The sequence below is a fragment of the Serinicoccus chungangensis genome (assembly GCF_001483745.1).
Taxonomy (GTDB): Bacteria; Actinomycetota; Actinomycetes; order Actinomycetales; family Dermatophilaceae; genus Ornithinicoccus; species Ornithinicoccus chungangensis_A.
On the sequence record NZ_LQBL01000005.1, the window covers coordinates 13874 to 68546 of the forward strand.

General features: G+C 73.5%; 58 protein-coding genes and 2 pseudogenes (1 of these 60 only partly in view). 20 read left to right on the plus strand and 40 right to left on the minus strand.

The window, feature by feature from the left end:
- Together AVL62_RS17720 and AVL62_RS03030 are read right to left on the minus strand one after the other, a co-directional pair.
- The coding region (locus AVL62_RS17720) for an IS110 family transposase (protein WP_235585487.1) at window positions 1–413 on the minus strand (413 nt) is incomplete at its 3' end.
- Window positions 414–677: 264 nt separating this feature from the next.
- Entirely contained in the window at window positions 678–1355 is a 678-nt protein-coding gene (locus tag AVL62_RS03030) for a hypothetical protein (protein ID WP_058890213.1), read from the minus strand.
- Window positions 1356–1605: 250 nt separating this feature from the next.
- Between AVL62_RS03030 and AVL62_RS03035 the strand changes: the two genes are divergently transcribed.
- From AVL62_RS03035 to AVL62_RS03050, 4 genes are all read left to right on the plus strand, one after another.
- Window positions 1606–2121, plus strand: coding sequence for a hypothetical protein (locus AVL62_RS03035; protein WP_058890214.1), 516 nt, complete (start codon window positions 1606–1608; stop codon window positions 2119–2121).
- A 167-nt stretch (window positions 2122–2288) separates the two neighbouring features.
- The gene (locus tag AVL62_RS16875; protein WP_153011630.1) at window positions 2289–3092 is read left to right on the plus strand and encodes a hypothetical protein; all 804 of its coding nucleotides are present in this window, start codon (window positions 2289–2291) and stop codon (window positions 3090–3092) included.
- Between the two features lie 134 nt (window positions 3093–3226).
- Window positions 3227–3514 carry a VOC family protein gene (locus AVL62_RS03045; protein ID WP_139722745.1) on the plus strand — a complete coding sequence of 96 codons (288 nt, stop codon included), beginning with the start codon at window positions 3227–3229 and terminating at the stop codon, window positions 3512–3514.
- An 84-nt stretch (window positions 3515–3598) separates the two neighbouring features.
- Entirely contained in the window at window positions 3599–4426 is an 828-nt protein-coding gene (locus AVL62_RS03050; RefSeq protein WP_058890217.1) for a CPBP family intramembrane glutamic endopeptidase, read from the plus strand.
- Window positions 4427–4516: 90 nt separating this feature from the next.
- Here the strand turns inward: AVL62_RS03050 and AVL62_RS03055 are convergent, their stop codons facing one another.
- Window positions 4517–4741, minus strand: a complete 225-nt coding sequence (locus AVL62_RS03055) for a hypothetical protein (RefSeq protein ID WP_058890218.1) — start codon at window positions 4739–4741, stop codon at window positions 4517–4519.
- Between the two features lie 199 nt (window positions 4742–4940).
- Between AVL62_RS03055 and AVL62_RS03060 the strand changes: the two genes are divergently transcribed.
- The gene (locus AVL62_RS03060; protein ID WP_201023181.1) at window positions 4941–5744 is read left to right on the plus strand and encodes an arginase family protein; all 804 of its coding nucleotides are present in this window, start codon (window positions 4941–4943) and stop codon (window positions 5742–5744) included.
- A 42-nt stretch (window positions 5745–5786) separates the two neighbouring features.
- Here the strand turns inward: AVL62_RS03060 and AVL62_RS03065 are convergent, their stop codons facing one another.
- Entirely contained in the window at window positions 5787–6329 is a 543-nt protein-coding gene (locus AVL62_RS03065) for a TetR/AcrR family transcriptional regulator (protein WP_058890321.1), read from the minus strand.
- A 90-nt stretch (window positions 6330–6419) separates the two neighbouring features.
- Between AVL62_RS03065 and AVL62_RS03070 the strand changes: the two genes are divergently transcribed.
- Complete coding sequence (locus AVL62_RS03070) at window positions 6420–7253, plus strand: SDR family oxidoreductase (RefSeq protein WP_058890219.1); 834 nt, start codon at window positions 6420–6422, stop codon at window positions 7251–7253.
- Window positions 7254–7321: 68 nt separating this feature from the next.
- Here AVL62_RS03070 and cysM read toward each other — a convergent pair whose 3' ends face one another.
- A complete protein-coding gene (gene cysM / locus AVL62_RS03075) occupies window positions 7322–8209 on the minus strand; it encodes a cysteine synthase CysM (protein WP_058890220.1) in 888 nt (295 codons plus the stop codon).
- A gap of 76 nt (window positions 8210–8285) precedes the next feature.
- Between cysM and AVL62_RS03080 the strand changes: the two genes are divergently transcribed.
- The gene (locus tag AVL62_RS03080; protein WP_058890221.1) at window positions 8286–8750 is read left to right on the plus strand and encodes a hypothetical protein; all 465 of its coding nucleotides are present in this window, start codon (window positions 8286–8288) and stop codon (window positions 8748–8750) included.
- 133 nt (window positions 8751–8883) lie between these two features.
- Window positions 8884–9278, plus strand: a pseudogene (locus tag AVL62_RS03085) (putative immunity protein).
- 13 nt (window positions 9279–9291) lie between these two features.
- Here the strand turns inward: AVL62_RS03085 and AVL62_RS03090 are convergent.
- Window positions 9292–9846 (minus strand): GNAT family N-acetyltransferase, encoded by a 555-nt coding sequence (locus AVL62_RS03090; RefSeq protein WP_058890222.1) that lies wholly within the window; start codon window positions 9844–9846, stop codon window positions 9292–9294.
- 103 nt (window positions 9847–9949) lie between these two features.
- On the opposite strand from AVL62_RS03090, the gene AVL62_RS03095 reads away from it, so the two are divergent.
- Window positions 9950–10360, plus strand: coding sequence for a VOC family protein (locus AVL62_RS03095; protein ID WP_058890223.1), 411 nt, complete (start codon window positions 9950–9952; stop codon window positions 10358–10360).
- 40 nt (window positions 10361–10400) lie between these two features.
- On the opposite strand, the gene AVL62_RS03100 is transcribed toward AVL62_RS03095, so the two are convergent.
- From AVL62_RS03100 to AVL62_RS03110, 3 genes are all read right to left on the minus strand, one after another.
- Window positions 10401–10814, minus strand: a complete 414-nt coding sequence (locus tag AVL62_RS03100; RefSeq protein WP_058890224.1) for a VOC family protein — start codon at window positions 10812–10814, stop codon at window positions 10401–10403.
- An 85-nt stretch (window positions 10815–10899) separates the two neighbouring features.
- Window positions 10900–11931, minus strand: coding sequence for a succinylglutamate desuccinylase/aspartoacylase family protein (locus tag AVL62_RS03105; protein ID WP_058890225.1), 1032 nt, complete (start codon window positions 11929–11931; stop codon window positions 10900–10902).
- On the minus strand, window positions 11928–12416 hold the full coding sequence (locus tag AVL62_RS03110; RefSeq protein WP_083518629.1) for an ATP-dependent zinc protease: 489 nt from the start codon (window positions 12414–12416) through the stop codon (window positions 11928–11930). The genes AVL62_RS03105 and AVL62_RS03110 overlap by 4 nt, the downstream gene beginning before the upstream one ends.
- Before the next feature lie 25 nt (window positions 12417–12441).
- Here AVL62_RS03110 and rimK point away from each other — a divergent pair, with 25 nt between their 5' ends.
- Window positions 12442–13644, plus strand: a complete 1203-nt coding sequence (gene rimK, locus AVL62_RS03115) for a 30S ribosomal protein S6--L-glutamate ligase (RefSeq protein ID WP_058890227.1) — start codon at window positions 12442–12444, stop codon at window positions 13642–13644.
- Window positions 13645–14034: 390 nt separating this feature from the next.
- Here rimK and AVL62_RS03120 read toward each other — a convergent pair whose 3' ends face one another.
- The 8 genes and pseudogenes from AVL62_RS03120 to AVL62_RS03155 form a co-directional block, all read right to left on the minus strand.
- The gene (locus tag AVL62_RS03120) at window positions 14035–14709 is read right to left on the minus strand and encodes an SDR family oxidoreductase (RefSeq protein WP_058890228.1); all 675 of its coding nucleotides are present in this window, start codon (window positions 14707–14709) and stop codon (window positions 14035–14037) included.
- 65 nt (window positions 14710–14774) lie between these two features.
- Window positions 14775–17063: an FdhF/YdeP family oxidoreductase gene (locus AVL62_RS03125; RefSeq protein WP_058890229.1), complete on the minus strand. Its 2289-nt coding sequence runs from the start codon at window positions 17061–17063 to the stop codon at window positions 14775–14777.
- 33 nt (window positions 17064–17096) lie between these two features.
- A pseudogene (locus AVL62_RS03130) lies at window positions 17097–18600 on the minus strand (OFA family MFS transporter).
- 107 nt (window positions 18601–18707) lie between these two features.
- The gene (locus tag AVL62_RS03135) at window positions 18708–19205 is read right to left on the minus strand and encodes an SRPBCC family protein (protein WP_058890230.1); all 498 of its coding nucleotides are present in this window, start codon (window positions 19203–19205) and stop codon (window positions 18708–18710) included.
- Window positions 19206–19270: 65 nt separating this feature from the next.
- Complete coding sequence (locus tag AVL62_RS03140; RefSeq protein ID WP_058890231.1) at window positions 19271–19990, minus strand: sirohydrochlorin chelatase; 720 nt, start codon at window positions 19988–19990, stop codon at window positions 19271–19273.
- 44 nt (window positions 19991–20034) lie between these two features.
- The gene (gene cobA / locus AVL62_RS03145) at window positions 20035–21357 is read right to left on the minus strand and encodes a uroporphyrinogen-III C-methyltransferase (protein ID WP_083518632.1); all 1323 of its coding nucleotides are present in this window, start codon (window positions 21355–21357) and stop codon (window positions 20035–20037) included.
- Window positions 21354–22121 carry a phosphoadenylyl-sulfate reductase gene (locus AVL62_RS03150; RefSeq protein WP_058890232.1) on the minus strand — a complete coding sequence of 256 codons (768 nt, stop codon included), beginning with the start codon at window positions 22119–22121 and terminating at the stop codon, window positions 21354–21356. The genes cobA and AVL62_RS03150 overlap by 4 nt, the downstream gene beginning before the upstream one ends.
- A gap of 510 nt (window positions 22122–22631) precedes the next feature.
- Window positions 22632–23645, minus strand: coding sequence for an EamA family transporter (locus tag AVL62_RS03155; RefSeq protein ID WP_083518633.1), 1014 nt, complete (start codon window positions 23643–23645; stop codon window positions 22632–22634).
- A gap of 72 nt (window positions 23646–23717) precedes the next feature.
- On the opposite strand from AVL62_RS03155, the gene AVL62_RS03160 reads away from it, so the two are divergent.
- Window positions 23718–24614, plus strand: coding sequence for a LysR family transcriptional regulator (locus tag AVL62_RS03160; protein WP_058890233.1), 897 nt, complete (start codon window positions 23718–23720; stop codon window positions 24612–24614).
- On the opposite strand, the gene AVL62_RS03165 is transcribed toward AVL62_RS03160, so the two are convergent.
- The 8 genes from AVL62_RS03165 to fdhA form a co-directional block, all read right to left on the minus strand.
- On the minus strand, window positions 24604–25077 hold the full coding sequence (locus AVL62_RS03165) for a hypothetical protein (protein WP_201023183.1): 474 nt from the start codon (window positions 25075–25077) through the stop codon (window positions 24604–24606). The genes AVL62_RS03160 and AVL62_RS03165 overlap by 11 nt on opposite strands.
- 125 nt (window positions 25078–25202) lie before the next feature.
- Window positions 25203–25760, minus strand: a complete 558-nt coding sequence (locus AVL62_RS03170) for an SRPBCC domain-containing protein (RefSeq protein ID WP_058890234.1) — start codon at window positions 25758–25760, stop codon at window positions 25203–25205.
- Window positions 25757–26263 (minus strand): metalloregulator ArsR/SmtB family transcription factor, encoded by a 507-nt coding sequence (locus AVL62_RS17725; RefSeq protein ID WP_058890235.1) that lies wholly within the window; start codon window positions 26261–26263, stop codon window positions 25757–25759. Before AVL62_RS17725 ends, AVL62_RS03170 begins: the two co-directional genes overlap by 4 nt.
- Window positions 26264–26413: 150 nt before the next feature.
- Window positions 26414–27499 carry a homocysteine S-methyltransferase family protein gene (locus tag AVL62_RS03180; RefSeq protein WP_058890236.1) on the minus strand — a complete coding sequence of 362 codons (1086 nt, stop codon included), beginning with the start codon at window positions 27497–27499 and terminating at the stop codon, window positions 26414–26416.
- A gap of 188 nt (window positions 27500–27687) precedes the next feature.
- Complete coding sequence (locus tag AVL62_RS03185) at window positions 27688–28821, minus strand: DNA glycosylase AlkZ-like family protein (protein ID WP_058890237.1); 1134 nt, start codon at window positions 28819–28821, stop codon at window positions 27688–27690.
- On the minus strand, window positions 28818–29153 hold the full coding sequence (locus AVL62_RS03190) for a TfoX/Sxy family protein (RefSeq protein ID WP_058890238.1): 336 nt from the start codon (window positions 29151–29153) through the stop codon (window positions 28818–28820). Before AVL62_RS03190 ends, AVL62_RS03185 begins: the two co-directional genes overlap by 4 nt.
- A gap of 19 nt (window positions 29154–29172) precedes the next feature.
- Window positions 29173–29649, minus strand: coding sequence for a DUF664 domain-containing protein (locus AVL62_RS03195; protein ID WP_235585489.1), 477 nt, complete (start codon window positions 29647–29649; stop codon window positions 29173–29175).
- A 159-nt stretch (window positions 29650–29808) separates the two neighbouring features.
- The gene (gene fdhA / locus AVL62_RS03200; protein WP_058890239.1) at window positions 29809–31023 is read right to left on the minus strand and encodes a formaldehyde dehydrogenase, glutathione-independent; all 1215 of its coding nucleotides are present in this window, start codon (window positions 31021–31023) and stop codon (window positions 29809–29811) included.
- Between the two features lie 173 nt (window positions 31024–31196).
- On the opposite strand from fdhA, the gene AVL62_RS03205 reads away from it, so the two are divergent.
- Window positions 31197–31904, plus strand: coding sequence for a M50 family metallopeptidase (locus AVL62_RS03205; protein ID WP_058890240.1), 708 nt, complete (start codon window positions 31197–31199; stop codon window positions 31902–31904).
- On the opposite strand, the gene AVL62_RS03210 is transcribed toward AVL62_RS03205, so the two are convergent.
- From AVL62_RS03210 to AVL62_RS03225, 4 genes are all read right to left on the minus strand, one after another.
- On the minus strand, window positions 31889–32521 hold the full coding sequence (locus AVL62_RS03210; RefSeq protein WP_058890241.1) for a sulfotransferase family 2 domain-containing protein: 633 nt from the start codon (window positions 32519–32521) through the stop codon (window positions 31889–31891). The genes AVL62_RS03205 and AVL62_RS03210 overlap by 16 nt on opposite strands.
- Before the next feature lie 67 nt (window positions 32522–32588).
- Window positions 32589–32774, minus strand: a complete 186-nt coding sequence (locus AVL62_RS03215; protein WP_058890242.1) for a PspC domain-containing protein — start codon at window positions 32772–32774, stop codon at window positions 32589–32591.
- 104 nt (window positions 32775–32878) lie between these two features.
- Window positions 32879–33433 carry a DUF2087 domain-containing protein gene (locus tag AVL62_RS03220; protein WP_235585491.1) on the minus strand — a complete coding sequence of 185 codons (555 nt, stop codon included), beginning with the start codon at window positions 33431–33433 and terminating at the stop codon, window positions 32879–32881.
- 391 nt (window positions 33434–33824) lie between these two features.
- Window positions 33825–35111 carry a citrate/2-methylcitrate synthase gene (locus AVL62_RS03225; protein ID WP_058890243.1) on the minus strand — a complete coding sequence of 429 codons (1287 nt, stop codon included), beginning with the start codon at window positions 35109–35111 and terminating at the stop codon, window positions 33825–33827.
- 52 nt (window positions 35112–35163) lie between these two features.
- Here AVL62_RS03225 and AVL62_RS03230 point away from each other — a divergent pair, with 52 nt between their 5' ends.
- The 3 genes from AVL62_RS03230 to AVL62_RS03240 are packed head-to-tail and all read left to right on the plus strand — an operon-like array spanning window position 35164 to window position 37948.
- On the plus strand, window positions 35164–36300 hold the full coding sequence (locus tag AVL62_RS03230; protein WP_058890244.1) for a citrate/2-methylcitrate synthase: 1137 nt from the start codon (window positions 35164–35166) through the stop codon (window positions 36298–36300).
- Between the two features lie 10 nt (window positions 36301–36310).
- Window positions 36311–36895, plus strand: coding sequence for an SRPBCC family protein (locus tag AVL62_RS03235; protein ID WP_235585492.1), 585 nt, complete (start codon window positions 36311–36313; stop codon window positions 36893–36895).
- A 45-nt stretch (window positions 36896–36940) separates the two neighbouring features.
- Window positions 36941–37948, plus strand: a complete 1008-nt coding sequence (locus AVL62_RS03240; RefSeq protein ID WP_058890245.1) for an aldose epimerase family protein — start codon at window positions 36941–36943, stop codon at window positions 37946–37948.
- Window positions 37949–37970: 22 nt separating this feature from the next.
- Here the strand turns inward: AVL62_RS03240 and AVL62_RS03245 are convergent, their stop codons facing one another.
- Genes AVL62_RS03245 through AVL62_RS17730 form a run of 3 tightly spaced genes read right to left on the minus strand, consistent with a single transcriptional unit; the run spans window position 37971 to window position 41148 of the window.
- Window positions 37971–39581, minus strand: a complete 1611-nt coding sequence (locus AVL62_RS03245) for an ABC transporter permease (protein WP_058890246.1) — start codon at window positions 39579–39581, stop codon at window positions 37971–37973.
- Entirely contained in the window at window positions 39578–40507 is a 930-nt protein-coding gene (locus AVL62_RS03250; RefSeq protein ID WP_058890247.1) for an ABC transporter ATP-binding protein, read from the minus strand. Before AVL62_RS03250 ends, AVL62_RS03245 begins: the two co-directional genes overlap by 4 nt.
- The gene (locus AVL62_RS17730) at window positions 40504–41148 is read right to left on the minus strand and encodes a TetR/AcrR family transcriptional regulator (RefSeq protein ID WP_161937823.1); all 645 of its coding nucleotides are present in this window, start codon (window positions 41146–41148) and stop codon (window positions 40504–40506) included. Before AVL62_RS17730 ends, AVL62_RS03250 begins: the two co-directional genes overlap by 4 nt.
- Before the next feature lie 79 nt (window positions 41149–41227).
- Here AVL62_RS17730 and AVL62_RS03260 point away from each other — a divergent pair, with 79 nt between their 5' ends.
- Window positions 41228–41824, plus strand: coding sequence for a rhomboid family intramembrane serine protease (locus AVL62_RS03260; RefSeq protein WP_083518635.1), 597 nt, complete (start codon window positions 41228–41230; stop codon window positions 41822–41824).
- A 40-nt stretch (window positions 41825–41864) separates the two neighbouring features.
- Window positions 41865–42881 (plus strand): LLM class flavin-dependent oxidoreductase, encoded by a 1017-nt coding sequence (locus AVL62_RS03265; RefSeq protein WP_058890325.1) that lies wholly within the window; start codon window positions 41865–41867, stop codon window positions 42879–42881.
- Window positions 42882–43010: 129 nt separating this feature from the next.
- Here the strand turns inward: AVL62_RS03265 and AVL62_RS03270 are convergent, their stop codons facing one another.
- Together AVL62_RS03270 and AVL62_RS03275 are read right to left on the minus strand one after the other, a co-directional pair.
- Window positions 43011–44477 carry an MFS transporter gene (locus AVL62_RS03270; RefSeq protein ID WP_058890249.1) on the minus strand — a complete coding sequence of 489 codons (1467 nt, stop codon included), beginning with the start codon at window positions 44475–44477 and terminating at the stop codon, window positions 43011–43013.
- Between the two features lie 28 nt (window positions 44478–44505).
- Entirely contained in the window at window positions 44506–44991 is a 486-nt protein-coding gene (locus AVL62_RS03275) for a MarR family winged helix-turn-helix transcriptional regulator (RefSeq protein ID WP_058890250.1), read from the minus strand.
- Window positions 44992–45081: 90 nt separating this feature from the next.
- On the opposite strand from AVL62_RS03275, the gene AVL62_RS03280 reads away from it, so the two are divergent.
- The gene (locus AVL62_RS03280) at window positions 45082–45507 is read left to right on the plus strand and encodes a VOC family protein (protein WP_058890251.1); all 426 of its coding nucleotides are present in this window, start codon (window positions 45082–45084) and stop codon (window positions 45505–45507) included.
- A gap of 75 nt (window positions 45508–45582) precedes the next feature.
- Window positions 45583–46587, plus strand: coding sequence for an NAD-dependent epimerase/dehydratase family protein (locus AVL62_RS03285; protein WP_058890252.1), 1005 nt, complete (start codon window positions 45583–45585; stop codon window positions 46585–46587).
- A 100-nt stretch (window positions 46588–46687) separates the two neighbouring features.
- Here the strand turns inward: AVL62_RS03285 and AVL62_RS03290 are convergent, their stop codons facing one another.
- From AVL62_RS03290 to AVL62_RS03300, 3 genes are all read right to left on the minus strand, one after another.
- Entirely contained in the window at window positions 46688–47728 is a 1041-nt protein-coding gene (locus tag AVL62_RS03290) for a lactonase family protein (RefSeq protein ID WP_083518636.1), read from the minus strand.
- 374 nt (window positions 47729–48102) lie between these two features.
- The gene (locus AVL62_RS03295; protein WP_058890254.1) at window positions 48103–49353 is read right to left on the minus strand and encodes an alpha-amylase family protein; all 1251 of its coding nucleotides are present in this window, start codon (window positions 49351–49353) and stop codon (window positions 48103–48105) included.
- Window positions 49354–49475: 122 nt separating this feature from the next.
- Window positions 49476–50069 carry an AMIN-like domain-containing (lipo)protein gene (locus tag AVL62_RS03300; protein WP_235585493.1) on the minus strand — a complete coding sequence of 198 codons (594 nt, stop codon included), beginning with the start codon at window positions 50067–50069 and terminating at the stop codon, window positions 49476–49478.
- 121 nt (window positions 50070–50190) lie between these two features.
- Between AVL62_RS03300 and AVL62_RS03305 the strand changes: the two genes are divergently transcribed.
- On the plus strand, window positions 50191–52230 hold the full coding sequence (locus AVL62_RS03305) for an NADPH-dependent 2,4-dienoyl-CoA reductase (RefSeq protein ID WP_058890255.1): 2040 nt from the start codon (window positions 50191–50193) through the stop codon (window positions 52228–52230).
- Between the two features lie 39 nt (window positions 52231–52269).
- On the opposite strand, the gene AVL62_RS03310 is transcribed toward AVL62_RS03305, so the two are convergent.
- The 3 genes from AVL62_RS03310 to AVL62_RS03320 all read right to left on the minus strand — a co-directional run.
- Window positions 52270–52911 carry a pyridoxamine 5'-phosphate oxidase family protein gene (locus tag AVL62_RS03310; RefSeq protein ID WP_058890256.1) on the minus strand — a complete coding sequence of 214 codons (642 nt, stop codon included), beginning with the start codon at window positions 52909–52911 and terminating at the stop codon, window positions 52270–52272.
- A 164-nt stretch (window positions 52912–53075) separates the two neighbouring features.
- Window positions 53076–53732, minus strand: coding sequence for a nucleoside/nucleotide kinase family protein (locus AVL62_RS03315; RefSeq protein WP_058890257.1), 657 nt, complete (start codon window positions 53730–53732; stop codon window positions 53076–53078).
- Between the two features lie 737 nt (window positions 53733–54469).
- Window positions 54470–54673, minus strand: partial view of an eCIS core domain-containing protein gene (locus AVL62_RS03320; RefSeq protein ID WP_058890258.1) — the 3' end only. It continues 477 nt past the right edge of the window; only the last 204 of its 681 coding nucleotides appear in the window; the start codon falls outside the window, past its right edge; the stop codon is at window positions 54470–54472.

Consider the following 54673-nt stretch of genomic DNA (forward strand, 5'->3'; position numbering starts at 1 on the left):
TCCACGCACATGCGCAGCACCTCCAGCTGCTCGTCGTCGACGACTGGGCGCAGCCCGGACATGCGGACTCCGACCAGGGCGATGGAGTGGGCGTCGGTGGCGTCGGTCTTGCGGCCCTGGCCGGTGGCGAAGACCCGCACTCGCGCGGACATCTTCGCCGGGACGTCGACCACCTCCTCGCCGTCGGCGACCAGGCGGGAGGCCACGTGCTTGCCGATCCCGGCGCAGCCCTCGACCGCCCAGAGACGCTGCGGCCACTGCCGCGCGTAGCCCAGCAGGCGGGCGTACCCGTCAGCGTCGGTGGTGAACCGGCCGCCACCGACGACCTGCTCGTGGCTGGTCATGACCTCGATCGTGACGGTGCGCTTGTGCGGGTCCATCCCGATCACGACCCGGGTACCTTGCTCGTCCATGTTGTGCTCCCTTGCGTCGACATCACTTCGTGTCGAGCTGGGAGGGCACCGCTACGTACGGCTGGGCAAACCCCTCTCGAGCCTCTCCCGGCCCTGGCGGTAACCGGGGCGACGCAGGCCAAATGTGAGCCTCACGCCGACGGCGTGGGCAGCCGCACTGAGAGCGGCCACCCCGGTCACCTGAGACCGAGCCTGGCCGGGCCCGATCCTGACGTCAATGAAACACGTAGCCGCACTCAGTGCACCCGTCCGACGGGCTCGGGATCAGTCGGTGGTGAGGCGTGGCAGGTCTGGGTTGGTGCGCGCTCGCGTGTCTTCGACCCCATGCCCATTCAGGTCCTCGAGCACCTCTTGGACCCGCCGCTCATGTACTTGCGCTCTCGCGGCTGCGACCACGTCCTCGGCCACCTCCTCTGCCCGGGCCAGCCACTCCCGTAGCGCTCCAGCATGTGAGTTCGTGGACTCGGCGATCTCCTGCATGCGAGCCACAACCCGATGGTCTTCTGCCACCTCGCTGCGTCGCGCCGGCTCGAGCCGCTCATGCAACCTCGCCAACGCCATCAGGTGCAGGACCAACTCGTCATTGGACATCAAGCTCTCGAACCCCCACGCATTCATCCCCCCGTCTCCCACAACGACTCCAGCAAGGAACCCACCCACCTCTGCCAGGACGACCTCAGGTTCCGTGAGCCCGGCCCTGCCACAGGCAGGAGCAACGAGTGTCACGTTCGGCTCCGCCTCAGGCTGCCAAACCGGGTCAGCGGCACTACCGAACCGCATCCCGAATGCAGCACGGTTCACAGCCCGATGCAGGTGGATGCGCACCCGACCGTCCGGCGTCGAGTCGACGCGCAGAAGCGTCACGCTGTCCTTCGCGTCATCGACGAGCGGCAGAAAGAAGTAGTCGTTCCCGCACTGCCGATCCAAGGGCTGCTGTCCCATCCCTCAACGATATGGCGCTGATAGAGCGGACACGCAAAGCCACCACTGTGCGAAGCCTGGATACGCACGCTACTGCCACGAGATGCCAGCTCGGCTGTGTCCTGGCCGTCGGCACCACGGTGGGTCCTGCAGCACGAGCGGCGCTTTTGGCAAGGCTGAGCCTCCGCATGTATCTGGATCGCCCGGTCAGGTTCCTTTCCCATGAAGAGACGACGCAAGCGCGTCTGTAACGACTCACCGGGAGTTCACCATGGCAGCCATCACCGGCATCCTGTGCCAGGTCATCACGAGCGACCTTGACGGCGCGGGAACGGACGGCCGCGTGTACCTCGGCGTGGGCGGCCGCGAGTTCCGGCTGGACTCCGAGAAGGATGACTATGAGCGTGGCTCGTGGCGGGAGTATGCGCTCGGCGAGCTGCCGCCCACGACAACACCGCCACAGCTGATCGACGTGGTCGACCCGACATTCAATGATCCGCGCATCGGGATGCCCCTGGACACGAACAGCCTGACGAAGAGCCCGGTCTACCTGCGCTTCGAGCCATCGGGTGACAGCCCCGACTGGAACCTCGCGTTCGCCGCTGCCCTGTTGTACGACGGGGGATTCGTCGCAGCGTTCACGGTGCCGGTCGCCTTTGACAACTTGTGGCTCGGGGATCGGATGGGAAAGATCGTCTACCTCACCGAGCACATCCGGCGGGACGGGGGAAAGGTCTTGGAGCGTGGGCAGGTCATCGCCGAGCGAATGACTGCCACTGGCGGCTGATGCACGGTCGGTACTCGACCCCGATGCTCGGATGGCGCCCATCGGTGTGCAACGAGTTTCCGAACAGTCGCTGGCCGCGCGGCTCGCTCGTGCTGGCGTCCGCACGGCGAGCTACTACCCGTCGCGCCGGCAAGCGGACAAGACTGACCGTTTCCTACACTCTCTCCGTGAACGGACAGCTGGCCCTGGTAGCGGCGCTCGCCGCGATCGGGGGCCGCTGGCTCCGGGGAGGATCGAGTGCATCCATACCCGAGCTGTCGGGCAGCAACTCAGCTTTCCAGTACGTCGGTTCGTTCACCGCCACCCTGCCCCCACATGGCCTCCTGAGGCGCACATCGACGGCGACGAGTCCCGCGGAATGGCTCACCGGCCTTCGGTCCCGGGGAGTCACGGATCTCTGGCTGGTCACCGACCTGCCGGCCGCGGGTTCACTGCCTCCGCATGTCGCCTCGGGGTTCTCCAACTCGGGCACATGGGCCCTGCTCGCCACGGGCGCGTCAGCGCCGACGGTATGGGCGTTTGGCTGGCAGGTCGGCGACCGCACCGCCCCGGACTCCCGGATCTGGTCAGTGTCTGCTCACGGCTCGTCGGCGGAGGGCCTCAGAGCACCACAGGTCGGCGTGACAGAGGCCAGGACGGCGCTGCAGGTCGCGCTGCACGACATCCGGGGCTTCGCCCAGCAGTTCGACGAACTCCACAGGTGGGCGTCGTGGTTCACGAAGGCCGAGAGCCTCCTCACCGACCCGACCCCGGCTGCCCCTTACCACCAGGACCTGCTTCCGCCCGATGCCGATCTCGAGCGTCGCCAGCTGGCTGCCGCGGTCGTGCAGGGTTGGGTGTTCGGCGGGATGGGGTCGTGGAACGACGGCGGACCTGCGGATCCCGGGGCGCAGCGAGAGTACGAGCGCGTCGGCGCGCACCTGTACTCCGCCCTGCTCACCGCGCTTCCGGCCGCGACCAACGGTGCGTGAGGCGCAGATCTACCGCAGGAGGACGCCCGCGCCCCTTCGGCTTCCACGGCACCGCTCAGCAGCGGTCGAGGCTGCCTGATGAGAGGGCCACTTCCCCTCGATCAGAACCCACCACGAGCTGAGTTTCCGGCACCGTGACCCGCGGGGGATGCTGGTTCCGCAACGTCGAGGACGGGGTGTCCACGGTAGAGATTCACCTCGGCGTGGATGACCCGTTCATCCCCGCGAGAAAGGCACACCCCGGACTGCTGGTCCACGATGTCGCGGCTCTCGACAACCTCGGCAAGCAGATCGAGGAGGCAGGCTACGACGTGGACTGGTCAGAGCGCACCACGTTCGTCGGCTTCGAGAGATTCCATTGTCGCGACCCCTTCGGCAACCGACTCGAACTGATGACACCCAGCAGCGCCCGATCGGTGTGAGTCGATGGTCGTGACATCTCTACCCCTGTGTGCAGCGGACGGCAACAGTCGGACATCACGCAGCGTCGGAGATTCAGGAACCCCATGGGCACGAGCGTCGAGCGGACCAGACGGCCTGGGATCACGCGCCAGCTCGTCTGGTACTTCGGCGGCCTGATCGTCACCTACGCCGCGGGCCTGGTCATCTTCTGGCCCGCCTCGGGTGAGCAGCCGAACCAGGCGATCTTCCTGGTGCTCATGTTCGCGCCGACGGTGGGCGCGATCCTGGCCCGGCTGTTCGCCGGCGGACGGATCCAGTGGGGACGCCCGAACCTGTGGCTTCTCGCGGGGCTGGTCCCGGCGCTGGCCGTCCTCGGCGTCTACCTGCTCGGCTCGGTCGTGGGGTGGGACGTGGAGGACCCGAACCTGCTGCGTCACGCGCTGATCGCCGCACCCGTCGCGATCCTCTCCGCCTCGTTGTCCGCGGTCGGTGAGGAGATCGGCTGGCGCGGCCTCCTGTGGCCGATGCTCCGCGGCCGATCCGGCTTCTGGGCCACGAGCTCCATCGTGGTGGTCATCTGGTGGGCCTACCACGTGCCCTTGATCATCCTGGGCTGGTACGGCGACGTGGGTCACCTCCCAGCTTTCACCGCCGCCATCGTCGGCATCACGCTGTTCATCGGCGTGATCACCGACCGGTCACGCGCGCTGTGGCCCGGCGTGGTCGCCCACGGGGCGTGGAACGGACTGGTCGCCACCAGCTTCTCGGTCACGGAGGGCGGCGTGCGCGTCCCGGCATTCGCCGGGAGCGACCAGCTCATGGGCGAGTTCGGATGGCTGGCCGCGGTCACGATCCTAGTGGTCGGCACGGTGACCGCCCTCTGGCACACCCGGACGATGGGGCGACCGATCACAGCCCTCGAGGCGCGCTGACGGCCACCCGGAGCGTGACCACCCGCCGACCAGACGAACACCGAGCCCGACCCGTCGCACGCAGGCGCAGGAGACGCGTCAGTCCGTCCCTCAGAGCTTCTCGAGCTTGTGGAACGGGCTCGGGATGCGCATCGTGCGAGTGCCGAAGTTCACGGTGACCGCCGAGCTCTCCGTGCCCACGACACGTCCGAGGCCCAAGGCCTGGTGCGAGACCCTGTCGTCGACCTCGAAGTTCTCGACGTCCGGCTCGACTCGTGGCTTGAAGGGGCTGGAGGCGAGGTGGCGTCGCTGGGATCCGGACCGGGTCGATGTCATCACCCCTCAGTATGCGCCTCCCGGGGCCGTGCGGGCCACCACCGCCGAGGACGGTGCGTCCAGGGCGCGCTACCGGCACGTGGATCGGGCATCCTCGAGTCATGGTGAGCATCAACGTCCTGGGCTACCCCAGCAGCGCCGCTGCCTACTGCGTCGGCGTCGAGCACGCGCCGCGGCCGCTCTGCGCGAGGCCGGTCTGGTGGCGTCCCTGCACGCCGCGGGGCACCAGGTCGACGACCTGGGTGACCTCCCTGTGCACCTCTGGAAGCCGGACCGCGAGCGCCCCCGGGTCCAGAACCTCGACGAGGAGGTCGAGGCCCTGCGCGAGCTGGCCGGCACGGCGGCACCGCTCGTCTCGACCGACACCCGCCTGCTCGTCCTCGGTGGGAGCTGCACGGTGGCGCTCGGGCTGTGCGCGGCTGTGGCGGACGCCGGTATCGAGCCCCACCTCGTCTACCTGGACCGTCACCTCGACCTCAACACACCCGAGTCGACCACCGAGGGGTCGCTCAGCTGGATGGGGATGGCCCATGCGCTCGGCATACCTGGCGCAGACGAGTCGCTGGTCAGACTCACCAGCCGGCACCCGCTCCTGCAGCCCTCGCACCTGAGCTACCTCGGGGTCGAGCCCGCCACCGAGGCCACCGAGTGGGAGCGCGGCCAGGTCGACCGCCTCGGGATCCCCGTCACCACCCAGGCGGAGCTGGTCGCGGACCCGACCGCCGCCGCCACCAGGGCGAGAGGCGCTCTGCCCGACGGGCCGTTCGTGGTCCACGTCGACGTGGACGTGCTGGACTTCCTCGACGCCCCGCTGGCCGAGAACGTCAACGGCCGCAACTCGGGACCGACCCTCGTCCAGCTGGGCGAGGCCCTGGACGCGCTGTGGCGCGCACCCGGGTTCATCGGTATGTCGATCGGCCAGCTCGTGCCCGCCCACACCGCGTCCGACCCGACCTCCCTGGGTCGCTTCGTGGAGGCGCTCACGCCACCAGGTGACGCCTGATCGCGACGACCTAGCCCTGACGCCTCGACGGCCTGCGTCGACCTACGTCAGGGCTGAGCGGACGACGAGCTCGAGGACCGGGCGGACGTCGCTGTCGTCGTGACGGGCGACGCGATGCAGGATGAGCCCCTCCATGCACGCCATGACGGCCCGGGTCGAGGCGACCGTGTCCCTGGCGCCCAGCTCGCCGAGTGCGCTCTGCAGAGCCGCCTCGAAGGCCGCGCGACCCCGACCGAGGCTCTCGCGCAGAGCAGGGCTGTGGCTCGCCTCCATGAACAGGACGAGCCGCGCGCTGGTGAGCGTCCGCTGGTCCTCGGTGGTGCGGTCCAGGAGCGCCACCAGGGCGTCGAGCAGCTCCTCGGCAGAGCGCGGGGCGAACGTCGCTCGCATACCCGACATCTCCTTCTCGAGGATCGCGTCCGCCACCCCGCGCAGCAGCGCATCTCGCGTCCGGAAGTAGTTCGACGTGGATCCCGGCGGGAGGTCCGCCCGCTCGTCGATCCGGCGATGAGTCAGCGCCTTCAGCCCCCTGGTGCCCAGCAGCTCGATGGCGGCGTCGAGGGCCCGGTCGCGCGAGGAACTCATCAATCCACTATAGGTGTAGTGACAGACGGCCACTACGAGAGTAGTGTCGTGAGGGTGGCAGGGCGTGCCTGCCGGGAAGAGACGCTCACCATGCCAGCAGTCCTCGTCACCGGAGCGGGCCGCGGGATAGGCGAGGCCACCGCGCTGCGGCTGGCCCGCGCCGGGTGGACCGTCTTCGCCGGTGTGCGCAGCGACCCCGACACGCAGGCCTCTCGCCCCGGGAGCGGCACCATCACCCGGGTCCTGCTCGACATCACGGACGCGGCGCACGTCGCCGCCCTGGGCGACCACCTGCCCGACCAGCTGGACGCCCTCGTCAACAACGCCGGCATCGGCGTGCTCGGCCCGGTGGAGGCCGTCTCCATCCCCGACTTCCGCCGCCAGTTCGAGGTCAACCTCTTCGGCCAGGTCGCCGTCACGCAGGCCGTCCTCCCGCAGATCCGCGCGTGCGGCGGCCGCATCGTCTTCGTCTCCTCCACGGGCGGCCGGGCGCCGGTGCCGATGGAGGGCGCCTACTGTGCGTCGAAGTTCGCGGTGGAAGCCGTGGCGGACGTGCTCCGGGTCGAGCTCCGGCCCTGGCAGATCGACGTGTCGCTCGTGGAGCCCGGCCCCACCGACACGGGCCCGTGGCGGCAGATCCAGTCGATGCTGCGTGACATGGAGCAGGGTATGGCGCCCCGTCACCGCGAGCTCTACGCCCAGCACATCAGCGGCATGCTCAGGCTGGTCGGCACCCTGCAGTCCCGGACGGTGCCACCCGACGTGGTCGCCCGGGTGATCGAGCGGGCGCTGACCTCGCGCCGCCCTCGTGCGCGCTACGCCGCCGGGGCCCAGGCACGGGCGATGATGACCGTCGACCAGGCCCTGCCGACACGGCTCAACGACGCCATCGGGGCCCGTCTGCTCGGTCTGCGTCAGCCCTGACCGAGCATGCCGATCGCTCCGACCTGGGCCTCCCGCCCGGGGGCCTCGACAGCGGGCCGGCGAGCCTCTCAGGCGGGGAACACGCCGCTGGAGAGGTACCGGTCGCCGCGGTCGCAGACGACGAAGACGATCGTCGCCCCCTCGACCTCCTCGGCCACCTGCAGGGCGCTCCAGCAGGCGCCGCCCGCCGAGATGCCGCCGAAGATGCCCTCCTCGCGAGCCATCCGACGGGCCATCTCCTCGGCGTCCGCCTGGGCGACCTCCACGGTGCGGTCCACCGCGGACGGGTCGAAGATCCGTGGCACGTACTCCGGCGGCCAGGCGCGGATCCCGGGGATCCTCGAGCCCTCCGCGGGCTGCGCCCCGACGATCTGGACGTCGGGGTTGCGCGACTTGAGGAACCGCGAGACCCCGGTGATCGTGCCGGTGGTGCCCATCGCGGACACGAAGTGGGTGATCCGGCCGTCGGTCTGGCTCCACAGCTCCGGGCCCGTGCCGTCCTCGTGGGCCCGGGGGTTGTCCGGGTTGCCGAACTGGTCCAGGACCCGACCCTTGCCCTCCATCTCCATCCGGGTCACCACGTCGCGAGCCTCCTCCATGCCGCCCCCCGCCGGGGTGAGGACCAGCTCGGCGCCATACGCCTTCATGGTCTGGATGCGCTCGGTGGAGGCGTCCTCGGGCATGACGATGACCAGCGGGTAGCCGCTGATCGCCGCCGCCATCGCCAGGCCGATCCCGGTGTTGCCGGACGTGGCCTCCAGGAGGGTGTCGCCGGGGGAGATCTCGCCCCGCCTCTCGGCGCCCCGGATCATGCTCATCGCCGGGCGGTCCTTGACCGAGCCGGCCGGGTTGTTGCCCTCGAGCTTGCCGAGCAGAACGTTGCCGCGGCGCTCGTTCTCCGGCCCCGGGAGGCGCTGCAGACGCACCAGCGGGGTGCCACCGATGACATCCTCCATCGTGGGGTAGGGCCCAGGGTTGCTCACCTGCCGGAGTCTACGGCGGCTGTCGGAGGTCGGCCCTACGGTGGCTCGCATGGCTGAGTGGCACGCGACCGTGGAAGCAGTGGGACTGGCGATGAGCGGTGACCGGGAGGCGGGCCTCGCCGCTCTCATGAGCGCCTGGGAGGAGACTCGGGAGGCCGACCATGCGCGCCGGTGCGTCATCGCGCACTACGTGGCCGACCTCCAGCCCTCCCTCGAGGACGAGGTGCGCTGGGACGAGTTGGCGCTGGCAGAGCATGCCCATGTCGCTGACGCCGACCTGGCGCCCGTGGGGATCACCTCAGCCGCAGGCATGGCGCCCAGCCTCCATCTGAACCTCGGCGACGGCTACCTGCGCCAGGGACGACGACGCGAGGCCGAGGCCGAGCTCGAGAAGGGACTGCAGCAGCGGCACGAGCTCCCGGCGGACGGCTACGGAGACATGATCCGAGGCGGGCTGGACCGGCTGCGCTCACGACTGGACGAGGCGACCGGAGAGGAGGACCGCGAGGCGTGACCGGTGCCAGGATGGGTCGGTGATCCTGCCCGAGGTGCGTGACCCCCGTCTCGTCACGGTCCGGCGGGGTGGGCTCCTCAGCGACGCCGACCACGCCCTCCTCGCCCTGTGGGCAGCGGACTGCGCCAGCCACGTGCTGCACCTCTTCGAGCAGCAGGTCCCGGACGACCACCGCCCGCGCGACGCCATCGCCGCCGCCCGCGCCTGGGCGGCGGGGGACCTGGGGATGATGCGGGCCAGGGCGGCGGGCGGACATGCCATGGGTGCCGCCCGGACGCTGCGCGGAGCGGCCCGGTTCGCCGCCTACTCCGCCGGTCAGGCCCCTGCGTGGGGCACGTCGCCGAGCACGACCTCGGCGCCGCCGCCTACGCGATCAAGGCCGTCGTGGCGGCATACCCGCACGATCCGGACGCGCGCCGCGCGGAGCGCGACTGGCAGCGAGACCAGGTCCCCGGGCACCTGTCCGCCCTGGTCGTCGAGGACCAGGCTCGCCGCAACGACCTCTGCTGGTCGGTGTTCGGCGACTGACGACGAGGCGGCGTCAGAGCACGCGCTCGAACAGGTGGAACTGACTGAGGTCGGTGCCCTCGTAGTGCAGGGTGTGGACGCCCAGGTCGGTGAACCCGCAGCGTGCGTAGAGCCCGCGCGCCGCGGTGTTCTCGACGTAGGTGTCCAGACGCACCGCGCGACAACCCTTCTCCCTCGCCACCTCCAGCGTGGCGTCGACGAGGAAGCGCGCGACACCCTGGCGCAGGAAGTCCGGGCAGACCGCCAGGGCATGCACCACGAGCACCTGCTCCGGAGGTGCCTCGACGTCCCACGCGGCCTGCCGGTATGCGTCGGGAGCCTCGTGGTTCAGCGCCACGACGCCGGCGATGCTCCTCTCCCTCTCATCCAGGGCGAGGTACAGCTCCCCCGCGTCGACCCAGCCCGTGACCTCGGTCCTGGTCGGCCGGTTCTCGGTGTGCCAGTGCGGGAAGTCCACGGTCGTGGCCAGGTGGTCGATGACCTGTCGGTAGGCGGCCTGTGCCGCGGCGGTGTCCGCAGGCCCCGCCTGACGGAACCTCAGGCGCGCCGGCTCCTCGCGTCCCTCCATCAGGGCAATCTAGCGAGGACCACGTGAGGGTCTCACCGCCTGGCTCGAACGATGCCCCTCCGGACGACGTGCCATCGACATCCGGACTCGGTACGTTCACGTCATGGCCGAGTACCCCCAGCTGCTGCATACCGTTCTCGACGCCGTGGAGGTCCGAGAGCTGGCCGAGTTCTACCGGCGTCTCCTCGGTCTGCAGTACCGGCCGGGCGACGACCCGCCGGCCGGGGGTGAGGACGAGGCCGACTGGCTGGTCCTCACCGACGGGCAGGGCAACCGCACCTTGGCCTTCCAGCAGGTCGAGCGCCTCGAGCGGACGACCTGGCCGCGGCCCGACGTGCCCATGCAGCTGCACCTCGACCTCACCGTCCCGGACCGGGAAGCGCTCGAGGCGCAGCACCGGCGGGCTCTCGACCTGGGCGCCGAGCTGCTGTTCGACCGCACCGACGACCCCGACGAACCGCTCTACGTCTACGCCGACCCGGCGGGGCACCCGTTCTGCATCTTCGTCGCCTGACGAGGACCGCCAGCGGCGTGGTGGCCGCCTCAGCGCGTCCTCACGACGCGTGGGGGCCGGCGATGTTGACCATCCAGGACACCCCGAACTCGTCGACGAGGGTGCCGAAGGTGTCACCCCACATCTGCGGCTCGAGCGGCATGGTGACCTGACCACCCTGGGCGAGGCCGTCCCAGTAGCCGCGCAGCTCGGCCTCGTCGTCCCCGCTGAGGCTGAGCGACACGTTGCCGTCGGAGCCGGCGGGCGGCATACCTGGAGGCGTGTCCGAGGCCATGAGGACGAGGTCGGAGGGGGTGACGAGCTGCGCGTGCATGATGCCGTCGGCGCCCTCGCCCTCCATGCCGTACTCGCCGAAGCTGTTCATCGACAGGTCCCCGCCGAAGACCTGCTGGTAGCGCTCCATCGCCGCCCTCGTGGTGCCGTCGAAGGAGATGTAGGGGTTGAGCGTGGACATGTCGAGACCTCTCTGTCGCTGGCGGCTCATCCGTCAGGGTGAGGCGCAACCTACTCCGGTGGACCGACAGGCTCGACCCCTCGCGTCAGGGGGTGTCGGTGTCCCGGGCGTCCTCGTCCAGCCCGGACCGGTCGGTCGACTCGATCTCACCGATGTGGACGAGGGCGTCGCCCCGGTTGACCAGCGGCGCCTCGGCCCGGCCGATGACGACGCCGTCACGGTCGGCCTTGACGATGGCCAACCGCTTGCCGAAGGAGTTGAACAGCTCGCCGAGCTTCTCCCCCTCGCTCACCCGCTGCCCGAGCGCCACGTCCATGTGGACGATCCCGGTGCGGCGTGCGCGGACCCACCCGCTGCGCCAGCAGATGTCGCTGGGGCTCTCGGCCGGCTCCACGACGACCTCCTCGGGGTCGATCATCCCGAGGTGCGCCAGCACGCGCAGGACCCCGTCGACCCCGGCGACGATCGCCCACTCGTCGAAGCGCCAGGCCTCACCCCCCTCGTAGAGGAGCACGCGGGCGCCGCGCTCGCGGGCGGCATACCGCAGCGAGCCGTCGCGGAGCCTGGCGTGGTAGGCCACCGGCGCCCCGAACGCCTCGGCGAGCGCCCGCGTCTGCTCGTCCTCGAGGTCGCAGCGGATCTGCGGCAGGTTGGAGCGTCGGTCGGCCCCGGTGTGCAGGTCGATGCCGACGTCGGAGGGGCCGATGACCTCGGTCATCATGAGGTGGGCGATCCGGCCGGCGAGCGACCCGCGCGCCGACCCCGGGAAGCTGCGGTTGAGGTCGCGCCGGTCGGGCAGGTAGCGGTCGCCCGACATCACGCCGAGCACGTTGACGATGGGCACGGCGAGCACGGTGCCGCGGATGGTCTTGGGGTCCAGCCGGGCCAGCACGCGGCGCACCACCTCGATGCCGACGACCTCGTCGCCGTGGATCGCGGCGGAGAGCCACAGCGTGGGGCCGTCCTCGCGGCCGTGCAGCACGTGCACCGGCAGGCTCACCTCGGCCCCGGTGACCAGGCGCGAGATCGGCAGCGACACCTCGCGTCGGCTGCCCGCCCGCACCTTCACGGTGCCGATGGGGAAGGACGGCCGCAGCGTGCGCCGGGTCGCGCTCACCGCTTCCCCCAGTTGCGTCGTCGCACCGCACGGTCGGGACGGCCACCGGCATAGCTCAGGGCCGGGTCGACGAGGAAACCCTGCACCAGCGCCTCCCGCCCGACGAGCATCCGGAAGCCCATCTCGTCACGGTCGGTCAGCGTCACCTCGGCGCGCACCTCACGGCCACCGAGGACCAGCGGGAGGAGCACGACATACCTCTGCTCCTCGTGCCCGGAGGAGGAGCGGACCGAGCGTGAGTCGTGCACCGGCAGCTCGACGGAGACCGAGTCCTCGGCGCTCGCCTGCCACGGGTGGACGCTGAAGCTCACCCAGTCGCGCCCGCCGCGGTCGAAGCCGCGCAGGTCGAAGGCGTGGACCGCCGAGGTCTTGGCGCCGGTGTCGATCTTGGCCTTGATCCACGGCACGTCGATCTGCGGGATCTGCACCCACTCCCGCCATCCGACGACGGCGCGATCTGTGGTGAGATGGTTCGACCCTGTCACCCGCACATCCTCTCAGGACGCCCCGATGAAGCTCGCCATCCTGTCCCGTTCGCTGCGCGCCTACTCCACCCAGCGGCTGCGGACCGCCGCCCTCGAGCGCGGGCACCAGGTCAAGGTGCTCGACACGCTGCGCTTCGGCATCGACCTGTCCGGCGACGAGCCCGACCTGCACTTCCGCGGCCGGCCGCTGTCGACGTACGACGCGGTGCTCCCCCGCGTGGGCGCGTCGGTGACCTACTTCGGGACGGCGGTGGTGCGCCAGTTCGAGCAGATGGACGTCTACACGCCCAACACCGCCAACGGCATCATGAACAGCCGCGACAAGCTGCGCGCCACCCAGATCCTGTCGCGCCACAACATCGGTATGCCCGCGACCGCCTTCGTGCGCAACCGTGCCGAGATCCCGCACGCCATCGAGATGGTCGGCGGCGCGCCCGTGGTGGTCAAGCTGCTCGAGGGCACCCAGGGCATCGGCGTCATCCTCGCCCCGACCATGAAGGTCGCCGAGGCCATCATCGAGACCCTGCACGGCACCAACCAGCAGGTGCTCATCCAGCGCTTCGTCAAGGAGTCCAAGGGCAAGGACGTGCGCGCCCTCGTCGTCGGCGACCGGGTCGTCGCGGCGATGCGGCGGCGCGCCCAGGGTGATGAGTTCCGGTCCAACGTGCACCGCGGCGGGAGCGTGGAGCGGGTCGACCTCGACCCGGAGTACGAGGAGATCGCCGTCCGTGCCGCCCACATCATGGGTCTGCGCGTCGCCGGTGTCGACATGCTCGAGGGCAACGACGGCCCGCTCGTCATGGAGGTCAACTCCTCCCCCGGCCTGCAGGGCATCGAGGCCGCCACCAAGCTCGACGTCGCCGGCGCCATCGTGGACTACATCGCCGACCAGTCCGGCTTCCCCGACATCGACGTGCGCCAGCGGCTCGCGGTGTCGACGGGGTATGGCGTCGCCGAGATCGCGGTCATGTCCGGCTCCGAGCTGGTCGGGCAGACCATCGAGGCCTCCGGGCTGTGGGAGAAGGACATCCAGGTGCTGACCCTGCACCGCGGCACCCGCGTGGTGCCCAACCCCGCGGGCGCCAAGGTGCTGGAGGACGGCGACCGCCTGCTGTGCTTCGGCAAGCACGAGCACATGCGCTCGCTCATCCCGGCCCGGTCCCGGCGGCCCCGGCGGGTCCGCAAGCTGCCGAAGACGCCCATCCTCGAGGACGTGCCCACGGGCTGAGGGCAGGCGGCCGGGGGACGCCCGGGCACGGCTCGCCGGGGCGCGTCTCACGCAGCCTGTGCACGTCTCGCGCAGGCTGTGCACCCCCGTGCAGCATGTGCTCCCCGCGCAGGCAGTGCATGTCTCACGCAGGCTGTGCGCGTCTATGCAGGCTGTGCATGTCTCGTGCAGCCTGCACGCGGTATACCGCACGCACAGGCTGCATGTCCGTGCACAGGTGACGAGCGCGTGCACAGACTGCATATGCCGTGCACAGACAACAGCCAACGAGCAGCCGAGCGCAGAGGTGACGAGCCGCCGAGCTGACGGGCCGACGAGCTGACGGGCCGACGAGCCCAGAGCTGACGAGCCGCCGAGCCGACTACCGAGCCCGGCCGCGCGTGGGGCGCCTCAGGCCTTGCCGGCGACCGCGTCGAGGGCCTGGGCGACGGGGGTCGACCCGCCGAGGAACTCGATCATGCGGCCGGTGAGGTCGTCACGGTCCAGCGCGAGCGCGAGCACCGTGGCGACATCGGCACGCGGGACGTCCCGGCCCTCCGGGGTCTCGATCGCGCCGGTGCCGTCGCCCATGACCTCGATCTGGCCGGTGCCGGCGTCCAGGCTCAGGGCGCCCGGCGCGACGATCGTCCAGTCGAGCTGCGAGCCCCGCAGGTGCTCGTCCGCGGCGGCCTTGGCCTCGGCGTAGGCGAAGAACGGGTTGTCCTCGGGCACTCCGTGGTCGGTCCGGGCACCCAGGTAGCTCACCATGAGGTAGCGCTCCGCGCCGGCCTCCTGAGCGGCGTCCATGGACCGGATGGCCGCGTCTCGGTCCACCGCGTAGGTGCGCTCCGGGTCACCGCCCCCGGCACCGGCCGTCCACACGACGGCGTCGTGCCCGCGGAGCAGCTCGGTCATCTGCTCGCGGCTCATGGTCTCGACGTCCGCGACGACCGGTCGCATCCCGGCGGCCTCGACGTCCGGCCCGTGGTCAGGGTTGCGGACGACCGCGTCGACGTCGTGCCCGGCCAGCAGGGGTCCCAGCTGCAGGGCGATCTTGCCGTGTCCTCCGATGATGGCGATACGCATACCCTGGCCAACACCGCACCCACCGGCGCTGTTCCTCACCAGCCGTGGGTGGTGACAGGGCTTCCTCAGGCGCGGGCGCGCAGCTCCACCACGACGGACTTGCTGGCCGGGGTGCCGCTGCGCCGGGAACGCTGCCCCAGCGGCACGAGCACGTTGGTCTCCGGGTAGTAGGCGGCCGCACATCCGCGGGCGGTGTCGTAGGACACGATCCGGAACTCCTCGGCGACCCGCTCGCCGTCCTCCCAGTGGCTCACGAGGTCGACCTCCTGGCCGTCGCGCAGGCCGCGCTCGCGGAGGTCGTCGGGGTGGACGAAGACGACCCGCCGACCGTTCTCGATGCCGCGGTAGCGGTCGTCGAGCCCGTAGATCGTGGTGTTGAACTGGTCGTGGCTGCGCAGCGTCTGCAGCAGCAGCCGACCCTCCGGGACCTCCGGGTAGGTGAGGACGTTGGTGGTGAACTGCGCCTTGCCGATCGTGGTGTCGCCCCACTCCCGTGTCCTGGCGGCGTGCGGCAGCACGAAGCCTGCCGGGTCGTTGATCTTCTCCTCGTAGTCCTCGAAGCCCGGGATCACGCGGGAGACCGCGTCGCGGATGGTGCTGTAGTCGTCCTCGAAGGCCTGCCAGTCGGCCACCGCGGCGACCCGCTCGATCGAGCGCGCCAGGCGGGAGACGACGGCGACCTCGCTCAGCAGGTGCGGGGAGGCCGGCGGCAGCGGACCGTGGCTGGCGTGCACGGCGGACATCGAGTCCTCGACCGTGATCCGCTGCGGACCAGTGGCCTGCTGGTCCCGCTCGGAGCGCACCAGGACCGGCAAGATGAGGGCGGTCTCCCCGGTGACGACGTGCGACCGGTTGAGCTTGGTCGAGATCTGCACCGTCATCGCGCAGGAGCGCAGCGCCTCCTCGGTCACGTCCGTGTCCGGCGCGGCCCTGACGAAGTTGCCGCCCATGCCCATGAAGAACCTCGCGTGCCCGTCCCGCAGCGCCTCGACGGCGGACGCGGTGTCGTAGCCGTGCTCCCGCGGGCTGGCGAACGAGAACTCCGCGTCGAGCCGGTCGTGGAAGTCGTCGGGCATCTGCTCCCAGATCCCCATCGTCCGGTCGCCCTGCACGTTGCTGTGGCCGCGCACGGGGCACAGGCCCGCACCGTCCCGGCCGATGTTGCCCTGCAGCAGGATGACGTTGACCACCTCGGTGAGCATGGCCACCGAGTGCTCGTGCTGGGTCAGGCCCATGGCCCAGCAGACGATGGTCCGCCGGCTGCGCGCGAGGCGGTCGGCGAGGTCCTCGATCTGCTGCCGCTCCAGGCCGGTCGCGGTGAGCACCTCGTCCCAGTCCAGGTCGGCGAGGTGCTCACGGTATGCCTCGAGGCCGTCCGTGTATTCCTCGAGGAACTCGTGGTCCAGCACCGAACCCGGGTCGGCGGCCTCCCGCTCCAGCAGCAGCGCACCGAGGGCCTGGAAGAGCGCCATGTCGCCGCCGAGGCGGATCTGCAGGAAGTCGTCGGCGAGGTCGGTGCCCGGGCCGACGGCCCTGATCGGGTTCTGCGGGTTCTTGAACCGCTGCAGCCCGGCCTCGGGCAGCGGGTTCACCGCCACGATGGCCGCGCCGTTCTCCTTCGCGCGCTCGAGGGCGCTGAGCATGCGGGGGTGGTTGGTGCCCGGGTTCTGCCCGGCGATGATGATGAGCTCGGACTGGTGCAGGTCCTCGAGCAGGACGGTGCCCTTGCCCAGCCCGATGGTGTCGCCGAGCGCCGCGCCGGAGGCCTCGTGGCACATGTTGGAGCAGTCCGGCAGGTTGTTGGTGCCGTAGGCGCGCACCATGAGCTGGTAGACGAAGGCCGCCTCGTTGGACGTGCGTCCAGAGGTGTAGAAGACGGCCTCGTCCGGGTCGGCGAGCGAGGTCAGCTCCTCGGCGACCATCCGGAACGCGTCGTCCCAGCTGATCGGCTCGTACCGGGTGCTGCCCGCCAGCTTGACGACCGGGTGGACCAGCCGCCCCTGCTGACCCAGCCACCAGTCGCTGCGGGTGGCGAGGTCGGCCAGGTCGTGCTCCTCGAAGAAGTCGGGCCCGAGGGTGCGAAGGGTCGCCTCCTCGGCCACCGCCTTGGCGCCGTTCTCGCAGAACTCGGCGGGCGAGCGGTGGTCCGGGTCGGGCCAGGCGCAGCCGGAGCAGTCGAAGCCGTGCTTCTGGTTGAGCCGGGTCAGCGTGCGCAGCGTCCGCACCGTGCCCATCTGCTCCTGGGAGATCTTCAGCGCGTGGTAGACCCCGGGGATCCCGGCGGCCCAGTCCTTGCGCCGCCCGACCTCCAGGTCGTCGTCGGTGAAGTCCTGCTGGGGTGCGTCGGTGGCCACGGGGGTCCTCCTGGTATGTCGTGGGGCGGCGGGTCAGCCGAAGAGCTGGGTGACCCGGGCGACGGTCTCGCCGACGCCGTAGAGCAGGCCCGCGCTGACGATGACCCACAGAACGATCGCCGCGGTGCGCTCTGCCGCGTCTGCGCCCTCGGGACGCTCGGCGGTGCTGGACGGGGAGTCGCTCATGCGGACGCTCCTTCGCTCTCGAGCTGGTCGGGGTCGGGCTCGTGGTGGCGCTCGTCGACCGGCTTGACGAGCAGGTTGGCGATGAACCCGACGACGAGCACGCCGACCATGATGTAGAGGGACAGCAGGTAGAGGTCTGCGCCCTCCTCGCCGCGCGCGGTCTGCAGGTCCTGGATGCCGGAGACGATGAGCGGCCCGGCGATGCCGGCCGCCGACCACGCGGTGAGCAGCCGGCCGTGGATGGCCCCCACCTGCAGCCCGCCGAACAGGTCCTTGAGATAGGCCGGGATGGTGGCGAAGCCGCCGCCGTAGAAGCTGAGGATGACCACGCACATGAGCACGAAGAGCAGCAGCGAGGACCGGCCGAAGGTCGCGACGCCGAGGTAGAGCAGCGCGCCCACCCCGAGGTACATCATGTAGGTCGGCTTGCGACCGATGACGTCGGAGGTCGAGGACCACACGAGCCGGCCGGCCATGTTGGCCAGGCTGAGCAGGCTCACGAAGCCCGCGGCCGCGGCCGCGCCGACGCCGGGGAAGAAGTTCTGCACGATGGGTGAGGCCTGCGCGAGGATGCCGATCCCGGCCGTGACGTTGCAGAAGAGCACCGTCCACAGCAGCCAGAACTGCGGGGTGCGCAGCGCGGTGCGGGCGCTCACGTCCGCGGTCGTGCGCATCGACGACTCGTCGGACTCCTGCGGCGGGGTCCAGCCCTCCGGCGTCCAGTCCTAGGGGGGGACCCGGATGACGTACGAACCCAGGCCCATGAGCACGGCATACAGGACGGCGAGGGTGAGGAAGGTCGGGACCAGGCCGGCGACCGGGTCCTCGCCGCCGTAGAGACCGAGGAGCCGGTTGCTCAGCGGGGAGGCGATGAGCGCGCCGCCGCCGAAGCCCATGATCGCCAGGCCCGTGGCGAGACCGGGTCGGTCGGGGAACCACTTGATGAGGGTGGAGACCGGGGAGATGTAGCCCAGCCCGAGGCCGATGCCGCCGAGCACGCCGTAGCCGAGGTAGACGATCCACAGCTGACCGACCGAGACGCCGAGCGCCGAGACGAGGAAGCCCGCCACCCAGAGCGCGGCAGAGACGGCCATCGTCTTGCGCGGCCCGTTGCGCTCCACCCAGGTGCCCAGCACGGCGGCGGACAGACCGAGCATGACGATGGAGATGGAGAAGATGATCGACACGGACGTGGCCGAGGCGTCGAAGCGCTCCTCGAGGGGGATGTTGAAGACGCTGAACGCGTAGACCTGCCCGATGGACAGGTGCACGGCGAGGGCCGCCGGCGGCACGAACCCCGGTTGAACCCTGGTCCGGCGACGGTGCGCTCGCGGTCGAGGGTGGACAGCATGGAGCGCTCCTGGGGAAGGGAGTGACGAGCGGGGACTCATCCAACCTCTCACACGCGAGCCTGGACGGCATCTGGGAGCCGGACCCCCGCCCCCTCCGGCGTGCTCCTCAGGCCTGGGGGCCGCGAACCCGGGGCGGGGCCTCCCCGCGGCCGAGGCCGGTGCGGGCCGAGCGCATCATCGCGGCGTGGTTGGCGCGCAGCACCCACCGCGCGGGCGGCAGCGCGGCCAGGTGGCGCAGGCCGGGCTTGGCCAGCAGGACCCGCTGCTCCCAGACCATCCGGCACCCGCCCGGGGCCGGGGTGACCTGCACCTCGACATACCCCTGCAGGTCGCCCGCGAGGCCGACCCGCAGCCGCCCGGTCTGCCGGTCCTCGCGCTCGCGGGTGAGGACCAGGACGAGGGGGACGGGCAGCACGGAGCGCGCCCGGACCCGCGCCCGGTCCAGGCCCAGCTGCTCGACGGAGCGCACCTGGCGCCACCACGTCGGGTAGGCCCCGAGGTCGACGAGCCGGTCCAGCACCGCCGCCGGCTCGACCGGCAGCGTCCAGTCCTCGCGGAAGGTGAACCAGCCGCCCCGGTCCTCGGCCTGCGGTGACGTCGGCATACCGGTCATCCTCGGGCACGCCGCCGGGGTCTTCTACCCAGAAGCTGTACCGGTGTGGTGATGCGTCACGGCAGAGGGACACCTTCTGCGTGCGAGTGGCCCGAGGACTCGGCCACGGCCTCCCGGTAGCGGCGCACGACCAGGTCGCGGAGGAGGTCGTGGGTGCCGAGCGGCCCGGTGGCGACCGCACCCCCCGCCTCGGCCACCCGCCGCGCCTTCGTGGCGAAGTACCCGGGCGAGAGCAGGTGGGTCGCCAGCACGACACGGGTATGCCCGGCGATCCGCAGCGCGGTGAGTGCGCAGGCCGCGCGCGGGCCGGGGCCGCTGAGAAAGGCCGTGGCGGTGTCCGCCCCCACCCGGGAGCCGACCAGCTCGGCGACGCGCGCCACCTCGGCACGGGCCGCGTCGACGCTGGAGCCTGCCCCGACCACGAGGACCGCGTCGGCCTCCGCGTCGGCCTCGCGGACCCGGTCCACCAGGGCGTCGACGACCTCGTCGGCGGCCCCGAGCGCCGGGGTGAGCGTCGATCCGGGCACCTCCTCCAGCGCCGAGGGCACGTCGTGCCTGACGTGGTAGCCAGAGGCGAGGAAGAACGGCACGACCACCGGGTCGGTGACGTCGGCCAGCACCTCGTCCAGGGTCGGGCCGCAGACGTCGACGTAGCCGACGACGGCGGGGAGGGGCATACCGAGCGCTGCGGCGGCACGGTCGGCGCACCCGCGCACGACCGCCTGTCCCTCCGGGCTGGCGGTGCCGTGCGCGGCGACGACGAGGGGTCTGCTCATGCGTCGACGCGGGTGGGCGGTGCGGGTGGTGGCCGGCGCGGGGCTCATGCGACGGCGTGGGCGGCGAGGCGGGCCAGCCGGGCTGCTGTGGGGGCGTCGAGGGGACCACCGGCACGCTCGTCGAGGGGCTGGGTGCCGGGGCCGGACCCTCCGCCGACCTGGTCCGCCCACCCGTGGGCCAGGGTGACGACGTCACCGACGACGACGACGGCGGGCGAGGTGACGCCGCGCTGGTCGGCCCGGTCGGCGATGTCGGCGAGGGTGCCGAGGGTCACCCGCTGCTCGGCGGTCCAGCCGCGCTCGACGATGCCCACCGGGCAGTCCTCCGGCCGACCGGCCCCGACCAGGCGCGCGGCGGTCTCGCGCAGCCCGGCGACGCCCATGAGCACGACGAGGGTGTGGTCGGTGCCGGTGGGCAGCCCGGGCAGCTCCTCGTGCCCGGTCACCACGGTGAAGCCGCGCGCCAGCCCGCGGTGGGTGACGGGGATGCCGGCGGCGGCGGGCACCGAGACGGCGCTGGTGATGCCCGGGACGACCTCGACGCTCACCCCTGCCGCCTCGCACGCGGCCCGCTCCTCGCCGCCGCGACCGAGGACGTAGGGGTCGCCGCCCTTGAGCCGCACGACTCCGTGCCCGCGCAGCGCCTCCCGGACGAGGATGCGGTTGATCTCCTGCTGCGGGACGGGGTGGTGCTGCGGCTGCTTGCCGACGTCGACGACGCGCACGGACTCGGGCAGCCGGGCGAGCACGGCCTGCGGCACCAGCCGGTCGGCGACGACGACGTCGGCCGCCGCGAGCAGGGTGGTGGCGCGACGGGTGAGCAGCTGCTCGTCGCCGGGGCCGGCGCCCACGAGCGCGACCCAGCCGCCGTGCGGGCGCCGGGCGCGCAGGTCCACGACGCCGCTGGTCAGGTGGTCGGCGAGGTCGGTGCGGATGCTCGCGGCGCGGCGGGGGTCGCCCCCGGCGTGCACCGCCACCCGGACCTCTCCGGCCGGGGTCGGCACGGCGGCGCGGGCCGGGACCTGGGCGCTGCCCGCGGCGCCGTCCCCGGCGCTCACGCAGAAGGTCTGCCGCGCCTCGGCGTCCGCGGCGACCTGCCGGTCCGTCTCCGGGTCGCCGGTGGCGGTGTGCACGAGGAAGGCGCCGTCGAGGTCGGGGGCACCGGCATACCGGCGCGGGGTCCACGACAGGGCGGTGCGCTCGGACAGCAGCGTGGTCAGCGCGGGGCACAGCTCGGGGGCGACGACCTCGACGACGGCGCCCTCGGCGAGCAGGTCGGCGACCCGGCGGGCGGTGACGGGCCCGCCGCCCACGGCGACGACGCGCCGCCCCGACAGCGACAGCCCGAGCAGGAACGGTCCGCTCACGACGCCTCCCTCTCGCGCTCGTCGGCGGCCGGCCCTCCGTGCAGGCCGCACTCGGTCTTGGCGAAGCCCGACCAGCGACCCGCCCTCGGGTCCTCGCCCGGGGCGACCCTGCGGGTGCACGGGCCGCACCCGATCGAAGGGTAGCCCTGGTCCAGCAGCGGGTTGGCCGGCAGGTCGTGGAGCTCGGCGTAGAGCGCGACCTCCGCATCGCTCCAGGCCGCGAGCGGGCTGATCTTGACGACCCCGAACGACTCGTCGAAGGCCACCAGCGGCGTGCCCGCCCGGGTCGGGCTCTCGGCCCGGCGCACGCCGGTGACCCAGGCGTCGTACCCGGCCAGCGCCCGGCGCAGCGGCTCGACCTTGCGCTGGGCGCAGCAGGCGCCGGGGTCACGGTCGTGCAGCCGGGGTCCGAGCTCGGCGTCCTGCTCGGCCACGGAGCGCTGGGGCCGGACGTCGACGACCGTGACGTCGAGCTCACGGGCGACCCGGTCCCGGGTCTGCAGGGTCTGCTCGAAGTGGTAGCCGGTGTCGAGGAAGAGCACGTCGACGCCCGGTCGGTGCCGGGAGGCCAGGTGCGGCAGCACCGCCTCGGCCATGCTCGAGGTCACCGCCAGCCGGTCGCCGAAGGTCCGCGCGGCCCACGCCAGCACGGTGTCGGCGTCGGCGTCGGCCAGCTCCTCCGCCGCGTCGGCGGCGAGCGCCCGCAGGCGTGCGCGCTGGTCGCGTTCGGTGGGGGACGCCAGGTGCAGGGTGGTCGTGCTCATGGTCACCTCGGGGTATGTCGCTGGGCTGGGTCGCGCGCGGGCGCAGGCGGGCCGTGGTCGGCCCCGGCGCTGCGGTGGGTCTGCGGCGACCCGGTGGGGACGGATGGGGTTCAGCGACAGGGGCACATCAGCATGCTGCTGACGCGCAGGAGGTCCACTTCGTGGCAGGTCGTGAGGTGCCAACCCCGAGAGAGCATGCACCCATCATGCCCAGTTATCCGAACGATCACAAGCCGTTGGGAACGCCGACCCTCACCGCGCCAGCCCCTACTTGCCAGTCCCCAGCGTGCCGGCCCCCACCCCCGCCAGCCCAGCACGATCATGAACCTGAGCAGAGAAACATGCCCGACTCGGGAGTTGCATCACCTGTCTCGGGAGCCTTTCTCTGCTCAGGTTCGGCAGGCCCAGGCTGAGCAGAGAAACATGCCCGACGCAGGGGATGCGACTGCTGCCTCGAGGGCTTTTCTCTGCTCAGGTGCGACAGGGCCAGGCCGGGCCGGGCTGGGCCGCCTAGGGTCGCGGCGCGCCGGACCACCCCACGGCCACCTCATCGCCGTCCGGCCCCGCCACGTGCGCCCCCGCCGCCGCGTCGAGCCCCACCGCGTCGGCACCCGCCGGGTCGAGCCCTGCCGGCGCGAGGCCGGCGGCGGCCGGCCGACCCCGCCGGGCCGCCCAGAGCACGCCGCCCACGACGAGCGCTCCGCCGGCGAGCTCGAGCACGGAGGGCCGCTCGCCCAGCGCCCACCACGCCGCCGAGATGCCGACCACCGGCACCAGCATCGAGAAGGGCGCGACGACGCCGGCCGGGTGGCGGGCCATGAGCCAGACCCAGATCCCCGAGCCGACCACCGTGCCGAGCACCACCGTGTAGGCCAGCCCCAGCCAGGCCGGCAGCGCCACCGCCGTGCCGGACGTCGCGAGCGCGCCCCAGATCTCCCCCGGCCCCTCGACCAGCAGAGACACCGCCAGCATGGGCAGCGGCGGCACGACCGACATCCACAGCGTGAGGTGCAGCGGGTTCGGTGGGGCGGCGAGTCGGCTGGAGAGGTTGCCGACGGCCCAGCCGAAGGCACCGAGCACGACGAGCAGGAAGGGCACGAGCTGCCCCGCGCTCCCGTCGGCCCGGCTCGCGCCGACGACGGCCAGCCCCAGCACCGCGACGCCGACCCCGACGGCCCGCCGCGGGGTGAGCCGCTCCCCCAGCAGCAGCACGCCCAGCAGCACCGTGAACGGCGCCGACGCCTGCAGCACCAGCGAGGCCAGGCCGGCAGGGAAGCCGGCCGCCATCCCGAGGTAGAGCCCGACGAACTGCAGCGTCCCGAAGCCCAGCCCGTAGCCCACCAGCCACCGCACCGGCACCTGCGGCCGCGGCACGAGCAGGAGCGTCGGCACCGCCAGGACCGCGAAGCGCAGCGCGACGAGGAACAGCGGCGGGAAGTGCTCGAGCGAGGCGTGGATGGCGAGGAAGTTCAGCCCCCAGAGCGCGGCGACCAGGACGGCGAGGAGGGTGTGGCGCAGCGGCATACCTGCGAGTCTGCGGTCGAGGACCAGGAAGGTCCAGCGAGTCTTCGTGATGTCAATGCTTAGGCTGGCTTCATGGACGTCCGCCACCTGGAGCTGCTCCGCGAGCTGTCGGTGCGCGGCACCCTCGCCGCTGTCGCCGAGGCGACCCACCGCACCCCCTCCGCCCTCTCCCAGCAGCTGCGCACGGCCGAGCGCGACCTCGGCGCCACGCTGGTGGAACCGGTCGGTCGGGGGCTGCGGCTGACGGCCGAGGGACAGCTGCTCGCCGACGCCGCGGACGAGGTATGCCGTGCCCACGCCCAGGTGCAGGCGCGCCTGGACGCGGCGCGCGGCGAGCCGCGGGGCCGGGTCAGCATCGGCACGCTGCCCAGCGCGGGCGAGGCGCTGCTGCCCGACCTCGTCGACGCCCTGGCCGCCAGCGCCATCGACCTGGCGCTCGACGACTTCGACCTCGCCGAGGCCGACTTCGCCACCCGCACCCTCGACGCCGACGTCGTCATCGCGCACAGCCTGCGCGGCGACGTGCCGGCCGGCGCGGAGCGGCTCACCTCACGCGTCCTGGCCCGGGAGCCGATCGACGTCGCGCTGCCGGCCGGGCACCCCCTCACCGGGCGCGACCGCCTCACCCCGCAGGACCTGGTCGGCACCACCTGGATCGGCGTGCCCGAGGGCTACCCCTTCGACACCATCCTGCTGGCCGCGGAGTCGCTCACCGCCCAACCGCTGCACCGCGTCCAGCGGCTGCGCGACAACGCGCTCATCCGCTCGCTCGTCGCCCGCGGGGTCGGGCTCGCCCTGCTGCCCCGCTTCACCACCCCGACCGACGAGCAGGTCGTGCTGCGGCCGCTGGCCGGGGTCCCCGCCCGGCGCGCGGTCGTGGCGCTGTGCCGGCCCGACCGCTACGCCCGGCTCGCCGTCCGCAGGGTCGTCGACGAGATGGAGCGCATCGGCGCGACCCTCACCGGTTGACCGGCTCAAGACCCGCGAGGGCGCTGACACCGAGGACGAGCGCGGTCCCGAAGATCGTCGCTCCCATCCACGGTCCGACCACGCGGCTGGTGGGAGCCTCGGTGCGGCGCAGCGGCCCGAACATCCGTATCAGCCCGCCGAGCTGGACGATCCCGAGGGCGGTGAGGATCCACCCGCCGAAGATCCACGACAGCGACAGGAAGTGCGCCGCCACCACGACGGCGACCCACCACGCCATCCAGCGGCCCTGTCGTCGGAAGGCGAGGACGGCGACTCCCGCCCCGGCGAGCAGGAGTTCCGCGCCGACGACGATCCCGAAGCCGGCGTAGCGACCCTCGAGCGCGGTCGGCTCTCCCCAGCTCAAGCCGGTCCAGATGCCGAACCCCACGGCGAGGAGCACCCGGCGGCGGACCCCACGCCCAGCGGCACCCGCCAGCCGCGGGCCGGGGACTCCTGCGCCCACCCGCACCAGACCATGGTCATCAGCCCGAACCACGCCGTCGTGAACAGCACGTCCCGCAGCTCCACCAGCATGCGTCCCCCTGGTCAACTCGCCACCGCGGCCCATCCGCCACGCTCGGCATCACCCTACGTCCGCGGAGGACCGTCCTCCCGGGGCGTCCCGGCCGACGCATCAGGATCCGGCGCGTCCGGGAGGCCGAACGCCACGGCATACTCGCGGCCCAGGTCGAGGTAGCCCTCCCACGCGACGGTCGCGGTGGCGCCGGTCCGCACGGACTCCTCGAGCCGGTCGAGGTAGTACTCCCAGCCCGGGCCCACGTCGGTCACGAGCGAACGGTCGGTCAGCACCTGGGCGAAGCGCAGGGTCGTGACGCCGGCCTCCTCGGTGAGACGCAGGTCGAGGGTCCACACCTGGATGGGGTCGTCGTTCTCGTTGCGGACGCGCAGCCGGGTGGGCTCCTCGCAGACCTCGATGACGTAGGTCTCCGTGGGCATCTCCTCCTCGTACGCCCAGGTCAGGCGCACCCGCCCCGAGCCCGGGTCGCCGGTCCAGGTGGCGAACCACCGGCCCAGCCGCTCGCTCTCGGTCACCGCCGCCCACACGTCCTCGACCGGCGCGCGGAAGGTGCGGGTGAGCACGAGGTGCTCCTGCCCGTCGATGGTCTCGGGTGCTCCGGTCATCATGCGGTCTCCTCGGTGTTGTCGGTGGCGGCGGTATGCGGTGCCTCGCCCGGGCGGTGCTCGCGCACTGTGCGGCGCACCTCGAGGTCGAGGGCGTCCAGGACGTGCTCGCCGACCGGAGGGGCGGGCGGCACGTCGGCCGGCAGGACGGACGGCGCGTCGGTCGGCGGGGCGGACGGCGCGTCGGTCGGCAGGGCGGGCGGCACGTCGGCCGGCAGGACGGACGGCTCGTCGGTCGGCGGGGCGAGGGCCGCACCGGCCAGCCGCCGGGCGTAGTCGACGACCTCGCCCAGCGGTGCGGTCTCCAGCCGGTAGTGCCGCTCACGGCCGACGTCCTGCCCGCGCACCAGCCCCGCCTCGCCGAGCACCCGCAGGTGACGGCTCACGGCGGGGCGGGAGATGCCGCGGCCGGCGGTGAGGTCGGCCACCCGACAGGCCCCCTCGTCGGCCAGCTGCACCAGCAGCGAGCGCCGCACGGGGTCGGCGAGCGCGGCATACACGTCCATGACGATAGGTAACCACCTGGTTACGAATAACGCAAGACCTATCCCCACCCACGGCTGAGCAGAGAAAAGGCCCCGACTCGGGGGTCGTATCCCCTGCCTCGGGAGCGTTTCTCTGCTCAGGCGCCGTGGGGGCTCAGGCGCGCACCGGACTCAGGCGGAGTCGCCGAGGCCCTTGATGTGCTCGGGGAGGCGGGCGTGGTCGCCGTACATGAAGTGGTTCTGCATCTTCTCCGAGAAGCGGCTGGCCTCGGTCTCGAGCCCGACCGCCTCGGCCACCTGGCGGATGAGCATCGGGGAGGCCCCGCAGCAGACGCCGAGGTAGCCGATGCCCAGCGCGTAGGCCTCCGCCGCGAAGGCGCCGACCTCGTAGCGGTTGCACGCCAGCGGGTCCAGCGCCGTCGGGAAGGTCCGGCCGTGCGGCGAGGGCACCAGCACCCCGCGGTCGTCGGTGAGGTTGAAGAAGGTGGGCTCGGCGTCGGTGGTGCGGTAGGGCACGGGCAGCGCGGCCACGTGGCAGCTCACCGCCTCCCGGATCTGCCGCAGCCACGGCAGCATGGTGGCCGGGCCGCGGAAGCAGTTCATCCCCACGACGTCGGCACCCGCCTGCTCCAGCCGCTGGCACACCTCGACGATGCCCACCCCGTCGCGCATCTGCTCGCCGGCCATGGGCGCGACGGTCAGCACCACGGGCAGCCCGCTGGCCCGGGCGATCTCGAGGGCGGCCTCGGCCTCGCCGGCGTAGTAGAAGGTCTCGCCGATGATGAGGTCGGCGCCCTCCTCGACCGCCCAGCCGACCATCTCCTCGAACATCGCGCGCACCTCGCGCTGGGCGTCCGGGCTGTCCGGGTCCCACACGTTGCTGTTGGAGATGTTGCCGGCGACGAGGTCGCCGGGCTTCTCGTCGGCGACCTCGCGGGCGATCTGCAGCGCGGCCCGGTTGAGCGGCTCGAGCAGCTCCTCCTTGCCGATGACCCGCATCTTCTCGCGGTGGCCGTTGTAGGTGAAGGCCTCGACGATGTCGCTGCCGGCGCGCTGGAAGTCGCGGTGCAGCGTGCGCAGCGCGTCGGGGAACTCCAGCGCCACCTCGGGGACGAACTCCCCCGCGGTGAGGTAGCCGCGGCGCTCGAGCTCGAAGAGGAACCCCTCGGCGCAGATCACCGGACCCTGGTCGAGGCGCTCGACGAGCCTGCTGGGCGTGGTGGTGGTCCGGGGGTCGTCGGTCTGCGTGTCGGTCATCGCTGCTCATCCCTCGCCGGCTCGTGGTCGCGCAGGGCCCGGTCGCGCCCTGCCGCCCCGGCGGTGGTGGACCGGTGGGCCCCGCCCCCACCGGCGGCACCGCGATGCTACTCCTGGCGCGCGGCCCGTGGGCGTGCGGCGGGAGACGTCGAGGCGGCCGCCGTCGCCGTGCTGCGCCCGCGTCGGCGTCAGCCGCCCAGGTGGGCCGGCAGGCCGACCTCCAGGCCCAGCCACTCGGCCAGGTCGTGGATCTCGGCGAGCACGCGGTCCCGGCGGGCGGCGCTCCACGCCCCGTCCTCGTGCAGCGCGTCGACCCGCAGCACGCCGCGCCGGCGGTCGGCGGTGGCGTCGAGCTTGCCGACGAGCTGGTCCCCGTCCAGGACGGGCAGGGCGTAGTAGCCGAACCGGCGCTGCGCCTTCGGCTTGTACATCTCCAGGACGTAGTCGAACTCGAAGAGCTCGGCCATCCGCTCCCGGTCGAAGACCAGGCAGTCGATCGGGCAGAGCAGCGCGGCGCGGCCCGCGAACGCCTCGACCGGCTCGAGGTATGCCGGGTGCACGCGCCAGCTGCCTGGCACCCCCTCGACCACCGCCTCCTCGCCCGCGGCCCGGGCGTCGGCCGGCTCCGTGGGGCACTCCGGGCCGCGGGCGCGCAGCAGCCCCAGCGCGGCCAGGCGCCGCTCGTCCAGCTCGGCCCGCGCCTGCTCCAGCGGCACCGCGGGGACGTCGGAGTAGACCCGCTCGGCGAGGTCCCAGAGCCGCTGGCCGCCCGATCGGCCGGAGACGGCGACCTCGCCCCGGGCGACCATGAGGTCGAGCAGCCGCTGGACGTTCTTGTCGTTCGTCCAGCCGCTGGAGCGCCACGGCACCTCAGTGGAGTCCGGCAGGACACCGGTGGGGGTGGGGCCCTCGGCCGTCAGGTGGGCCAGGATGTCGCGGCGGGCCCGGTCGTTGGCCTCGACCCAGCGGGCCTGCCCCTCCTGCCAGGGGCGCAGCGTGCCGTCCCGCCGGGACGGCGCCGGCCACGCCTCCATCTCGGCCCGCCAGAGGGCGACGTCCTCGGCGGGTCGGACGAAGCCCAGCACCTCGACGAGCGTCCGGTCGGCCAGCAGCCGGTCCAGCTCGCCGGTGTCGTAGGCGTAGCCCAGCCGGCTCCACAGCACGAGGTGGTGCGCGGGGGCCACGGCCGTGACCGGGTCGATCTGCAGCAGCGTGAGCTCGCGGACGGTCTCGACGACGTCACCTGGCCGGTCCGCGGTGAGCAGCTGGGCCCGCACGGCGACCCGCCGCGCGTCACGGCGGGAGAGCCGGTGCACGCTCACGGCTTCGGCGGCAGGTCCCGCGCCCGGGCCACCCCGAGCGCCACCAGCTCGGCGAGCAGCTCGTCCGCGACCCCCTCCGACCCGTCGGCGTGCACCCACTCGCGCATCGGCCGACCGCGCATGACCATGCGCTCCAGCCCGTCCCGGCGCACCAGGTCGTCGGCGAGCGCCTCGTCGACGTGGACCATCACGCCCTCGCCCCCGGTCGCCGCCACCGCCAGGTGACCGGCGACGAGGAAGGCGAGCCCGCCGAACATCCGCTGCTCGACCACCCCGGGCTCGTCCGCCAGGAGGTCCCGGATCCGCTGCGCCAGCCCCGCGTCATACCCCATGGGACGAGTATGCCGCCGCTCACGTCCACGCCGCAGGCGGCGACCAGCCGTCCGGCGGGTCCTCGCCGACCCGGCCGTCGACCGCCTCCCGGAGCAGGTCGGCGTGCCCGGTGTGGCGGGCGTACTCCTCGAGCAGGTCGAACAGCATGCGGCGCAGGCTGAGCTCGATGCCCCACTCCTGGCCCCAGCAGATGACCCGGTCCAGCCCGTCGGCGGCGATCACCTCGCGGTGCCGGGCCCGGGTCGCCGCGACCGTCTCGACGTAGCGCGCGTAGAGCTCCTCCGGCGGGTCGTCCGCGGCGCTCTCGAAGCCCCAGGACGGCGTGGCCTGCCAGTCGACCTCCGCCCACGGGCTGCCGGGCGAGGAACCGTCCAGGCGCCACGTCGCAGCGACCGCCTCGACGCCGGTGAGTGCTTGAGCAGGCCGCCGAGGGTGAGGGACGACGCGCCGACCCGGACACTCAGCCCGGCGGCGTCCAGACCCTCGGCCTTCCACCAGAACGTCATCCGCTGGCGGTCGAGCGCACCGAGCAGGTGCGCGGTCTCGTCGCCGGTGCGCGGCGGTTCCCACACGGGTGAGGTGTTCATGACCGCGACGCTAGCCCTCGCGGCGGACAGCGGGTGTCCGCCGCGAGGGCCGCGGCACCCCCTCGGCTCAGGCGACCATGCCGTGGGGGTCGATGACGAACTTCGTCGCCGCGCCCTGGTCGAACTCGGCGTAGCCGCGAGGCGCGTCGTCCAGGCTGATCGTCTGGGCGTTGACGGCCTTCGCGATGTGCGCGCGGTCGTGCAGGATCATGTTCATCAGCTGCCGGTTGTAGCGCTTCACCGGGCACTGGCCGGTCGTGAAGTGCTGCGACTTGGCCCAGCCGAGCCCGAGCCGCACCCCGAGCGTGCCCTCCTTGGCGGCGTCGTCGACGGCACCGGGGTCGCCGGTGACATACAGCCCGGGTATGCCGATCCCCCCGGCCGCGCGGGTGATCGTCATCGCGTCGTTGAGGACGGTGGCGGGCGCCTCGTCGGCACCCTCGCCGTGACCGCGGGCCTCGAAGCCCACCGCGTCGACGGCCGCGTCGACCTCCGGTTCACCGACGATCGCCTCGATCTTGTCCACGAGGTCGCCGTCGGTGGTCAGGTCGATCCCGACGCACCCGAAGCTCTCGGCCTGCGCCAGCCGCTCGGTGTTCATGTCGCCCACCATGACCACGGCAGCGCCCAGGAGCTGCGCGGAGTGCGCGGCGGCCAGGCCCACCGGACCGGCGCCGGCGACATACACCGTGGATCCGGTCGTCACGCCGGCGGTGTAGGCCCCGTGGTAGCCGGTCGGGAAGATGTCCGAGAGCATGGTGAGGTCCAGGATCTTCTCCAGGGCCTGGTCCCGGTGGGGGAACTTCAGCAGGTTGAAGTCGGCGTAGGGGATCATGACGTACTCGGCCTGACCACCCACCCAGCCGCCCATGTCGACGTAGCCGTAGGCCGCGCCGGCCCGGGCCGGGTTGACGTTGAGGCACACCCCCGTGTGCCCCTCGTGGCACATCCGGCAGCGCCCGCAGGCGATGTTGAACGGCACCGAGCAGATGTCGCCCTCGTCGACGAAGAGGACGTCCTCGCCCTTCTCGACCACCTCGCCGGTGATCTCGTGCCCGAGGCTCTGCCCCACCGGCGCGGTGGTCCGGCCGCGCACCATGTGCTGGTCCGAGCCGCAGATGTTGGTGGTGACCAGCTTGAGGATCACCGCGTGCGGCGCCGCCTTCGTGATGCCGAAGTGGTCGGCCACCTCGCCGGGGATCTCCAACCTGGGGTAGTCGACCGACTCGACGGCCACCTCCCCCGGCCCGGTGTAGACGACGACGCGATTCCCTGATGCCATGGCTCGACTCCCTTGTCGTTGGACGACGCGCCGGGCGGCGCGCCCCGTGCAGCCACGGCAGGCCGTCGGACGGGATCACATCCCCTCGTGCGGCATATCGTCCGCACCCTGTCCATGCTGGCCCGGCCCGCCGCTCCCCGCAACCGCCCAGCCGGACCTGGCAGGCTCGTGCCGTGCTCCTCGACCTGTGGGACCGTGCCACCACCACCCAGCCGCCGCTGACCTGGCCGGTCAGCCTGCTGCTGGGGGTGGTCGCGCTCGCGCTCACCTGGAGCCCCGCGGGCTACCGGCTCGTCCGTCACCTGGTCACCCTGGTCCACGAGGCCGGCCACGCGCTGGTGGCCGCGCTCGTCGGCCGGCGCCTGACCGGGATCCGGCTGCACTCGGACACCTCCGGCGTCACCGTCTCCCGTGGGCGCCCCCGCGGGCCGGGCATGGTCGCGACCGTCCTCGCCGGCTACCCGGCGCCCGCGCTCGTGGGGCTCGCCGGGGCATACCTCCTCGGAGCGGGGTATGCCGCGGGCCTGCTCTGGGGGCTCGTCCTCACCTGCGCGCTCATGCTCGTGCTCATCCGCAACCTCTACGGGCTGTGGGTCGTGCTCGCGACCGGCGCCAGCGTCGCCCTGCTGTCCTGGTCGGTGAGCGGACGGATGCTCTCGGCGGTGGCCTACCTCGTCGTCTGGTCGCTGCTGCTCGCCGCCCCGCGCTCGGTGGTCGAGCTGCAGCGGCAGCGCCGCCGGCGCGGCGGGCGGGGCAGCGACGCCGACCAGCTGGCCCGGCTGACGGGGCTGCCGGCGGGGCTGTGGATCGTGGCCTTCTGGCTCGTCTGCGCGGTATGCCTGGTGTTGGGCGTCCGCGAGCTGACTCAGGGCCTGGGGTAGTCGAAGGTGCTGAAGTCGCGCTTGTAGAACCGGCGGGCCATACGGCGGGTGGCGCGGGAGATCTCGACGTCGGCGGAGCGACGGGGGCCCGAGCTGCTGTCCTTGAACTGCTCCGGGCCGCCCTCGAGGCCGAGCCCGTGGGCGTCGCTCAGCCGACGCAGCCCCTCGGCGAGCCCGTCCTCCAGCCGCAGGACCTCGGTGCCCGGGACGAGGAACTCGTGCTGCGGGCGCAGGTGGTTGTCGAAGAGGTAGGGGTTCTCGCGGGAGCGGCGCACCGACCGGCGGAACCACGACGCGACGGTCGACCCGCTCATGTCGACCTGCTCCTTCTTGCGGTGGCGCCAGACGTACTCCGAGCGCAGCCGCGCCATGGGCTCACGGACGACGGTGAAGACGAGGTCGAAGCGCTCGAGCCGGAAGAGCTGCTCCAGGGGCTCGCCGTGCAGGTGCTGGGGGCCGCAGACCATCAGGTGGTTGAGGGTGCCCCGGCCGTACCTCGCGCTGAAGAACCCCTGCTCCCAGCCGTTGGCGCGGAAGAGGTGCTCGACCGAGGTGCCGCCGGTCTTGGGGACGTGGATGAACAGCACGGAGCGGCCGTCCTTGCGGTAGACGGGCACGAGGGGCTCCTCACGGTCGGGGTCGGGCGAGGATCAGGCTACGACCCCGGCCCCGGGCGGGTGCGGCTCACTCGGACGGCATGATGACCCACAGCACCAGGTAGGCCAGGATCTGGGGCCCCGGCAGCAGCATCGAGAGCAGGAAGAGCACCCGGACGAGCGTGGGGCTCATGCCGAAGCGGCGGGCGAGACCGGCGCAGACTCCCGCGAGGACGCGTCGGCGAGGGCGGACGAGAGCGGGGGAGGAAGCCATGCCCCCACGCTAGGCCGCCTCGGGGCCGAGGACCAGAGGGGTTCCACCCGGCCGGGCGGGGGGCTGACCCCCGGCCGGGCCCGGTCGCGCGGGCGACCTCGCGCTCAGTCCCGGTGGCGCGGCACCCGGGCGAACCGGGCCACCTCGTCGGTCGGCACCTCCTGGGCCTCGGCCGGGAAGCGCTCGGGCAGCTCGTCCGCGACGCGGTAGACGCCGTCCGCCCGCTGCAGCCACCGGTAGTCGACGAGCTCGCGGCGCAGCGACGCGACGTCCTCGTGCGCGGTGGCGAGGAGGGCGTTGACCTCACGCTCGGCATACTCGCGGCCCCGCTCGAAGCGCAGCAGCAGGTGCATGAGCACGGCGGCCCGGGGCCGGCGCCGGGTGGGGATCGAGCGCAGCCGGTCGCCGTCCACGAAGATGGCCACGGCGCGGTCGGCGGCGAGGTCGGTCTCGACGACCAGCGCGCGCGGCGGGGGCGGCTCGGTGTCGGCACGCGGCGCGCGCGGCGGGGGCGGCTCGGTGTCGGCACGCGGCGCGCGCGGCGGGGGCGGCTGCGCGAGCAGCGCCTCCCGGGCGGCGGTGTAGGTCTCGCCGGTGCGGGTCATCCGCTCGCGCACCCGGGCCTTGAGGTCGGCATCGGTCGTCATGGTCGTGCTCACGCATCCTTCGCGGACCGCACGCCCCAGCCGCGGCAGGTCCTGGTGCGGTGCTCGACAGGTATGCCGTGTGCTCACCGCGAGGATCTGCTCCCCTCCGCCCCGGTGACCGGCCGGCTGGGGGCGGGTCGGGCTGGGCGCTGCGGCGGCGCCGAAGCCCAGCATACCGGCGCGCCCGGACCTGATCAGGGTCCGACGGCCGAGCCCCGGACACCACGAAGCACGCCGACCACACGAGCCCCATGACGCGGGGACGGTGCCGTCCGCACGGGGTATATCCCCGGCTGCTGGACACATCCCCGCACCGTGGTGCTCGTGGGGCAGCAGGTCCTCCTGGGACCAGCCACGCGACCCAGGCCCATGGGCACATCCCCGCACCGTGGTGCTCCTGAGGTCAGTGGGACCGCAGTGCTTCGGCCGCCTCCCGGTCGACACGGCGCGGCCCGGTGTAGACCCCCCGCAGCCGAAACCGCATGCCCGGCTCGGCGAGCTCCTCGATGGCGTGGGCGGTCCACCCCGCGGTGCGGGCGCACGCGAAGATCGCCGGGCCGGCGTCCCGCGGCAGGTCGTGGGCGAGCACGAGCGCGGCCAGGGCGAGGTCGACGTTGAGCACCCAGCCGCGCCGTTCGGCCAGCTCGACCTCCAGCAGCGAGATCGTGTCGGCGAGGTCGCGCCCGGCGTCCGGCAGCACCCGGTCGAGCAGCAGCCGGGCCCGCGGGTCGACCTCGGTGTAGACGACGTGCCCGAAGCCCGGCGGAGGCCCCTCGGCCAGCGCCGCGGCGAGCGCGCCGCGCGGGTCCTGGACCGCGCCGCGCAGCCAGTCCAGTGCCTGCACCGACGCCCCGACGTGCACCGGGCTGTCCGCGGCGGCCAGCCCGGCCAGCAGCGCGGAGTACCCGTCCGCCCCCGCCGAGACCGCCACCCGCACCGCGGTCGTCGACACCGCGAGGTCGTGGTCGGCCAGCAGGACCAGGGCCAGGTCGAGCAGGTCGACCGGCAGCCCCAGGTATGCCGCCAGCACCGGGGCGAGAGCCCCGTCGCCGGACCCGTCGCCCGCCTCGCCGGACCCGTCGCCCGCCTGGCCGGACCCGTCGCCCGCCTCGCGGGTCCGCTCGGCAGCCTCCCGGGGCCACCTGCCTCCCAGGGAGCTGCCCACCGCCACCGCCATCGCCCGCACCGACCGGGTGCCGGCGGTCGCGAACGCCCGAGGGCTGCGGTCGTGCCGGCCGAGGTCGCTCGACCCGGCCACGAGGACCGCGTGCTTGCACCGGTCGAGCACGCGTGTCTCCCGCGGCAGCGCAGCCATGAGCGCGTCCACCGGCGCGCGCGGCATCGGCACCGCCGGCGCCGTCTCCCCGCGCACCCCGACGAGCAGGTCCCGCACCTCCTCGAAGGTCCAGGCGCCCGCGAGGTCGCGCACGTCGTGCCCGCGGTAGGCCAGGGCGCCCGGTCCCACCTGCGTGACCGCGGTCCGCACGTCCTCGCTGGTGGCCCGGGGGGAGGTGCGCCGCCCCGACCGGCCGCGCCCGAGCGCCTGCACGTCCTGGAGCGCGAAGACGCTCCCCGTGCCGGGCTCGCGCCGCAGCGGCGAGAGCACCCCGCGGCTGACGTAGGCATACACCGTCTGCGTCTTGACCCCGAGGTAGTCGGCCACCTGGGCGGTGGTGAGCTCCCCGCTCATGTTGATGTGATCAACGTTGACACGAGATCAACCCTAGCGGCACGCTCGGCGCATGAGCACGCAGATCGCCCCGCCCGGCCTCAAGGGCCTCGTCGTCGCCCGCACCCGGACCGGGGACGTCCGTGGCCAGGAGGGGTTCTACCACTTCCGCGAGTACTCCGCGGTCGAGCTGGCGCGGCACCGCACCTTCGAGGACGTCGCGCACCTCATGGTCGAGGGGCACCTGCCCGACGAGGGCGAGTCCGCCGCCTTCGCCGCCGAGCTGGCCGCCGCGTCGACGCTCCCGCACGCGCTCCTCGAGCAGCTGCTGGCGATCGCACGATCCGGCCCGGACCGCGGCTCGCTGGCCCGGCTGCGCACGGCCGTCTCGCTGCTGGGGTCGGTCGAGGAGTTCCCCGCGACCTACGGCGCCGGCGCCGACCAGGTGCGCGCCGGCGTCGTCCGGCTCATCGGGGTCGTCCCCGTGCTGCAGGCGGCCCTCTTCCGGTTGCGCGCCGGTATGCCGCCGCTCGAGCCGCGCCCCGAGCTCGGCGCCGGCGGCAGCTGGTTGTGGATGCTCACCGGTGAGGAGCCGGCGCCGGAGCACGCGGCGGCCGTGACGGCATACCTCGTCAGCACCGTCGACCACGGCTTCAGCGCGTCGACCTTCACCGCCCGCGTGGTCACCTCCGCCGGCGCCGACGTGGCCTCCGCCGTCTGCGCGGCGATCGGGACCTTCTCCGGGCCGCTGCACGGCGGGGCGCCGGACCGGGCGCTGGACTCCCTCGACGAGATCGGCACCCCCGACCGGGCCCGGGAGTGGGTGCGCGAGCGGGTGGCCGCCGGCGAGCGGATCATGGGGTTCGGGCACGCGGTCTACCGGACCACCGACCCCAGGGCGGTGCTCCTGCGCGAGCACGCCCAGGCGCTGGGGGGACCGCTGGCCGAGCTGGCGGTGCAGGTCGAGCGCGAGGTGGTCGACGCCCTCGCCGAGCTCAAGCCGGGGCGCGAGCTGCACACCAACGTGGAGTACTACGCCGGTGTCGTCATGGAGCAGTGCGGGATCCCCCGGGAGATGTTCACGCCGACCTTCGCGACCGCCCGGATCGTGGGGTGGGGCGCCCATATCCTGGAGCAGTCGGGTGACCCGCGCATCATCCGACCGGCGGCGGAGTACGTCGGTCCGGAGGCACCCGCGCCGCTGCCCTGAGGAGGCGACCGTGACCGGACGCGAGGAGGGCAGCCGCGTGCCGGCTGCCCGCCTGCCCTGGGTCTGGGGGGCCTCGGAGGCGGAGGTCGCGGGGCGGTACGCCTGCGACCGGCTCACCGACGCGGCGCCGGGGTCGGTGCGCCCGGTGCGGCTGGTGCGGGCGATCGGGGTCGCCGCCCCCGCCGAGAGCGTGTGGGTCTGGCTGGGCAACCTGCGGCTGGCTCCCTACAGCTACGACTGGCTGGACAACCTCGGCCGCCGCTCGCCCCGGACGCCGGCCCACCACCTGGGCCCGCTCGAGCCGGGGCAGCGGGTCATGACGATCTTCACGGTCATCCACGTCGACCAGGGGTCCGAGCTGACGATCCGCACGCGCGAGGGCCTCGGGACCCGACTGTTCGGGGGCGTGCGGGTGTCCTACCGCGTGGTGCCCGAGCAGCCCGACCGCTCCCGCCTGGTCGCCGTGCTCCTGCTGGAGACCGGCACGGGGTGGCTCGCGCGCGGGCGGGCGCGGGCCCTGGCCTGGGGCGACCTGGTCATGATGCGCCGGCAGCTGCGGACGCTGCGCGACCTGGCCGAGGCCACCCCCCGGTAGTCTCTCGCCGACCGCCCGCCTGTCCCTGCCGTCCCGAGGAGCCGCATGCCCACGCCACCCCCCGGCCCCACCTCCGTCACGCTCACGGCGCCCGGCCTCCGCGTCGACCTCCTCAGCACCGGCGCGGCCATCGCCAGGGTGGAGCTCACCGACGGCCACGGGGACGGCCCGGTGGACGTCGTCCTCGGCCACGCCGACCTGGCCGACTACGGCCGGGTCCGCGACTTCCAGGGGGCCACGATCGGGCGGGTCGCCAACCGCATCGACGCCGGCCGGTTCCGGCTCGGCGACCGCCCGGTCGAGGTGCCGCCCGACCCGGACGAGCCGCACGCGCTGCACGGCGGACCGGAGGGCTTCGACCAGCGCGAGTGGGCGCTCGTGGAGGCGACCGACGACCGCGCGACGTGGTCGCTCACCTCCCCGGACGGGGACCAGGGGTTCCCGGGCGAGGTCGAGGTCGAGGTGAGGTATGCCGTCACGCCCGGTCGCCTCACCGTCGAGCACCGCGCCACCACCGCGGCGCCGACGCCGGTCAGCCTGACCAACCACAGCTACTGGAACCTCGACGGGGAGGGCGCCGGCGACATCCTCGACCACACCCTGCAGGTCGACGCCGACACCTACCTGCCGGTGCGCCCCGACCAGATCCCGACCGGTGAGGTGCGCGACGTCAGCGGGTCCCCCTTCGACCTGCGCCGCCCCGTCGTCCTGGGCGAGGCACTGGCCGTCGACGACGAGCAGCTGGAGATCGGCCAGGGCTACGACCACCACCTCGTCGTGCCGGGCGGGGGCCTGCGCCGGCACGCGGTGCTGGTCGGCGGATCCGGCCGTCGCATGGAGGTGTGGAGCGACCGGCCCGGGCTCCAGGTGTATGCCGGCGCCCACTTCGACGGTACCGTCACCGGGCCGCGCGGGGTCGCCTACGGTCCGCGTGCCGGGATCGCGCTGGAGACCCAGGCCTTCCCCGACGCGGTGAACCAGCCGCACTTCCCGTCGGTCGTGCTGGAGCCGGGGCAGACCTACGCCTCGACCACCGAGTGGCGGTTCGGCTGACCGGTCCGGACCCCGGGCCGCGTCAACCGGCCGGGACGTCGCGGCGTCGCAGGCCCACGAACCCGGACGCCAACAGGACGAGCCCCAGCACCGTGAGGACGGCGAGGGCCGCGGGCTGCGGGCCCTCCCCCACCACGTCCTGGCCGACGGCGAGGAAGGGGGTGGCGTCGAGCAGCCAGGACGGCAGGTCCAGGCCCGGGCCGAGGTAGGCCAGGGCCGCGGCGAGCGCGAAGACCCCCCAGCCCGCGACGGCGGCTCGGGGGAGCCAGCCGACGAGGGCCGTGCCCAGGCCGAGGAAGACCAGGACGGCGGGGAGCTGCGCGGCAGCCGCGCCGGTCACGTCACCGAGCCAGGCGTCGTCCCCGAGCGAGGCGGCGGCGCCGGCCCCGAGGGCGAGGGCACCCACGGCACCGACCATGAGGGCGCCGACGGTCACCACGAGCAGGCGCGGGCCGAGCCAGGCGCTCCGCGGGCGCGGGGCCGACAGGGCGACCTCCAGCCGCCCGCTCTCCTCCTCCCGGCGCCAGGACCCGACGCCGACGAGGACGTACGCCGTGACCAGCAGGGCCAGCATGACGAGGAAGGTCGACATCATCGGCGCCAGGACGAGGTCCGCCGCGCGTGCCTGCGCCTCGGGACCGGCCCCGAGGAACGCGCCGAGCGCGGGGTTGTCGAGCACGGCGTCGACGATCTCCTGGGCCAGGGACCCGAAGACGGCCATGAGGGCCGCGGCGCCCAGGGCCCATCCCGCGACCACCGCGCGCTGCTGGTGCCAGGCCAGCCCCAGCGAGGTCTGCAGGGACGCCGAGGCCCGGGCGTGCGTCCGGCGCGGCCGCAGCAGGGCGCCACCCACGTCGCGCCGGCTGCGCAGCGCGACGGCGAGCGCGACCAGGCCGGCCCAGAGGAGCACCGGCAGCGCCAGCGGCCACCACCGGGCATCCTCGCCGAAGGCCCGGACCTCGTCCACCCAGCCGTGCGGGCTGGCCCAGACCAGGGCCCCCTCCCGCAGCGCCCCGAGCCCGCGGAGCAGGAAGGACACCAGCGTCAGCGCGAGGCCGATCCCCCAGACGGCCCGCGCGTGCTCCACCCCCTGGGCGGCCACGGCGGTGATGCCCACGAAGGCCAGTCCGAGCCCGGCGACCGCCAGGCCGTAGCGCAGCGCGCCGGCGGGGTCGGCACCGAAGGGCACCATCGCCGCGCCCACCGCGGCCCCGGTGACGACCGTCGCCGCGCTGACGAGCAGCACCGCCGCCGCGAGCGGGGCGTGGCGACCGATCCGAGCGGCGAGCAGCAGCTCGAGCCGTCCGGTCTCCTCCTCCCGCCGGGTGTGCCGGGTGGTGAGCGCGATCGCCATGACCGGGACCGCGAAGGACAGGACGAAGCCGAACTCGTTGGCCAGCACCCCGCCCAGGGTGTCCAGCCCGGCCACCCGGCCGTTGATGACGGCGAGGGCGTCGCCGCCGAGGCTCTCGGCATACCCCGCGACCTTCTCCGGGGTGTCGTAGAGCGCGCTGATCGACGACCCGGTGAGCACCATGACGGCGGCCAGACCCACGACCCAGGCGAGCAGCGACCGCCACCCGGTGCGCAGGGCGATCCCGGTCATGGTGCCGACACCGGTCGTGGCGCTCATCGGGCGTCCACCCGCTCGTCGTGCCCGGCATACGCCCGGAGGAAGAGGTCGTCCAGGCTCGGCGGGGTGACGGTGAGGGTATGGATCCCGGCGTCGTGCAGCACGCCGACCAGCCGGCCGACGGCGTCCGGCTCGACCGAGGCGACCACCTCGGTGCGACCCTGCTCGTCGGAGCCGGTCTCGACGTCGTCCACCCCGGGCAGGCCCTCCAGCGCGGGCGCGCGCTCGGTCACGGCGCGCACCGCCGAGTGGGTATGCCGCCGCAGGTCGGTGAGGGTGCCGGTCGTCACCGTCCGACCCGCCCGGATGATCGAGACCCGGTCGGCCAGCGCCTCGACCTCCCCGAGGATGTGGCTGGAGAGCAGGACCGTGGTGCCCTGCTCCCGACGCTCCCGCACCACCTGCTGGAAGACCTCCTCCATGAGCGGGTCCAGCCCCGAGGTCGGCTCGTCGAGGACGAGCAGCTCGGCGTCGGTGGCGAGGGCCGCGACGAGCGAGACCTTCTGGCGGTTGCCCTTCGAGTAGTCCCGGGCGCGGCGGGTCGGGTCCAGGTCGAAGCGCTCGACGAGCTCGGCGCGGCGGGACTCCTCGACCCGGCCGTGGGCCCGGGCCAGGATGTCGATGCACTGGCCCCCGCTGAGACCCGGCCACAGGGTGACGTCTCCGGGGACGTAGGCCAGCCGGGAGTGCAGCTCGACCGCCTCGGCCCACGGGTCGCCACCGAAGAGCCGTGCGGTGCCGCCGTCCGCGCGCACCAGCCCCAGCAGGACCCGCAGGGTGGTGGACTTGCCGGCGCCGTTCGGGCCGAGGAAGCCGTGCACCTCGCCGCGCTCGACGACGAGGTCGAGGCCGTCCAGGGCCGCGACGGAGCCGAAGGTCTTGCGTAGCCCAGAGATCTCGACGAGGCGGTCCGAGGAGGTGGTCATGTCGGGCGTCCTTCCGGTGGCGGTGCGTCGGTGAGCATGAGGGAGAAGAAGGAGTAGGCGTCGCGCCCCCACCGGTCGATGCCGCCGGAGCCGAGGGGGTCGAAGCCGAGCAGCTCGGTGAGCGGGTCGCGCAGGAGCACCGCACCGAGGTCCATGGCCAGGAGCAGCGCGGCGCGGACCTCGGGGTCGGGGCCGGGGTCGAGGACCCCGGCGTCCCGCCACAGGGTCAGCAGGTCCACGGTCATCCGGTGCCACCCCCGCAGCACCTCGCGGGCGCGCTCGTCATCGGCGAGGAGCATGCGGCGCAGGTAGGGCAGGACCGGTGAGTCGTCCGGGAAGACCTCGGCGAAGGACCCGAACTTCGCCTCGGCCGAGGCGTCGAACACCTCCGCGGCGGAGGTGGCGCCGCTCGCCCCGGACTCCTCGGGCGTGGGCATGAGCTCCTCGGTGAGGCGCAGGATGTGGTCGTCGCACGCCGCGCGCAGGCCCTCCTTGGAGCCGTAGTGGTGCAGCACCAGGGCCGGCGAGACCCCCGCGGCGGCCGCGATCCGGCGCACCGTGACGGCGTCGAAGCCGTCGTCGGCGAAGAGGCGCAGCGCGGCCTCCCGGATCCGCGCCTTCGGGGTGAGGTCTGAACGCATGTTCAGCATCCTAAACGATCGTTCAGGATGCCGTCCAGTGCCCTTCCCGCCGACCGGCCCCCTGGGCGATACTGGCGGGGTGAGCAGCTCGAGCCCGGCCACCTGGCGCCGCGACGCCCCCGCGTGGGCGCGGCGCGTCATACCCGTCGTGCTGCTGGTCGCCCTCATGTGGGTGACCGAGATCGTCGACCTGGTGCTGCCGCTGGACCTCGACCAGTTCGGCATCCGGCCGCGCGACCTCGGCTCGCTGCCCGCCGTCGTGCTGAGCCCCTTCCTCCACCTGGGGTTCGGCCACCTCATGGCCAACACGGTCGCCCTGCTCGTGCTCGGGTCGCTCCTGGCGCTGACCACCCGTCACCTCTGGGTCGTCACCGGCGGCGTGGTGCTGGTGAGCGGTCTCGGCGTCTGGCTGCTGGGCGGCCCGGGCACGGTGCACATCGGCGCGAGCGGCGTCGTCTACGGGTATGCCGCGTTCCTCGCCGTCTACGGGTTCGTCTCCCACCACCTGTGGCGGGCGCTGCTCGGCGTGCTGGTCATCCTGGTCTACGGCTCGATGATCTGGGGGGTGCTGCCGCTGCGCGAGGGGGTCTCCTGGCTCTCCCATCTCTTCGGGGCCGCCGCCGGGGTCGGCCTGGCGCTCTGGCTCGGCCGTCGCGACCGGGTCGCCCGGCACTGAACGGCGGAATCCTCGGGCGGGCGAGGTCGTTGACGTGTCCATGAAACGCATCGGCTTCCTCTCCTTCGGCCACTGGACCCCGCACCCCCAGTCGGCCACGCAGTCGGCCTCCGACGTCCTCCTGCAGTCGATCGACCTGGCGATCGCGGCGGAGGAGCTGGGCGCCGACGGGGCGTACTACCGCGTGCACCACTTCGCCCGTCAGCTGGCCTCGCCGTTCCCGCTGCTGGCGGCGGTGGGCGCGCGCACGAAGCGCGTCGAGATCGGCACCGGCGTCATCGACATGCGCTACGAGAACCCGCTCTACATGGCCGAGGACGCCGGCGCGGCCGACCTCATCTCCGGCGGCCGCCTGCAGCTGGGGATCTCCCGCGGGAGCCCCGAGCAGGTCGTCGAGGGCTACCGCTGGTTCGGCCACGACCCTGCCGAGGGGGAGAGCGACGCCGACATGGCGCGGCGGCACACCGCACGCTTCCTCGAGGTGCTCTCCGGCGAGGGCTTCGCCCAGCCGAGCCCGCGCCCGATGTTCCCCAACCCCCCGGGGCTGCTGCGCGTCGAGCCGCACAGCGAGGGCCTGCGCGAGCGCATCTGGTGGGGCGCCGGGACCCGCGCCACCGCCGAGTGGGCGGGCACCCAGGGGATGAACCTCATGAGCTCCACCCTGCTCACCGAGGACGCGGGCCTGCCCTTCCACCAGCTGCAGGCGCAGCAGATCCAGGTCTTCCAGGAGGCCTGGCGGGCCGCTGGGCACGCCGGCACCCCGCGGACCTCGGTGTCGCGCAGCATCTTCCCGCTCGTGGACGAGCGCGACCACGCCTACTTCGGGCTGGAGCGGCGCAGCACCGACCAGGTGGGTGTCATCGACGGGTCGCGCTCGACCTTCGGCAAGACGTATGCCGCGGAGCCCGACGAGCTGGCCCGTCAGCTGGCCGCCGACGAGGCCGTCGCGGCCGCGGACACGCTGCTGCTGACCGTGCCCAACCAGCTCGGCGTGGACTACTGCGCCCACGTCATCGAGGGCGTGCTGGACGTCGCGAAGGAGCTCGGCTGGCGCTGAGCGGCCGGGCGGGCGTGGGCCGCGCTCGAGTCCCGGCCTGCCCAGGGAGGTCCGGCGACTCCTGCGCAGCAGGTGTTCCTCTGGCGTGATGCATCACCGCAGAGGAACACCTGCTGCGGACGAGTGAGGTCAGGCGTCTCGGTCGCCGACCCGGAAGGCCGCCACCTCGCGGTGCGTGAGCGCGACCCAGGCCCCGACCGCCAGGCACCCCAGCGCCCCGAGCAGCGCCGACCAGGCCGGCGTGGTGAGCCCAGCGACCAGCCCGGCGCGGGCGTTGCCGATGTCCGGGCCGGACACGCCGATGACGTGCTCGACCGACGACACCCGACCCAGGTGGCTGTCCGGCGTCGCGAGCTGCACCATCGCGGCCCGGCTGGTCACCGAGACGGTGTCCGCCGCGCCGGCCACCACGAGCGTGGCCAGCGCCACCCCGGCCAGCCCACCGAGGGCGGCCAGGCCGAAGCCGAGCAGGGCCACGCCCCAGACCCCCACCGCCACCAGCTGGACCACGCCCAGCCGCGCCCGGCGGGTGACGAGCCCGGACGCCAGGCCCGCGCCGACCCCGCCGACGGCGACGCAGGTGAGGAACAGGCCGAGGGTGCGCGGGTCGCCGCCGAACAGCTCCTGGTTGACCATGGGGAAGAGCGCGACCGGGAAGGCCAGCAGCGTCGCGGCGAGGTCGAGCAGGAACGACCCGCGCAGCACGGGGTCCCGCCGCACCGCGTCGACCCCCTCGCCCAGCATGACGAGCGCGGTGCGCGTGCGACGGCGCAGCCGGGCGAGCGGACTCGTCCGCGCCCGCGGGTATGCCGTCAGCGCGCGCCCGTGGTCGGCCGCGCGTCCGGTGCCGGTCCCCGTCGGCGCGATGTGGGCAGACCCCGGCGCGGCGGGTCGGTCCGCGGGTCGGTCCGCGGGTCGGTCCGCGGGCCGGTCCGCGGGCCGGTCCGCGAGGGCCGCTGCCTCCGGCGCCCCCGCCTGACGCTCCGGCGGCATGGGCGGCAGCGCCCGCACGGTCCACCAGCTGATGCTCAGCGCGGCGGCGTTGACGAGGTAGCAGACCGCCGGCGAGGCGACCCCGAGCAGCAGCCCGCCCACCGCCGGGCCGACCATCATGGCCGCCTGGAAGCTGATCATGTGCAGGGCGATCCCCGCGGCGACCTGCTCGCGCGGCATGAGCCGGGTGATGAAGGTGCGCCGCGACGGCGCACCGAGGGCGTTGCAGGCCGTCTGCAGGCTCAGCAGCGCCAGCAGCAGCGGGAGCGGGTAGAAGCCGAGCACCAGCTGGGCGCCCAGCGCGAGCGCCGCGACCGCCTGACCGCCGGTGGCGGCCAGCGCCACCCGTCGACGGTCGAGCACGTCCGCCAGCGGCCCCCCGACCAGGCCGAGCGCGATCATGGGCACCGCCTGGGCGATGCCGATCGCCGCCACCCAGAACGGGCTGCGCGTCATCTCCCACACCTGGAAGAGCACGGCCACGACGGCCACCTGGTGCCCCAGCCCCGAGAGCGCCCCTCCGAGCCACAGCCGGCGGTAGGCCGCGCTGATGCGCAACGGCGTCAGGTCGAGGAACGCCCCCCGCGCCCTCACCTCACCCACCGGGCGTCGCCGGTGGCGGCGGGGCACGTCATACCTGGTCCCTGCCGAGGTGGTCCTCCAGCCGCTCGGCGAACGACCGGCGCCCCAGCGCCTCGGCGAGGTCCGCGGCGACCGCGCTGAGGGCGTACGGCAGCTCCTCCTCCAGCTCGGCGACCGCCGCCTCGGTGGCGCGCCACTCCGCCTCCGCCAGCGGGACGAGCGCACGGCCGCGCTCGGTGAGGGTGACGACGCGGGTCCGGCCGTCCTCCCCCGCCTCGCTGGTCACGAGGTCGGCCTGGCGCATCTGGCCGATCGTCTGCGACAGCGCGGAGTGGGTCCGGTCGAGCTCGCCCGCGAGCTGGGTGATGGTCATCGGCCCGAGGTGGGCGAGACGCACCAGCGGCAGCACGAAGCGGCTGCGCACCTGCCCCTGACCCCGCTCCCGGTAGGCCTCGTTGATCGCCGCGTCCATGTCGGCGAGCACCGCGAAGAGCTGCCGCAGGCGGCTGCTCCGCGTGGGGTCGGGAGATGTCACAGGGCTAATATAACAGCACTGTCAGGTATGCCGTCCCCGCGCCTCGGCCCGGGTCGATGAGTCCGGCCGGCCCCGGCGGTCATACCCGGCATGGACACCGACGGCACCACCCCCCTGACGCGCCTCGACCGCGTCTTCAACGGCTTCTCCGTCGACGACCTGGACGCCGCCGAGGCGTTCTACCGCGACGTGCTCGGCGTGCCCGTCGAGCGGGAGTCCGAGCCGATGGGCATGCTGCAGCTGCGGCTCGGCGACCGGCGGGTGCTGGTCTACCCCAAGGGCGAGGCGCACCAGCCGGCGAGCTACACCGTCCTCAACTTCCCCACCGACGACGTGCCTGCCACCGTGCGGGCGCTCGCCGACCGGGGCGTCGAGTTCCTCCGCTACGACGGCATGCCGCAGGACGAGCTGGGCGTGGTGGAGTCCGGGGACGGCCCGCCGATCGCCTGGTTCGCCGACCCCGCGGGCAACGTGCACTCCGTCCTCGACGTCGGCCCGGACCCGGACGAGGAGTAGGTCGCGGGCGGGGGCCGCTGGGAGAGCGAGCGGCGCCACACGACGGGCGCTGCGGGCGGGTGGTAGACCTGCCGTATGCGCATCCTCCTGCTGGGCGGCACCGCCTTCCTCTCCCACGCGACCGCGACCGAGGCGGTCCGCCGCGGCCACGAGGTGACCTGCCTCGCCCGCGGCTCGGCACCCGCACCGGAGGGGGTGCGCTTCGTGCGGGGTGACCGGGACGAGCCGGACGGGTTGGCGCCCGTGCGGGGGCAGCGGTGGGACGCGGTGGTGGACGTCTCGCGTCAGCCGGGGCAGGTAAGGCGGGCCGTCGCGGAGCTGGACACGCCGCACTGGGTCTTCGTCTCGACCGCCAACGTCTACGCCCTGCCCGAGGAGGGATCGGCAGGGACGCCCCCGACCGAGACCGATCCGCTGCTGGAGCCGCTCGAGGCGGACGTCATGTCGACGATGGAGGAGTACGGCCCGGCCAAGGTCGCCTGCGAGCAGGCCGTGACCGCGCAGATGACGCGGCAGGGGGGCACCGCGACCCTGGTGCGTGCCGGTCTCATCGGCGGGCCGGGCGACGAGTCCGGCCGGGTGGGCTACTGGCCCTGGCGGTTCGCCCACCCGAGCGGGCCGGACGTCCTCGTGCCGGACGACCCCGACTTCCCCGTCGCCTTCGTGGACGTCCGTGACCTCGCCTCCTGGCTGGTGCATGCGGCGGAGCAGAGGCTGGACGGCGCCCTGAACGCGACCGGGCCGGTGGTGCCGCTGGCCGAGCTGCTCGAGGCGGCACGGGCGGTGGCCGGCGCGCAGGTCCCCGCACGACCGGCGCCACCCGCGCGGCTCGCCGAGCTCGGCGTCCACCCCTGGATGGGTCCGCGGTCGCTGCCGTTGTGGATCGACGACCCGGCGCTGCGGTCGTTCGCCGCGCTCGACACGACGCGGGCGCGGGCGGCGGGGTTGCGGACCCGGCCGGTCGACCAGACGCTGCGCGACACCCTGGCCTGGGAGGAGACCCGCCAGACGCCCCGGGCGGCCGGGCTGACCGACGAGGAGGAGCAGGAGATCCGGGAGGCGCTGGACGCCCGGGCCTGAGCCGGGTGGACGAGGACAACCACCCGCGGCGCCCGGTCGACCCCCGGGCAACCACCCGCGGCGCCCGGTCAGCCCCTGGGCAACCACCCGCGGCGCCCGGTCAGAGCTGGACGGAGCGCGCCCAGTTCGCGCCGTTGCCGGTCTCGGCCCGGGCGACCTCCATGAGCAGGCCGGCCTCGTCGACCGCCACGAGCGCGACCGCCGTGTCCTGCTCGCCGGTGACGAGGGCATACCGGTCGTCCGAGAGCACGAGGAAGCCCCGCGGCTGCGCGACCGTGCCGACGATCGAGACCGCCTCCCCCAGGGACCCGTCGGGGGCGACCGGCAGGGAGGCGAGCGTGGACTCCGAGCGTTCGCTGGCCAGCAGGTAGGTCCCCTGCCGGGCCAGGTGGAGGTCCGCACCCCAGATGAGGTGGCCCTCGACCGGGTCGGCCCCCAGCTCGCTGTGCCGCAGGCCGCGGTCCTGGGCGTAGGCGGGCACCGACCCGCTCAGCGTCAGGTCGCCGCTGGCGTCCCGGGCGTAGGTCAGGGCCTCGCCGGAGAACTCGGTCATGACGTAGGCATGCTCCTCGTCCGCGTCGAGCACGAGGTGGCGCGGCCCCGAGCCGTCGGGCGCCTGGGCGGTCGGCGGGACCAGGGGCGTGAGGCCGCCACCGGGCGAGAGGGAGTACTGGGCGACCACGTCCGCGCCGAGCGACACGACGTAGAGGTGCCGACCGTCGCCGGCGAGCGCGACGCAGTGGGCGTTGGGCCAGTGGACCTGCGCGGTCGGCTCCTCCACGTGCCCCTCGTCGCCGACCGGGAAGACCTGCGCGTTGCCGCCGCCGTAGGACGCGCCCACCAGCAGGCTCCCGCCGTGCGCCAGCGCCAGGTAGCTCATCGAGCCCTCGACGTCGGTGTGGTCCAGGTGCTCGAGCCGGCCCGTCTCCCGGTCGAGCGCGAAGACGTCGATGCCGGGCGGGTCGCCCTTGGCGGCGGCATACACGAGGTCGCGGTCGGCGTCGATCGCGAACGTGCCGCAGCCCTCCCCCACCTCGCTCACGGCGAGGCGCTCGAGGGTCGGCGGCTGCGCGGCGGTGTCCACCCGGAAGGTGCTGATCGTGCTGTCGGCGGCGTTGGCCACGAGGACGAGTTCGGTCATGGCTCCCACGGTATGCCGTGCCGCCGACACGAGCAGGTGCGGGCGCCCCGGCCGGGCGGGGCGGGCGTGCCGGGCGGGCGTGCCGGGCCCACCGGGCGGGCGTGCGGGGTGGGCGGGCGTGCGGCGGCCACCGGGCGGGCCGGGCACGCGGGGGCCGTAGCCGGGGTCGGACGCGCCTGAGCAAAGAAACAGGCCCGACGCAGCCGTAGGAACCTTGCCTCGGGCATGTTTCTTTGCTCAGGCTGCCCACGGGGGTTCTAGGACATGCACAGAGTGCCTTCGACGTGCACAGGCTCGGCCCGCTCGAGCCCGGCCCGGCATGCACAGACTCGGGCCGCCGGAGTCGGGCCGGCGGAGCACAGGTGCGCGGGGGCTCAGCCACCCGAGGCCCAGCGGAAGACCTCCCCGTCCGGCCCGGCGACGGTGACCGAGGCCGTGGGCGCGAGGGTGATGCCCACCCGGAGCCACCGGTCGTCACCGCCGGAGGAGACGTAGGTCAGCTGCTCGTTGGTGCGGTCCTCCACCTGGGTGCGGGCGCGGGCGAGCCAGGGGTGGCGTCGACGCAGCCCGATGAGCTCGCGGTGCAGCGAGAGCATCCACGCCCCGTCCTGGCCCAGGTCGGCAGGCCCGTCCGGCAACGCCGGGCGGATGGCGTCGTCCCCGCCGAGCCGCTCCTCCTTGACCCCCTGGAAGGCGTGCTCGTCGCCGTAGTAGACCGACGGCATACCTCCGACGGTCATGAGCACGGCCAGCCCGACGACCGCCCCGTCGTCCCCGACCTTGCTCGCGATGCGGGTGACGTCGTGGTTGCCGACGAAGGTCTGCGGCACGAACGAGCCCAGCAGCGCGTCGTGCTCGCCCAGGGCGTGCGCCAGCTCCCAGCAGTTGGTGTCGACGACCGAGCTCCAGATCGCCTTCCACAGCATGTACTGCGTGACGGTGTCCACGCCGCTGGCCTCGACGAACCCGGCGTAGTCGCCGTGGATGACCTCGCCCACGAAGAGGGCGTCCGGGAACTCCTCGCGGACCCGCGCGGTGACGCGCGCCCAGAACTCGGTGGGCACGGCGTACGCCACGTCGAGCCGCCACCCGGCGATCCCGCGCCGCAGCCAGCGCAGCATGACGTCGACGACGAGGTCCTCGACCGCAGGGTGCCCGTGGTCCAGCTCGACGAGCCCCTCGTGCCCCTCCCAGGACGCCGGGCGGCCGTCCTCCCCCTGCTTGAGCATCGAGGAGGTATGCGGGTCGCCCACCATCGGGTGGTCCGCCCCGACGTGGTTGAACACGCCGTCGAGCAGCACCGACAGGCCCCGCTCACGGCACTGCTCGAGGAGGTGGTCCAGGTCGGCCTCGTCCCCCAGCCGCGGGTCGACGCGGGTGTGGTCCAGGGTGTCGTAGCCGTGGCTGCGGGAGGCGAAGACCGGGCCGAGGAGCAGCCCCGAGCAGCCCAGCCCGACGGCCTCGTCGAGCCACGCCTCGAGCCGGGGCAGCCGGTGCTCGACCGTCGCCTGCGCCGGGTCGCCCTCGAGGACGGCCGGCGCACCCACGGCACCGAGGGGGTAGACGTGCCACCAGATGGCGTGGTCCAGCAGGCGGGCGGAACCGGGGGCGGGAGGGCGTGACATGACACCCAGTGTCCCAGCCGGGCCTGCGGGCGTCCGGCAGCCGGTTCGTCAGCCGTCAGCCTCCTCGAGGGGGCTGACGGCTGACGAACCGGCTGGGAGTGGGGCTCACCGCCGCCCTGGGCTCACCACCGGTGGGCGACGTCGACGACGAGCCGCTGACCCGACCCCGGCCCGTCGAGGACGAAGGCCCGCATCGGCAGCCGGGCGCGCACGCCCAGGCCGAACGAGGTCTGCCCCTCGAAGCTACCGCCCAGCCTCACCTGGCGCAGGGTGCGGTAGCCCCCGGTGCCCACCAGCTCGGCGGGGTTGGCCGGGTCGTAGACGGCGTCGCCGTCGGCGTCGTAGGCGGGGTTGCCGACCAGGACCTCGATCTTCGCGCCGCCGCGCAGCGACAGGGCCTGCCCGCTGCCCGGGGCGCGGTAGGTGCTGACGTAGCGGACGGCATACTCCCCGGCGTCGCCGGAGATGTCGACGACGACCCGGTCGAAGCAGGTGTGCCGGCCCGACCGGACGTCCGTGAGCGGGGCCTGGGCGGTGTCGAAGCCGGTGACCTTGGGCAGCGATCCCCAGGTGATGCCGCAGTAGGGGGCGGCGTGCGCGGCCGGGGCGATCGCCGCCACCGGCGTGAGCGCGCCGACGGCCAGCAGGGCGCCGGCCAGCAGCGTGCGGGGGGTGGCGCGCAGCGTCGCGCGCGGGGTGGTGCGGGTGGTGCTCATGACGACCTCCTTGTCGGTGACGTGTGCGTGCACGTCCACCCCCCAGAGCACGCGGACGACCCGCAGATACCTCGCGGGCGCAGCGGGGTGCCGCCCGCCGACCGCTGGATACCCTGTCGTCATGCCCGGCCCGAGCGCGTACCCGCACCTGCTGAGCCCCGTCCGCCTCGGTCACCTCACGCTGCGCAACCGCGTCGTCATGGGCTCGATGCACACCAAGCTCGAGGACCGCGCCCGCGACACCGACAAGCTGGCCGCCTTCTTCGCCGAGCGGGCCCGCGGCGGGGTGGGGCTCATGGTCACCGGAGGGTATGCCCCGGGCTGGCGCGGGTGGCTGCTGCCGTTCGGGTCGAGCATGGTCCGGTCGGCGCAGGCCCGGCGGCACCGCACGGTCACCGACGCGGTGCACGGGCACGACGGCCGCATCCTGCTGCAGCTCCTGCACGCCGGGCGCTACGCCTACCACCCGTTCGCCCAGGGGGCCTCCACCGCGACGTCCCCGATCACGCCGTTCCGGCCCTCGGCCCTGTCGACCCGCCAGGTGGAGCGCACGGTCGACGACTTCGCCCGCTCGGCCCGGCTCGCCCAGCGGGCTGGCTACGACGGGGTGGAGATCATGGGCTCCGAGGGCTACCTCGTCAACCAGATGCTCGCCGCCCGCACCAACGACCGGACCGACGCGTGGGGCGGGTCGGCGCGGGCCCGGATGCGCTTCCCCGTCGAGATCGTGCGGCGGACCCGCGAGCTGGTGGGGGACGACTTCGTCGTCCAGTACCGCATGAGCCTGCTCGACCTCGTCCCCGACGGGCAGGACTGGGCCGAGACGGTCGACCTCGCGCACGCGCTGGAGGAGGCCGGCGTCACCAGCGTCAACACCGGCATCGGCTGGCACGAGTCGCGCGTCCCCACCATCGTCACCTCCGTGCCGAGGGCGGCCTTCACCTGGGTGACGGCGCGGCTGCGGGCGGAGATCGGCATACCGGTCGTCGCGTCCAACCGGATCAACCGGCCCGAGGTCGCCGAGCAGGTCGTCGCCGACGGCGAGGCCGACCTGGTGTCGATGGCCCGGCCGCTGCTGGCCGATGCCAACTGGGTCCGCAAGGCGCAGCAGGGCCGCAGCGCCGAGATCATCCCGTGCATCGCCTGCAACCAGGCCTGCCTGGACCACACCTTCGCCAACCGCCGCGCGACCTGCATCCTCAACCCGCGCTCGGCGCACGAGACCGAGCTCGTGCTCGGCCCCACCCGCAGGGCGAGACGGGTCGCGGTCGTGGGCGCCGGGCCGGCCGGGCTGGCCGCGGCGGTCGAGCTGGCCGGCCGGGGGCACGCCGTCGAGCTCTTCGAGGCGCAGGACCAGGTCGGCGGGCAGTTCCGGCTGGCCGCGCAGATCCCGGGCAAGGAGGAGTTCCGCGAGGCGCTCGCCTACTACGAGCACCTGCTCGGGGTCCGCGGGGTCACGACCCACCTGGGGGTGCAGGTCACGGCGGAGCGGCTCACCGGCTTCGACGAGGTCGTCGTCGCCACGGGCGTCGTGCCGCGGGTGCCCGACATCCCCGGCGTCGACCACCCGAGCGTGCTGAGCTACCCCGAGGCGATCCGCGACCCGGGCCGGGTCGGGGCGCGGGTGGCGGTCGTCGGCGCCGGCGGCATCGGCTTCGACGTCAGCAGCGCCCTGCTGCACGAGCCGGACGAGACGGTGGCGCAGTGGCGCGAGCGCTGGGGGGTCGCCGACCCGTGGGAGGTCCGCTCCGGACTCGGCGAGAAGCGGCAGCCGCCGGTCCGCCGCGAGGTGCACCTGGTGCAGCGCAAGACCTCCCGGCACGGCGCCGGCCTGGGGAAGACCACCGGGTGGGTGCACCGCACCGAGCTCGCCGACGCGGGGGTGCACCTCGTCGGCGGCGCGGAGTACGTCCGGATCGACGACGCCGGCCTGCACCTCACCCTGCCCGTCGAGGACGGGAGGGCGGGCGAGCGGGTGCCGCACGTCATACCGGTCGACACCGTGGTCCTCTGCGCCGGGCAGGAGTCGGTGACCGACCTCGTCGAGCCGGTGCGCGCGCTGGGGATGCCGGTGCACGTCATCGGCGGGGCCGACGTGGCCGCCGAGCTGGACGCCGAGCGGGCGATCCGGCAGGCAACCGAGCTGGCCGCCCGCCTCTGAGGGAGGGTAGGGGTCAGGGGCGGCGAGCCCAGGCCGCCGTCACACCGGGACCGGGTATGCCGCCCGCGTCGCGGTCACGGAGGCCGGCTCCGGGGCGGTCGTGCCGGGGGTCGGTTGCGGGGTGCCGGCGGCCAGCGCGAGCGGGACGACCCCGGTCCAGACGGTGGGGTCCTCGGCGGGGTCGGTGCCGCCGGTGCGGGCCTTGAGCAGCCAGGAGCCGTCGACGATCGGGAGCGCCAGGCAGCTGGTCGCCCGCAGCTCCTTACCGGTGCTGGCCCGGACCTCCTCCGTCCTCCCGGGGAGCAACCGGTCGGTCAGCCGCTCCAGCGCCCCCGTGGCCTCCTCGGGGCCGAGCTCCACGGTCGTGCCGCGCAGCACGGCGCTGCGGTAGTTCGCCGAGGAGTCGAAGGCGGTCTCCGCCACCACGAGCCCGTCGAGGGCCACGACGGTGAGCGTCACCGGGGCGCCGGTGAGCAGATGGCGCAGCGCCCCCGCGCCGGTCGACCCGTGCAGCAGCACCCGGTCCCCGTCCCGGGCGACCAGCAGCGGCACCGACCACGGCTGCCCGTCGACGACGGTGGACAGCACGCCCACCGGCATGGCGTCGAGGAGGTCGTCGAGCGCGGCGCGGTCGGCGAGGTAGCGGTCCGGCTTGCGGGTCGGGGTGGACAGGTCGGTCATGCCGACCAGCCTGACACGTGGACCCCGGCGTCCACCGCCGCGGCACACCGGTGGGCCGGGGGCCTGGTCCCCTACGCCGAGCTGTCCTCGGGTCACCCGACGCGGGGCTGTCCTGAGGTCACCCGACGCGGGGTGTGGCGCGCGTCCCGGGCCGAGGCGTCGCGTCAGGCCAGCTGCCAGGTCCCGTCGGGGGCGCAGCGGACCACCCGGTCGGGGGCCTCGGAGCGCTTGCGGATCCGGCGCGCGTTGGCCTCGTCCACCCGCTCGACCCACGCCTGCGCCTGCTCCTGCGTCTTGCCGAACTCGACGTGCCGCGCCACCAGCTGGGTGTGCCGCTGCTCCTCGTCGACCTCGACGCTCCACACCGCGTTCAGCCGGGCCCGCGCCGCCCGCCACCGCTCGTCCGGGTCGAGCAGGTAGTTGCCCTCGGTGACGACGAGGCGCACCGAGGGCAGCACGGCGAGCGCGGCGGCGAGCGGCTGCTCCAGGGTGCGCTCGAAGCCGGGGGCGTAGACGGTGTCGGTGGTGTCCTCGCGCAGCCGGGTGAGCAGCGCGGCATACCCCTCGGCGTCGAAGGTCTCCGGGGCGCCCTTGCGGTCGGTCAGCCCGAGCCGCTCCAGCTGGGCGTCGGCGAGGTGGAAGCCGTCCATCGGCACGTGCCCGACGTGATCCTCGCCGTGGCGCTGCGCGAGCGCGGTGAGCAGCTCCTCGGCGAACGTCGACTTGCCCGAGCCGGGCAGCCCCACGATGCCGAGCAGGCCCCTGCCCTCTCCGGGGACGAGCGCGTCGGCGAGGTCGAGCAGATCGGGGGCGAGCGTCATACCCGTCACTCTGACAGACAGGACCTGCTGGTGACAGTGAGCATCTCGACACAGGCTGCGGCGTACCTCGGTGATGGCGTCCATCAGCGCCTCCCAGGTCTCGTCCGGGAGGAGGTCGCCATTGGTCCGGTGCACGCGCATCTAGGCCTCCTCCAGGATGTCGACGAGCTCGTTCTTGGTGAGGTACTCCAGGCGTTCCAGCATGCCGACGGCTCCTTGCCTCGACACTTCGCCCACGCTGGTGGTCACCTGCCCGGCACGGTTGACCAAGCTGTCGTCGAGTGCCGCGTCCAGCAGCGTGCAATCGGCGGTGCGCCTCCGGTTCCAGGTCGACGGGCCGTTGCGGGTAGACGTTGTCGACGACCCGCCGGAAGCCTGCAGCGGACTCCAGGGTGAGGTCGGCGAGGGAGAGGCCCGCGCCCTTGGCCCAGATGGCTCGCAGGATGTAGACGAAGACGGTGTGGTGCATCTGGGGCAGCCCGGTGGCGCCGACGGCACGCCGGGACCGGGTCGGCGGTCCTCATCCCCTGATCCAGCATCTCGTCACCGAGATCCGCCGCCTCGTCCACCGCGTTCTCGGCCCGGTCCGAGATGCTGCGTCCACCGCCGGAGAGCAGGTCGTAGTCCGCACGGTCGGGACGCATCGAGGACATCATCGCCATCGGCGGTCCCCGCGGTCTGCATGGCCTGCCCCGGCAGGCTCAGCGCCTCCTCCACCGTGCGCAGCCCGCTGTCGATCATCTGCTGGACCGGACGGTATGCCTCGTCCAGCCGGGCGTGCGACTCGCGCGCGACCTGCTGCAGCCGGCGCGGTCCCGCGCGTCGGACACCTGGTCCAGCACCGGGATCAGGCTCACGCCCAGGTCGACGCCGATCTCGGCGAACGACGGATCCTCGTTGAACTCGCCCATGAGACCGCCGCCGAAGGCCTCCAGAACCCC

What these genes read in the sequence shown, in the direction of transcription:
- AVL62_RS03030 (WP_058890213.1), bottom strand. Translation starts at nt 1,355, where the DNA reads ATGGGACAGCAGCCCTTGGATCGGCAGTGCGGGAACGACTACTTCTTT.
- AVL62_RS03035 (WP_058890214.1), top strand. Translation starts at nt 1,606, where the DNA reads ATGGCAGCCATCACCGGCATCCTGTGCCAGGTCATCACGAGCGACCTT.
- AVL62_RS03050 (WP_058890217.1), top strand. Translation starts at nt 3,599, where the DNA reads ATGGGCACGAGCGTCGAGCGGACCAGACGGCCTGGGATCACGCGCCAG.
- AVL62_RS03055 (WP_058890218.1), bottom strand. Translation starts at nt 4,741, where the DNA reads ATGACATCGACCCGGTCCGGATCCCAGCGACGCCACCTCGCCTCCAGC.
- AVL62_RS03065 (WP_058890321.1), bottom strand. Translation starts at nt 6,329, where the DNA reads ATGAGTTCCTCGCGCGACCGGGCCCTCGACGCCGCCATCGAGCTGCTG.
- AVL62_RS03070 (WP_058890219.1), top strand. Translation starts at nt 6,420, where the DNA reads ATGCCAGCAGTCCTCGTCACCGGAGCGGGCCGCGGGATAGGCGAGGCC.
- cysM (WP_058890220.1), bottom strand. Translation starts at nt 8,209, where the DNA reads ATGGAGGATGTCATCGGTGGCACCCCGCTGGTGCGTCTGCAGCGCCTC.
- AVL62_RS03080 (WP_058890221.1), top strand. Translation starts at nt 8,286, where the DNA reads ATGGCTGAGTGGCACGCGACCGTGGAAGCAGTGGGACTGGCGATGAGC.
- AVL62_RS03090 (WP_058890222.1), bottom strand. Translation starts at nt 9,846, where the DNA reads ATGGAGGGACGCGAGGAGCCGGCGCGCCTGAGGTTCCGTCAGGCGGGG.
- AVL62_RS03095 (WP_058890223.1), top strand. Translation starts at nt 9,950, where the DNA reads ATGGCCGAGTACCCCCAGCTGCTGCATACCGTTCTCGACGCCGTGGAG.
- AVL62_RS03100 (WP_058890224.1), bottom strand. Translation starts at nt 10,814, where the DNA reads ATGTCCACGCTCAACCCCTACATCTCCTTCGACGGCACCACGAGGGCG.
- rimK (WP_058890227.1), top strand. Translation starts at nt 12,442, where the DNA reads ATGAAGCTCGCCATCCTGTCCCGTTCGCTGCGCGCCTACTCCACCCAG.
- AVL62_RS03120 (WP_058890228.1), bottom strand. Translation starts at nt 14,709, where the DNA reads ATGCGTATCGCCATCATCGGAGGACACGGCAAGATCGCCCTGCAGCTG.
- AVL62_RS03135 (WP_058890230.1), bottom strand. Translation starts at nt 19,205, where the DNA reads ATGCCGACGTCACCGCAGGCCGAGGACCGGGGCGGCTGGTTCACCTTC.
- AVL62_RS03140 (WP_058890231.1), bottom strand. Translation starts at nt 19,990, where the DNA reads ATGAGCAGACCCCTCGTCGTCGCCGCGCACGGCACCGCCAGCCCGGAG.
- AVL62_RS03150 (WP_058890232.1), bottom strand. Translation starts at nt 22,121, where the DNA reads ATGAGCACGACCACCCTGCACCTGGCGTCCCCCACCGAACGCGACCAG.
- AVL62_RS03155 (WP_083518633.1), bottom strand. Translation starts at nt 23,645, where the DNA reads ATGCCGCTGCGCCACACCCTCCTCGCCGTCCTGGTCGCCGCGCTCTGG.
- AVL62_RS03160 (WP_058890233.1), top strand. Translation starts at nt 23,718, where the DNA reads ATGGACGTCCGCCACCTGGAGCTGCTCCGCGAGCTGTCGGTGCGCGGC.
- AVL62_RS03170 (WP_058890234.1), bottom strand. Translation starts at nt 25,760, where the DNA reads ATGATGACCGGAGCACCCGAGACCATCGACGGGCAGGAGCACCTCGTG.
- AVL62_RS17725 (WP_058890235.1), bottom strand. Translation starts at nt 26,263, where the DNA reads ATGGACGTGTATGCCGCGCTCGCCGACCCCGTGCGGCGCTCGCTGCTG.
- AVL62_RS03180 (WP_058890236.1), bottom strand. Translation starts at nt 27,499, where the DNA reads ATGACCGACACGCAGACCGACGACCCCCGGACCACCACCACGCCCAGC.
- AVL62_RS03190 (WP_058890238.1), bottom strand. Translation starts at nt 29,153, where the DNA reads ATGGGGTATGACGCGGGGCTGGCGCAGCGGATCCGGGACCTCCTGGCG.
- fdhA (WP_058890239.1), bottom strand. Translation starts at nt 31,023, where the DNA reads ATGGCATCAGGGAATCGCGTCGTCGTCTACACCGGGCCGGGGGAGGTG.
- AVL62_RS03215 (WP_058890242.1), bottom strand. Translation starts at nt 32,774, where the DNA reads ATGGCTTCCTCCCCCGCTCTCGTCCGCCCTCGCCGACGCGTCCTCGCG.
- AVL62_RS03225 (WP_058890243.1), bottom strand. Translation starts at nt 35,111, where the DNA reads ATGAGCGGGGAGCTCACCACCGCCCAGGTGGCCGACTACCTCGGGGTC.
- AVL62_RS03230 (WP_058890244.1), top strand. Translation starts at nt 35,164, where the DNA reads ATGAGCACGCAGATCGCCCCGCCCGGCCTCAAGGGCCTCGTCGTCGCC.
- AVL62_RS03240 (WP_058890245.1), top strand. Translation starts at nt 36,941, where the DNA reads ATGCCCACGCCACCCCCCGGCCCCACCTCCGTCACGCTCACGGCGCCC.
- AVL62_RS03245 (WP_058890246.1), bottom strand. Translation starts at nt 39,581, where the DNA reads ATGAGCGCCACGACCGGTGTCGGCACCATGACCGGGATCGCCCTGCGC.
- AVL62_RS03250 (WP_058890247.1), bottom strand. Translation starts at nt 40,507, where the DNA reads ATGACCACCTCCTCGGACCGCCTCGTCGAGATCTCTGGGCTACGCAAG.
- AVL62_RS17730 (WP_161937823.1), bottom strand. Translation starts at nt 41,148, where the DNA reads ATGCGTTCAGACCTCACCCCGAAGGCGCGGATCCGGGAGGCCGCGCTG.
- AVL62_RS03265 (WP_058890325.1), top strand. Translation starts at nt 41,865, where the DNA reads ATGAAACGCATCGGCTTCCTCTCCTTCGGCCACTGGACCCCGCACCCC.
- AVL62_RS03280 (WP_058890251.1), top strand. Translation starts at nt 45,082, where the DNA reads ATGGACACCGACGGCACCACCCCCCTGACGCGCCTCGACCGCGTCTTC.
- AVL62_RS03285 (WP_058890252.1), top strand. Translation starts at nt 45,583, where the DNA reads ATGCGCATCCTCCTGCTGGGCGGCACCGCCTTCCTCTCCCACGCGACC.
- AVL62_RS03290 (WP_083518636.1), bottom strand. Translation starts at nt 47,728, where the DNA reads ATGACCGAACTCGTCCTCGTGGCCAACGCCGCCGACAGCACGATCAGC.
- AVL62_RS03295 (WP_058890254.1), bottom strand. Translation starts at nt 49,353, where the DNA reads ATGTCACGCCCTCCCGCCCCCGGTTCCGCCCGCCTGCTGGACCACGCC.
- AVL62_RS03300 (WP_235585493.1), bottom strand. Translation starts at nt 50,069, where the DNA reads ATGAGCACCACCCGCACCACCCCGCGCGCGACGCTGCGCGCCACCCCC.
- AVL62_RS03305 (WP_058890255.1), top strand. Translation starts at nt 50,191, where the DNA reads ATGCCCGGCCCGAGCGCGTACCCGCACCTGCTGAGCCCCGTCCGCCTC.
- AVL62_RS03310 (WP_058890256.1), bottom strand. Translation starts at nt 52,911, where the DNA reads ATGACCGACCTGTCCACCCCGACCCGCAAGCCGGACCGCTACCTCGCC.
- AVL62_RS03315 (WP_058890257.1), bottom strand. Translation starts at nt 53,732, where the DNA reads ATGACGCTCGCCCCCGATCTGCTCGACCTCGCCGACGCGCTCGTCCCC.